Annotated in this window: 52 protein-coding genes, 2 tRNA genes and 1 pseudogene (1 of these 55 running past the window's edge); 37 read left to right on the forward strand and 18 right to left on the reverse strand. The window is 48.2% G+C overall.

The genetic code is table 11. The annotated features are described in order from the left end of the window. Positions 1–29: 29 nt before the first annotated feature. Both HMPREF2661_RS10075 and leuS read right to left on the reverse strand, forming a co-directional pair. Positions 30–712 (reverse strand): annotated as a pseudogene (locus HMPREF2661_RS10075) (DpnI domain-containing protein); the annotation flags it as partial. A gap of 140 nt (positions 713–852) precedes the next feature. Further along, entirely contained in the window at positions 853–3,483 is a 2,631-nt protein-coding gene (gene leuS / locus HMPREF2661_RS10080) for a leucine--tRNA ligase (RefSeq protein ID WP_070823645.1), read from the reverse strand. A 210-nt stretch (positions 3,484–3,693) separates the two neighbouring features. Between leuS and dnaJ the strand changes: the two genes are divergently transcribed. From dnaJ to HMPREF2661_RS10095, 3 genes are all read left to right on the forward strand, one after another. Then, positions 3,694–4,845, forward strand: a complete 1,152-nt coding sequence (dnaJ, locus tag HMPREF2661_RS10085) for a molecular chaperone DnaJ (protein WP_049322586.1) — start codon at positions 3,694–3,696, stop codon at positions 4,843–4,845. A gap of 297 nt (positions 4,846–5,142) precedes the next feature. Then, complete coding sequence (locus HMPREF2661_RS10090; protein ID WP_004518907.1) at positions 5,143–5,721, forward strand: TMEM165/GDT1 family protein; 579 nt, start codon at positions 5,143–5,145, stop codon at positions 5,719–5,721. Position 5,722: 1 nt separating this feature from the next. Then, positions 5,723–6,382: a TIGR01621 family pseudouridine synthase gene (locus tag HMPREF2661_RS10095; RefSeq protein ID WP_070823648.1), complete on the forward strand. Its 660-nt coding sequence runs from the start codon at positions 5,723–5,725 to the stop codon at positions 6,380–6,382. A gap of 63 nt (positions 6,383–6,445) precedes the next feature. Here HMPREF2661_RS10095 and HMPREF2661_RS10100 read toward each other — a convergent pair whose 3' ends face one another. Next, entirely contained in the window at positions 6,446–7,372 is a 927-nt protein-coding gene (locus HMPREF2661_RS10100) for a LysR family transcriptional regulator (RefSeq protein WP_003748251.1), read from the reverse strand. A gap of 175 nt (positions 7,373–7,547) precedes the next feature. Here HMPREF2661_RS10100 and HMPREF2661_RS10105 point away from each other — a divergent pair, with 175 nt between their 5' ends. From HMPREF2661_RS10105 to HMPREF2661_RS10130, 6 genes are all read left to right on the forward strand, one after another. Further along, a complete protein-coding gene (locus HMPREF2661_RS10105; RefSeq protein WP_070823651.1) occupies positions 7,548–8,297 on the forward strand; it encodes a Nif3-like dinuclear metal center hexameric protein in 750 nt (249 codons plus the stop codon). Between the two features lie 123 nt (positions 8,298–8,420). Continuing rightward, positions 8,421–9,002 (forward strand): ubiquinol-cytochrome c reductase iron-sulfur subunit, encoded by a 582-nt coding sequence (gene petA, locus HMPREF2661_RS10110; RefSeq protein WP_003681863.1) that lies wholly within the window; start codon positions 8,421–8,423, stop codon positions 9,000–9,002. Positions 9,003–9,020: 18 nt separating this feature from the next. Beyond that, on the forward strand, positions 9,021–10,370 hold the full coding sequence (locus tag HMPREF2661_RS10115) for a cytochrome b (RefSeq protein WP_003681866.1): 1,350 nt from the start codon (positions 9,021–9,023) through the stop codon (positions 10,368–10,370). A 14-nt stretch (positions 10,371–10,384) separates the two neighbouring features. Then, on the forward strand, positions 10,385–11,173 hold the full coding sequence (locus tag HMPREF2661_RS10120; RefSeq protein WP_180947878.1) for a cytochrome c1: 789 nt from the start codon (positions 10,385–10,387) through the stop codon (positions 11,171–11,173). Between the two features lie 214 nt (positions 11,174–11,387). After that, entirely contained in the window at positions 11,388–11,993 is a 606-nt protein-coding gene (locus HMPREF2661_RS10125) for a glutathione S-transferase N-terminal domain-containing protein (protein ID WP_003685910.1), read from the forward strand. Positions 11,994–12,004: 11 nt separating this feature from the next. Beyond that, a complete protein-coding gene (locus HMPREF2661_RS10130) occupies positions 12,005–12,409 on the forward strand; it encodes a ClpXP protease specificity-enhancing factor (protein ID WP_070823653.1) in 405 nt (134 codons plus the stop codon). A 139-nt stretch (positions 12,410–12,548) separates the two neighbouring features. Here the strand turns inward: HMPREF2661_RS10130 and HMPREF2661_RS10135 are convergent. The 3 genes from HMPREF2661_RS10135 to HMPREF2661_RS10145 all read right to left on the reverse strand — a co-directional run bounded on the left by HMPREF2661_RS10135 (position 12,549) and on the right by HMPREF2661_RS10145 (position 13,965). After that, positions 12,549–12,624 (reverse strand) — tRNA-Ala (locus HMPREF2661_RS10135). Between the two features lie 6 nt (positions 12,625–12,630). Then, a tRNA-Met gene (locus HMPREF2661_RS10140) sits at positions 12,631–12,707 on the reverse strand. Positions 12,708–12,813: 106 nt separating this feature from the next. Next, positions 12,814–13,965 (reverse strand): class I SAM-dependent methyltransferase, encoded by a 1,152-nt coding sequence (locus HMPREF2661_RS10145; protein ID WP_070823656.1) that lies wholly within the window; start codon positions 13,963–13,965, stop codon positions 12,814–12,816. A gap of 401 nt (positions 13,966–14,366) precedes the next feature. Between HMPREF2661_RS10145 and mraZ the strand changes: the two genes are divergently transcribed. From mraZ to ftsZ, 26 genes are all read left to right on the forward strand, one after another. Then, on the forward strand, positions 14,367–14,822 hold the full coding sequence (gene mraZ, locus HMPREF2661_RS10150; protein ID WP_003748265.1) for a division/cell wall cluster transcriptional repressor MraZ: 456 nt from the start codon (positions 14,367–14,369) through the stop codon (positions 14,820–14,822). Then, positions 14,819–15,781 carry a 16S rRNA (cytosine(1402)-N(4))-methyltransferase RsmH gene (rsmH, locus tag HMPREF2661_RS10155; protein WP_003748267.1) on the forward strand — a complete coding sequence of 321 codons (963 nt, stop codon included), beginning with the start codon at positions 14,819–14,821 and terminating at the stop codon, positions 15,779–15,781. Before mraZ ends, rsmH begins: the two co-directional genes overlap by 4 nt. 61 nt (positions 15,782–15,842) lie before the next feature. Further along, the gene (ftsL, locus tag HMPREF2661_RS10160; protein ID WP_003681879.1) at positions 15,843–16,106 is read left to right on the forward strand and encodes a cell division protein FtsL; all 264 of its coding nucleotides are present in this window, start codon (positions 15,843–15,845) and stop codon (positions 16,104–16,106) included. Positions 16,107–16,180: 74 nt separating this feature from the next. Beyond that, the gene (locus HMPREF2661_RS10165) at positions 16,181–17,929 is read left to right on the forward strand and encodes a peptidoglycan D,D-transpeptidase PBP2 (protein WP_070823658.1); all 1,749 of its coding nucleotides are present in this window, start codon (positions 16,181–16,183) and stop codon (positions 17,927–17,929) included. A gap of 26 nt (positions 17,930–17,955) precedes the next feature. Further along, entirely contained in the window at positions 17,956–19,434 is a 1,479-nt protein-coding gene (locus HMPREF2661_RS10170; RefSeq protein WP_070823660.1) for a UDP-N-acetylmuramoyl-L-alanyl-D-glutamate--2,6-diaminopimelate ligase, read from the forward strand. Between the two features lie 179 nt (positions 19,435–19,613). Then, positions 19,614–20,135: a M23 family metallopeptidase gene (locus HMPREF2661_RS10175; RefSeq protein WP_070823662.1), complete on the forward strand. Its 522-nt coding sequence runs from the start codon at positions 19,614–19,616 to the stop codon at positions 20,133–20,135. Positions 20,136–20,244: 109 nt separating this feature from the next. Beyond that, a complete protein-coding gene (locus tag HMPREF2661_RS10180; RefSeq protein ID WP_070823664.1) occupies positions 20,245–20,604 on the forward strand; it encodes a hypothetical protein in 360 nt (119 codons plus the stop codon). 348 nt (positions 20,605–20,952) lie between these two features. Then, positions 20,953–21,807 (forward strand): peptidase, encoded by an 855-nt coding sequence (locus HMPREF2661_RS10185; RefSeq protein WP_070823667.1) that lies wholly within the window; start codon positions 20,953–20,955, stop codon positions 21,805–21,807. A gap of 21 nt (positions 21,808–21,828) precedes the next feature. Continuing rightward, positions 21,829–22,341, forward strand: a complete 513-nt coding sequence (locus tag HMPREF2661_RS10190; RefSeq protein WP_070823669.1) for a hypothetical protein — start codon at positions 21,829–21,831, stop codon at positions 22,339–22,341. Then, entirely contained in the window at positions 22,338–23,702 is a 1,365-nt protein-coding gene (murF, locus tag HMPREF2661_RS10195; protein ID WP_070823671.1) for a UDP-N-acetylmuramoyl-tripeptide--D-alanyl-D-alanine ligase, read from the forward strand. The genes HMPREF2661_RS10190 and murF overlap by 4 nt, the downstream gene beginning before the upstream one ends. 15 nt (positions 23,703–23,717) lie before the next feature. Continuing rightward, positions 23,718–23,867 carry a hypothetical protein gene (locus HMPREF2661_RS11645; RefSeq protein WP_049322572.1) on the forward strand — a complete coding sequence of 50 codons (150 nt, stop codon included), beginning with the start codon at positions 23,718–23,720 and terminating at the stop codon, positions 23,865–23,867. A 101-nt stretch (positions 23,868–23,968) separates the two neighbouring features. Continuing rightward, complete coding sequence (gene mraY, locus HMPREF2661_RS10200) at positions 23,969–25,051, forward strand: phospho-N-acetylmuramoyl-pentapeptide-transferase (RefSeq protein ID WP_070823673.1); 1,083 nt, start codon at positions 23,969–23,971, stop codon at positions 25,049–25,051. A gap of 116 nt (positions 25,052–25,167) precedes the next feature. Continuing rightward, positions 25,168–25,647 (forward strand): group II truncated hemoglobin, encoded by a 480-nt coding sequence (locus HMPREF2661_RS10205; RefSeq protein ID WP_070823675.1) that lies wholly within the window; start codon positions 25,168–25,170, stop codon positions 25,645–25,647. A gap of 343 nt (positions 25,648–25,990) precedes the next feature. After that, a complete protein-coding gene (locus tag HMPREF2661_RS10210) occupies positions 25,991–26,584 on the forward strand; it encodes a hypothetical protein (RefSeq protein ID WP_070823678.1) in 594 nt (197 codons plus the stop codon). Positions 26,585–26,846: 262 nt separating this feature from the next. Beyond that, on the forward strand, positions 26,847–27,458 hold the full coding sequence (locus HMPREF2661_RS10215; protein ID WP_070823680.1) for a hypothetical protein: 612 nt from the start codon (positions 26,847–26,849) through the stop codon (positions 27,456–27,458). A gap of 19 nt (positions 27,459–27,477) precedes the next feature. Continuing rightward, positions 27,478–28,488, forward strand: coding sequence for a hypothetical protein (locus tag HMPREF2661_RS10220; RefSeq protein ID WP_070823683.1), 1,011 nt, complete (start codon positions 27,478–27,480; stop codon positions 28,486–28,488). Between the two features lie 25 nt (positions 28,489–28,513). Further along, complete coding sequence (locus HMPREF2661_RS10225; RefSeq protein ID WP_070823686.1) at positions 28,514–29,038, forward strand: hypothetical protein; 525 nt, start codon at positions 28,514–28,516, stop codon at positions 29,036–29,038. 34 nt (positions 29,039–29,072) lie between these two features. After that, positions 29,073–30,410 (forward strand): UDP-N-acetylmuramoyl-L-alanine--D-glutamate ligase, encoded by a 1,338-nt coding sequence (gene murD / locus HMPREF2661_RS10230; protein WP_070823689.1) that lies wholly within the window; start codon positions 29,073–29,075, stop codon positions 30,408–30,410. Positions 30,411–30,653: 243 nt separating this feature from the next. Continuing rightward, positions 30,654–32,150 carry an amidase gene (locus HMPREF2661_RS10235; RefSeq protein WP_070823691.1) on the forward strand — a complete coding sequence of 499 codons (1,497 nt, stop codon included), beginning with the start codon at positions 30,654–30,656 and terminating at the stop codon, positions 32,148–32,150. Between the two features lie 271 nt (positions 32,151–32,421). Further along, positions 32,422–33,684, forward strand: coding sequence for an FtsW/RodA/SpoVE family cell cycle protein (locus HMPREF2661_RS10240; protein ID WP_070823693.1), 1,263 nt, complete (start codon positions 32,422–32,424; stop codon positions 33,682–33,684). Between the two features lie 4 nt (positions 33,685–33,688). Continuing rightward, entirely contained in the window at positions 33,689–34,756 is a 1,068-nt protein-coding gene (gene murG, locus HMPREF2661_RS10245; protein ID WP_003748297.1) for an undecaprenyldiphospho-muramoylpentapeptide beta-N-acetylglucosaminyltransferase, read from the forward strand. 165 nt (positions 34,757–34,921) lie between these two features. After that, on the forward strand, positions 34,922–36,331 hold the full coding sequence (murC, locus tag HMPREF2661_RS10250) for a UDP-N-acetylmuramate--L-alanine ligase (protein WP_070823696.1): 1,410 nt from the start codon (positions 34,922–34,924) through the stop codon (positions 36,329–36,331). A gap of 87 nt (positions 36,332–36,418) precedes the next feature. Next, complete coding sequence (locus HMPREF2661_RS10255) at positions 36,419–37,333, forward strand: D-alanine--D-alanine ligase (protein WP_070823699.1); 915 nt, start codon at positions 36,419–36,421, stop codon at positions 37,331–37,333. Then, positions 37,323–38,042 (forward strand): cell division protein FtsQ/DivIB, encoded by a 720-nt coding sequence (locus HMPREF2661_RS10260; RefSeq protein WP_070823701.1) that lies wholly within the window; start codon positions 37,323–37,325, stop codon positions 38,040–38,042. Before HMPREF2661_RS10255 ends, HMPREF2661_RS10260 begins: the two co-directional genes overlap by 11 nt. Before the next feature lie 74 nt (positions 38,043–38,116). Continuing rightward, positions 38,117–39,370, forward strand: coding sequence for a cell division protein FtsA (gene ftsA, locus HMPREF2661_RS10265; RefSeq protein WP_003682483.1), 1,254 nt, complete (start codon positions 38,117–38,119; stop codon positions 39,368–39,370). Positions 39,371–39,622: 252 nt separating this feature from the next. Beyond that, positions 39,623–40,822, forward strand: coding sequence for a cell division protein FtsZ (gene ftsZ / locus HMPREF2661_RS10270; protein WP_003748303.1), 1,200 nt, complete (start codon positions 39,623–39,625; stop codon positions 40,820–40,822). Between the two features lie 121 nt (positions 40,823–40,943). Here the strand turns inward: ftsZ and ispH are convergent, their stop codons facing one another. The 10 genes from ispH to HMPREF2661_RS10320 form a co-directional block, all read right to left on the reverse strand. Beyond that, the gene (gene ispH, locus HMPREF2661_RS10275) at positions 40,944–41,912 is read right to left on the reverse strand and encodes a 4-hydroxy-3-methylbut-2-enyl diphosphate reductase (RefSeq protein ID WP_070823703.1); all 969 of its coding nucleotides are present in this window, start codon (positions 41,910–41,912) and stop codon (positions 40,944–40,946) included. 13 nt (positions 41,913–41,925) lie between these two features. Next, complete coding sequence (gene lspA, locus HMPREF2661_RS10280; RefSeq protein ID WP_063069310.1) at positions 41,926–42,432, reverse strand: signal peptidase II; 507 nt, start codon at positions 42,430–42,432, stop codon at positions 41,926–41,928. Between the two features lie 148 nt (positions 42,433–42,580). After that, positions 42,581–43,480: a glycine--tRNA ligase subunit alpha gene (gene glyQ / locus HMPREF2661_RS10285; protein ID WP_003685919.1), complete on the reverse strand. Its 900-nt coding sequence runs from the start codon at positions 43,478–43,480 to the stop codon at positions 42,581–42,583. Positions 43,481–43,561: 81 nt separating this feature from the next. Continuing rightward, positions 43,562–43,744, reverse strand: coding sequence for a DNA gyrase inhibitor YacG (gene yacG / locus HMPREF2661_RS10290; RefSeq protein WP_070823707.1), 183 nt, complete (start codon positions 43,742–43,744; stop codon positions 43,562–43,564). After that, positions 43,741–44,361, reverse strand: a complete 621-nt coding sequence (coaE, locus tag HMPREF2661_RS10295; RefSeq protein ID WP_070823709.1) for a dephospho-CoA kinase — start codon at positions 44,359–44,361, stop codon at positions 43,741–43,743. The genes yacG and coaE overlap by 4 nt, the downstream gene beginning before the upstream one ends. Then, on the reverse strand, positions 44,361–45,248 hold the full coding sequence (locus HMPREF2661_RS10300) for a prepilin peptidase (RefSeq protein WP_070823712.1): 888 nt from the start codon (positions 45,246–45,248) through the stop codon (positions 44,361–44,363). Before HMPREF2661_RS10300 ends, coaE begins: the two co-directional genes overlap by 1 nt. A gap of 1 nt (position 45,249) precedes the next feature. Beyond that, positions 45,250–46,491: a type II secretion system F family protein gene (locus HMPREF2661_RS10305; protein ID WP_070823714.1), complete on the reverse strand. Its 1,242-nt coding sequence runs from the start codon at positions 46,489–46,491 to the stop codon at positions 45,250–45,252. 79 nt (positions 46,492–46,570) lie between these two features. Beyond that, on the reverse strand, positions 46,571–48,250 hold the full coding sequence (gene pilB, locus HMPREF2661_RS10310; RefSeq protein ID WP_036493391.1) for a type IV-A pilus assembly ATPase PilB: 1,680 nt from the start codon (positions 48,248–48,250) through the stop codon (positions 46,571–46,573). Between the two features lie 403 nt (positions 48,251–48,653). Beyond that, positions 48,654–51,869, reverse strand: a complete 3,216-nt coding sequence (gene carB, locus HMPREF2661_RS10315; RefSeq protein WP_070823717.1) for a carbamoyl-phosphate synthase large subunit — start codon at positions 51,867–51,869, stop codon at positions 48,654–48,656. A 28-nt stretch (positions 51,870–51,897) separates the two neighbouring features. Continuing rightward, positions 51,898–52,803, reverse strand: coding sequence for a hypothetical protein (locus HMPREF2661_RS10320; protein WP_003748321.1), 906 nt, complete (start codon positions 52,801–52,803; stop codon positions 51,898–51,900). Positions 52,804–52,924: 121 nt separating this feature from the next. On the opposite strand from HMPREF2661_RS10320, the gene HMPREF2661_RS11650 reads away from it, so the two are divergent. Beyond that, positions 52,925–53,095, forward strand: a complete 171-nt coding sequence (locus tag HMPREF2661_RS11650) for a hypothetical protein (protein WP_161800351.1) — start codon at positions 52,925–52,927, stop codon at positions 53,093–53,095. A gap of 68 nt (positions 53,096–53,163) precedes the next feature. Here HMPREF2661_RS11650 and HMPREF2661_RS10325 read toward each other — a convergent pair whose 3' ends face one another. Then, positions 53,164–53,421: a SemiSWEET family transporter gene (locus HMPREF2661_RS10325; RefSeq protein ID WP_003748323.1), complete on the reverse strand. Its 258-nt coding sequence runs from the start codon at positions 53,419–53,421 to the stop codon at positions 53,164–53,166. 92 nt (positions 53,422–53,513) lie between these two features. Further along, positions 53,514–54,644, reverse strand: coding sequence for a glutamine-hydrolyzing carbamoyl-phosphate synthase small subunit (carA, locus tag HMPREF2661_RS10330; protein ID WP_003748325.1), 1,131 nt, complete (start codon positions 54,642–54,644; stop codon positions 53,514–53,516). Positions 54,645–55,143: 499 nt separating this feature from the next. Here carA and pilC point away from each other — a divergent pair, with 499 nt between their 5' ends. Then, positions 55,144–57,671: the 5' portion of a PilC family type IV pilus tip adhesin gene (gene pilC, locus HMPREF2661_RS10335; protein WP_234398639.1), read on the forward strand. Its footprint extends 835 nt past the window's final position; the window shows 2,528 of its 3,363 coding nt (coding positions 1–2,528); the start codon lies at positions 55,144–55,146; its stop codon lies off the right edge, out of view.

Genomic DNA, 57,671 nt, shown 5'->3' on the forward strand with positions numbered 1-57,671 from the left:
GGAATTTAGGGCTAATCTACGTCAGCCCCTTTGTCTTTGATATGGTTATTTTGGGGAAATTGGATGGATAGTTTGTTTTCAAATTCATACATTTGTGACAATGTGAATTCTTCGGGGAGTTGATCGATACATTTCATAATAGCCAAAAGCCAGCCTTTGCGCTCCGCATTTTGGTTGCGTAAAAAGAGATTGGATTGCCATTTTTTCAGAACGATTTCGGGTTCGATAATGCGGGAATTGTCTATTAAGAATATTTTGCCGCTTTCAGGTAAAGGTACAAGATTAATGGAACACATGATGTGGTGAGGTCGGTTTTTAATACCTTTATTTCTGGGAATAATCATGTCCGGTGTTATGAAATGTTTAGGTACAAGCACCAATTGCTGTATGGAGTAATCCGCTTTTTTATATGCAAGAAAAAAAAGTTTGGGTTGGTATCTGACTGGATGCGCTCCAGCATGGTGTGATATGCACCGTCAGGCACACTGTTACCTATAGTTTTTTGATTTTTACTCTTTAATTCATATTGCTCGTGACAGTTTGGACAAAAGAGGTCTGCAACAGGTTTGTTATTGGTAAATCTCTGCATCGGCTTGCTTCCGCAACAGGGGCAGGAGCCGTTTTTTTCTAGCCAAGCCTCGCTCATTACACGGATTTTGTGGGTTGCTTTATTTTGTTGCTTTCCCAATTCGGTATCGAAAAATAAATTCATGTTTTGGATTTTGAGATTTAAGTTATTTGAGGTTTGTAATGTAGACAACTCAATCTACCTTAAAAAGGTCGTCTGAAAACCCTGTTTCCAAGTTTTCAGACGACCTTTTTTAATTACAGCAATCAATGTCGAATCTGGCTTTACACCACGATGTTCACCAGTCTGCCTGGTACGACGATGATTTTCTTCGCAGGCTTGCCTTCCATGAATTTTACTGCGCCTTCGTTGGCGAGTGCGGCGGCTTCGAGGTCGGCTTTGGAGGCGTCGGCGGCAACGGTGATTTTGCCGCGCAGTTTGCCGTTGACTTGAACCATGACTTCGATTTCGGATTTGACCAAAGCGGCCTCATCGACTGTCGGCCAGCCTGCTTCCCACAGTTTTGCGCCGTTCAATTCGCTCCATAGGGTTTCGCAGATGTGCGGCACAATCGGCCACAGCAGGCGTACGACGACTTCCAATACTTCTTGGGCGACGGCTCGGCCTTGTTCGCCGTTGGTGTCGGTTTTGTCGTATTGGTTGAGCAGTTCCATCACGGCGGCGATGGCGGTGTTGAACTGCTGACGGCGGCCGTAGTCGTCGCTGACTTTGGCGATGGTGGAATGCAGTTTGTGGCGCAGGTCTTTGAGTTCTTTAGACAAACCGTCTTGGCTGCCTGCAAACGCTTTGACTGCTTCGCCTTGCTTCAGGTATTCGTAAACGGTACGCCACAGACGACGCAGGAAGCGGTGCGCGCCTTCGACGCCGCTGTCGCTCCATTCGAGGGACTGTTCAGGCGGTGCGGCGAACATCATAAACAGGCGGGCGGTGTCCGCGCCGTAGGCATTAATCAGTTCTTGCGGATCGACGCCGTTGTTTTTGGACTTGGACATTTTTTCCGTGCCGCTGATGACGACGGGCAGGCCGTCGGCTTTGAGGACGGCGGACACGGGGCGGCCTTTATCGTCGAAAGTCAGCTCGACATCGGCGGGGTTGATCCAGTCTTTGCCGCCTTTGTCGTTTTCGCGGTAGTAGGTTTCGCAGACGACCATGCCTTGCGTGAGCAGGCGTTCAAACGGTTCGTCAACATTAACCAAGCCTTCGTCGCGCATCAGTTTGGTGAAGAAGCGCGCGTACAAGAGGTGCAGAATCGCGTGTTCGATACCGCCGATGTATTGGTCGACCGAGCCCCAGTATTTCGCGGCTTCAGCCGATACCATGCCTTCTGCGAACTTGGGCGACATGTAGCGGAAGAAATACCAGCTCGATTCCATGAAGGTGTCCATGGTGTCGGTTTCGCGTTTTGCCGCGCCGCCGCAGCATGGGCAGGTGGTTTCGTAAAACTCGGGCATTTTTGCCAGTGGCGAACCCATGCCGTCGGGTACGACGTTTTCAGGCAGGACGACAGGCAGTTGGTCGGCAGGGACGGGTACGTCGCCGCATTTTTCGCAATGGACGATGGGAATCGGGCAGCCCCAGTAGCGTTGGCGCGAAATGCCCCAGTCGCGTAGGCGGTATTGGGTTTTCGGTTCGCCCGCGTTTTGGCTTTGCAGCTTGGCGGCGATGGCGTCGAAGGCCGTCTGAAAATTCATGCCGTCCAAGTCGCCGCTGTTGACCAATACGCCGTTTTCTTTGTCGCCGTACCATTCTTGCCATTGGTTTGCGTCGAATGCGTTGTCGCCGACGGCAATGACTTGTTTTTTAGGCAGATTGTATTTGGTGGCGAACTCGAAATCGCGTTCGTCGTGCGCCGGAACCGCCATCACTGCGCCGTCGCCGTAGCCCCACAATACATAGTTGGCAATCCACACTTCCAGCTTGTCGCCGTTGAGCGGGTTGACGACGTAGCGGCCGGTCGGCACGCCTTTTTTCTCCATCGTCGCCATATCGGCTTCGGCAACCGAACCGGCTTTGCATTCGGCGATAAATGCCTGCAATTCGGGTTTGTCGGCGGCTGCGGCGGTTGCCAGCGGATGCTCGGCGGCAACGGCAACATAAGTCGCGCCCATCAGCGTGTCGGGACGGGTGGTATAAACTTGCAGGAATTTCGCGTAATCGCCTTCCAAGCCTTGTTTGCTGTCGTCTGAAACGGCGAAGCGCACGGTCATACCGCGAGATTTGCCGATCCAGTTGCGCTGCATGGTTTTGACTTGTTCCGGCCAGTGTTCCAGCTTATCCAAATCGTTGAGCAGCTCTTCGGCGTAATCCGTGATTTTGAAGTAATACATCGGGATTTCGCGTTTTTCGATCAACGCGCCCGAACGCCAGCCGCGCCCGTCGATGACTTGCTCGTTGGCCAATACGGTTTGGTCGACCGGGTCCCAGTTTACTGTGCCGTTTTTGCGATAGACGATGCCTTTTTCAAACAGCTTGGTAAACAGCCATTGTTCCCAGCGGTAGTATTCGGGTTTGCAGGTGGCAACTTCGCGCTCCCAGTCAATCGCAAAACCCAGGCTTTTGAGCTGGGTTTTCATGTATTCGATGTTGTCGTACGTCCATGCGGCAGGTGCGACGTTGTTTTTCATCGCCGCATTTTCCGCCGGCATGCCGAACGCGTCCCAACCCATAGGCTGCATGACGTTGAAGCCGTTTAAGCGTTTGAAGCGGCTCAATACGTCGCCGATGGTGTAGTTGCGCACATGCCCCATGTGCAGCTTGCCGCTGGGGTAGGGGAACATGGAGAGGCAGTAGTATTTGGGTTTGGAAGCGTCTTCGGAGACGTTGAAAATACGCTCGTCGTCCCATTTTTTCTGCGCCGCAGGCTCGATGGCGGCGGGTTGGTAATGTTCTTGCATGGTCATTCTGTTTTTCGCTTGAAAACGTTGGAAAAAATAAAGATGGGATTATAGCAGGTTGTCGGGCCTGTCGGTTTGACAAAGGCCGTCTGAATGTTTGGATGTCGGAAAAGCACAATTTCAGACGGCCTTGAAAATACTGACTTGAGTTTTTGATACTCGCCCACATATCCCACCCAGTTTGAATTCATTCTTAACACTATCAAAATTATGAGCAATAAAGATTTTTACGAAACACTTGGTGTTGCCCGCAGCGCTAGCGACGATGAAATCAAAAAAGCCTACCGCAAGCTGGCAATGAAATACCATCCCGACCGCAACCCTGACAACAAAGAAGCGGAAGAAAAATTTAAAGAAGTCCAAAAAGCTTACGATACCTTGTCAGACAAGGAAAAACGCGCCATGTACGACCAATACGGCCATGCCGCGTTTGAGCAGGGCATGGGCGGCGGCGCGGGCGGATTCGGCGGTTTTGGCGGGTTCGGCGGCGCGCAAGGCTTCGATTTTTCCGATATTTTCAGCCAAATGTTCGGCGGCGGTGCCGGCGGCCGCCAGCCGGATTACAGCGGCGCGGACTTGCAGGTCGGCATAGAAATTTCGCTTGAAGAAGCCGCCAAAGGCGTGAAAAAACGCATCAATATTCCGACTTACGAAGAATGTGATGTCTGCCACGGCTCAGGTGCCAAACCGGGTACATCCGCATCGACTTGTTCGACCTGTCACGGCTCAGGTACGGTACACGTCCGCCAAGCCATTTTCCAAATGCAGCAGACTTGTCCGACTTGTCACGGTACAGGCAAAGAAATCAAAGATCCTTGCGTCAAATGCCGTGGCGAAGGCCGCACCAAAACCAGTAAAACAGTTGAAGTCAACATTCCGGCAGGCATCGACGACGGTCAACGCATCCGCTTGAGCGGCGAGGGCGAGCCGGGTCAACACGGCGCACCGGCAGGCGATTTGTACGTCAATGTCCGTGTAAGACAGCACAAAATCTTCGAGCGCAACGGTTTGGACTTGCATTGCGAGTTGCCGATCAGCTTTGCCATTGCCGCATTGGGTGGCGAAGTCGAAGTGCCGACTTTGGACGGTAAAGTCAAACTGCACATCCCGAAAGAAACGCAAACCGGCCGCCGCATGCGCGTGAAAGGCAAAGGCATCAAGTCCCTGCGTTCCAGCTCGACCGGCGATTTGTACTGCCACATTTTGGTTGAAACTCCGGTTAACCTGACCGACCGTCAGAAAGAGTTGCTGGAAGAATTTGAAAAAATCTCCTCCGGTCTCAATCTCAGCCAAACCCCGCGCAAAAAATCGTTTTGGGAAAAAGTAGGCGAAAAAGTAGGCGATTTGTTCTCCGATAATTAATCGCTGTGAAAAAGGCCGTCTGAAACCTGATTGAATGAGATTTCAGACGGCCTTTTGTTTTTCTTTTTGTTGCTTCAAGCCATGGTTTGTCTTACAATGCGCGCTTCACTCTTACGGGAGTAGCCATTCGGCGCAATGCCGAAACCGTTGTCAACATAATCGGCTTGTGCGGCCGTGGCAGCGGTATCTTCTCTGCTTTATCGGAAGACAGGCAAGACGTAAGCGTTGTCCATACCCTTGCGGGCGGTATGCACAGCGCTTTTTGTTTGCCCGCTTTTCGGTTGAGTATCTTAAATCATGGAAGCTTTTTTCTCCTCGACGCTGGGCGTTGCCATTGCCGAAATCGGCGATAAAACGCAATTGCTGGCGCTTTTTTTGGCAGCACGTTTTGCCCACAAAAACGCGATTGTTGCCGGTATCTTTATTGCAACCCTGTTGAACCATCTTGTTTCAGCCGCACTCGGTGTCTGGCTGGCATCCGCTATTTCGCCCGAAGTCATGAAATGGGTGGTCGGTGGCAGCTTTATTGCGGTCGGTTTATGGCTGCTGCTGCCGGACAAAGACGAAGACCCTGACGGCAAGTGGCTGAAATACGGCGCATTTACGGCGACGGTCGTCCTGTTTTTCTTGGCGGAAATCGGAGACAAAACGCAAATTGCGACGGTTCTTTTGGCGGCCAAATACCAATCTATCCTGCTGGTCGTGGTCGGCAGTATTGCCGGTTTGATGATTGCTTCTGTGCCTGCCGTGTATTTGGGCGAAATGCTGATGCGCAAAATTCCGGCCAAAGCAGTGCGCATTGCCGCATGTATTTTGTTCTGCCTGCTGGGTATTTTGACCCTGCTTGGCGACGGTATCGTGTTGAAGGCCGTCTGAAATGTGGGACATTGTTTTTGAACACAAAGACTTTGTGGTCATCAATAAGCCTTGCGGGGTATCGGTGCACAGCGAATCGGAAGGGGAGGTTTGTCTGACCGCATCGCTGGCGCAGCAGCTCGGCGTTGAACGCGTGTGGCTGGTTCACCGTTTGGACAAAGCCACCAGCGGCCTGTTGCTGCTTGCGCTCAACCGTGACAGCGCGGCGGCTTTGTCGGCACAGTTTGCCGAGAAAACCATGCGTAAAACTTATTTGGCACTCGGTACGCACAAGCCGGTGAAAAAGCAGGGCTGGGTGAAAGGCGGTATGGCGCGTTCGCGGCGCGGTACATGGAAGCTGACGCGTGATAAGGATAATTTTGCTGTTACCCGTTTCAGCAGCCAAAGCCTGAAGCCCGGTTTGCGCCTGTTTGTGTTGCAACCGTTTACCGGCAAAACTCATCAGCTGCGCGTGGCCATGAAAAGCATAGGCAGTCCGATTTTGGGCGATACGTTGTATGGCGGTGATGAGGCGGAACATCTGTTTCTGCACGCTTGGCGTTTGGTTTTCGATTATCGCGGCGAGCATTTCGATATTCGGGTTGCGCCTGATAAAACATGGCCGTCTGAAATCGATTTGTCGGCATGTTTGGGTTCGGATGAATCTGAAGAGAAGCAGTGAAATTTTTGTGTATTGAAAAGGCCGTCTGAAAATTGTTCAGACGGCCTTTTGATTGTTTCAAGTTTACATTTCCAATTCGCTCAAGCCCGGCAAATCGGCAAAACAGCGGTCATGCGTGATTTGGCAGAAGTTGTCCAGATAGCCTTTGTTGGCATCTTCCGTGCGAATGGCGGCATAAAGTTTGCTTTGCAGGCCGTCTGAAGTGATTTTGCGATGAACGACGTAGCCTTTTTCCAAATACGGCATGACCGTCCAGTAGGGCAGGGCGGCGATGCCGCGTTTGCTGGCAACCAGCTGAATAATGGCGATGGTCAGCTCGCTGTGGCGGCGCGGCGGATTAATGCCTTTGGGCAGCAGCACTTTTTTGGGCAAATCCAGCATTTCGTCGGGGACGGGATAAGTAATCAGGGTTTCGTCGATAAAATCTTCGGCTTCCCAAACGTCTTTGTCGGCAAGCGGGTGGTCTTCTGCGCAGATGCCGACCATTTCATAGGCAAATAGAGGGCGGTAGCTGATGCCGTTGAGCGGCTCGGCTTCGGAAACGATGGCAAGGTCAGCGCGGTGTTGCAGCAGCAGCCCGACCGGATCGGCTTGGAAACCGGAAACGATGTCCAATTCAACTTGCGGCCATAAGGGGCGGAACTCGCCCATGGCAGGCATCAGCCAGTCAAAGCAGGTGTGGCATTCGACGGCAAGCCTGAGTTCGCCGGCTTCGCCTTCGATAATCCGCACCAGATCACGTTCGGCAGCGGCAACCTGCGGCAACAGTTCGCGCGCCAGTTGCAACAGGCGCATACCGGCCGGAGTGAAGCGCAAAGGTGTGGATTTGCGTTCAAACAACGGCGTTTCGTAATAATTTTCCAAGGCGCGGATTTGGTGCGACAGGGCGGATTGGGTCAGGAAAACCCGTTTGGCGGCAAGGGAAACGCTGCCGGTTTCTTCTAAAGCCAGCAAGGTTTTGAGATGACGCAATTCGATAATAGAGTCCATGTGTTTTCAAACGGCCTGTGGGTAAGGTGGCGTATATTAAAATAATTCATGATGATGTGCAAATGATTAATGTTGGGAATGATTGCTGAAATCGGAATGTAAGAATTTGAGGCATAAACAGATTTTGCGGTTAGAATGCGAAGCTGTTTTTGAAGATAGATATAAGGAGCGGAATATGGCTTTACGCCGCGAAATTCTGGCTTGGTGCGATGAGACTTTGCAGGTCGGGCTGTTTAAGGACTATGCGCCCAACGGTTTGCAGGTTGAAGGCAAAGAAGAAATTGCCAAAGTCGCCACTTCGGTTACCGCCAGCAAAGCGGCAATCGATTTTGTCGTAGAGCAGGGGGCGGATCTGCTTTTGGTTCACCACGGTATGTTTTGGAAAAGCGAGCCTGTCACGATTACCGGTTGGAAAAAAGCACGCATTGAAACCTTGCTGCAACACCAAATCAATATGGCGGGCTACCACCTGCCGCTGGACGCACACCCGCAATTAGGCAATAACGCACAGTTGGCCGAGAAACTCGATTGGGTGCTCGAAAAACAATTCGGCGAGCAAAACCTGTTGAATACAGGCCGTCTGAAAACCACGCAAACATTGGCGCAGTTGTCTGAACGCATTGAGGCGGTATTCGGCCGCAAGCCGACCGTTATCGGCGATCTTGAACGCGAAATCAAACGCATTGCTTGGTGCAGTGGCGGTGCGCAGGGATTTTTTCAGACGGCCGTAGACGAAGGTGTCGATGCGTATCTGACCGGTGAGATTTCCGAAGCGCAATATCATCTTGCCAACGAAACGGGTGTGGCATTTATCAGCGCCGGACACCATGCGACAGAACGTTACGGCGTCCGCGCCTTAGGCGATGCCGTGGCAGAAAAATTCGGTATCGAAGTGGTTCACTTTGATGAAAACAACCCTGCCTGAGTATTGAGCAATATCATAAAAACTTTACCTTATTTTAAATAATGCTTTGAGTATTACAACAAACTAGGTAGAATTACGCTGTTTAATGGCTCGGTATTCCCAAAATTTTAGGACGACTGAATAATGGATAATCAAGAAATCAACAACGGCCGCCGCCGTTTTCTGACACTGGCTACTTGCGGTGCAGGCGGTGTGGCGGCTCTGGGCGTAGCTACGCCCTTCGTGGCCAGCTTCTTTCCATCGGAGAAAGCTAAGGCTGCCGGTGCTGCTGTCGAAGTAGATGTCAGCAAAATCGAAGCAGGCCAAATGCTGACTGCCGAATGGCAGGGCAAACCAATTTGGCTGGTCAACCGTACAGATCAACAGCTCAAAGACTTGAAAAGTTTGGATGGCGCAGTTACAGATCCTAATTCCGAAGTGGATCATCAGCCCGAAAACTGTAAAAACGAGACCCGTTCGATCAAGCCGAACCTCCTCGTCGCTATCGGTATCTGTACCCACCTGGGTTGCTCTCCGACTTACCGTCCCGACGTTGCCCCTGCGGATTTGGGCGCAGACTGGAAAGGCGGCTTCTTCTGCCCTTGCCACGGTTCGAAATTCGACATGGCAGGCCGCGTATACAAAGGTGTTCCTGCACCGACCAACTTGGTTGTACCGCCTTACAAATATCTGAGCGATACAACTGTTTTGGTGGGCGAAGACTAAAAATAAGGAACGATAATTATGGCAAACCAAACCAATAGCAAAGCAAAAGCATTGTTAGGCTGGATGGACGCTCGCTTCCCTCTGTCTAAAATGTGGAATGAGCATTTGGCTCAATACTATGCGCCGAAGAACTTCAACTTCTGGTACTACTTCGGCTCTTTGGCCCTGCTTGTCCTTGTGATTCAAATCGTCAGCGGTATTTTCCTGACCATGAACTACAAACCGGACGGCAACCTGAACGCCTACCATCTGCCTGCTGCCTTTACCGCAGTAGAGTACATCATGCGCGACGTGTCTGGTGGCTGGATTATCCGCTATATGCACTCCACCGGCGCATCTTTCTTCTTCATCGTCGTTTATCTGCACATGTTCCGCGGTCTGATTTATGGTTCGTACAAAAAACCTCGTGAATTGGTGTGGATTTTCGGTTCCCTGATTTTCTTGGCATTGATGGCAGAAGCCTTTATGGGTTACCTGTTGCCTTGGGGTCAAATGTCCTTCTGGGGTGCGCAGGTAATTATTAACCTGTTCTCCGCCATCCCTGTTATCGGTCCTGATTTGTCCACTTGGATTCGTGGTGACTTCAACGTTTCCGACGTTACTCTGAACCGCTTCTTCGCCCTGCACGTTATCGCCGTACCGCTGGTGTTGCTCGGCTTGGTTGTGGCTCACATCATCGCCCTGCACGAAGTGGGTTCTAACAACCCTGACGGCGTTGAAATCAAGAAAAACAAAGACGAAAACGGTATTCCACGCGATGGTATTCCATTCCATCCTTACTACACCGTTAAAGACATCTTGGGTGTCGTTGTATTCCTGATTGTCTTCTGTTCTGTGTTGTTCTTTGCACCTGAAGGCGGCGGCTACTTCCTCGAAGCGCCAAACTTCGATGCAGCGAATGCGCTGAAAACACCTCCGCACATTGCGCCGGTATGGTACTTCACTCCATTCTACGCAATTCTGCGTGCGATTCCTTCCTTTGCTGGTACTCAGGTATGGGGCGTAATCGGTATGGGTGCAGCAGTTGTCCTGATTGCCCTGTTGCCTTGGTTGGATAAAGGCGAAGTTAAATCTGTCCGTTATCGCGGCCCAATCTTCAAAACTGCGTTGGTTCTGTTCATCATTGCCTTCATCGGTTTGGGTATTTTGGGTGCAATGGTAGCAACTGATACCCGTACTTTGGTTGCACGTATCCTGTCTTTCGTCTATTTTGCATTCTTCCTGGGTATGCCGTTCTATACCAAACTGGATACCAACAAACCAGTTCCTGAACGCGTAACCATGAGCACTACTAAACAAAAAATTATGTTCTTTGTTTATGTCGGTATTACCGTTGTTGGTGCTTACTTGTTTGCAACCAATATCTGATGAGGGCAGCGAAAATGAAACAAACTCTGAAAAACTGGTTTGCTGCCTTATTGCTGGCAGTGCCTATGAGTGCAGCCGTCGCCAGCGGCGGCCATGCAAACTATGAAAAAGTCGATATCGACCTGCGTGACCAAGTCAGCCTGCAGCACGGTGCGCAAATCTTTACAAACTACTGTTTGTCTTGCCACTCTGCAAGCGGTATGCGCTTCAACCGTCTGAAAGACATCGGTTTGACTGAAGATGAAATCAAGAAAAACCTGATGTTCACAACAGACAACGTTGGTGACGTGATGGTAGCGGCCATGGATCCGAAAGATGCTTCCAAATGGTTGGGTGCGCCTCCGCCGGATTTGACCCTGATTGCCCGTTCTAAAGGTGCAGACTACCTGTACGCTTATATGCGCGGCTTCTATAAAGACCCAACTCGGCCGAACGGTTGGAATAATACCGTTTTGGCCGGCGCGAGTATGCCTCACCCATTGTGGGAACAACAAGGTGTTCAAGCCGTTGAGTTGGATGCCAAAGGTCAGCCCGTTATGATTAAAGACGAGCACGGCAACCTGACTCCTAAACTGTATTGGGAATCTACCGGTCTGCATAGCCGTCGTCTGCCTAACGGTAAAGTAATCCAAAAAGAGTACGATGCGTATGTACGCGATTTGGTGAACTATTTGGTATACATGGGTGAGCCTGCTCAATTGCAACGCCACCGTATCGGTTACATGGTTTTGACATTCCTGTTTGCCGTAATGTTGCCGTTGGCGTACTTCCTGAAAAAAGAATTCTGGAAAGACGTTCATTAATTCTTTTGAATCAAAAAGGCAAACCTGTTTCAGGTTTGCCTTTTTTGTTTGCTTGATTAATTTATGTTGAATTAATGAAAATCTAAAAATTACTTAATATAAACAGCGTATTATTTTAAATTTCTGGATTAAGTATTTGAAATTATGTATAATTCTTTCTGAATTTTTATAAGGCTTAAGGCCGTCTGAAAAGATTGATCAGGAGTAGAAGATTATGATGACTTTGTATTCGGGTATTACTTGTCCATTCAGCCAACGTTGCCGTTTTGTGCTGTACGAAAAAGGCATGGATTTTGAAATCAAAGATGTGGACGTGTTCAATAAACCTGAAGACTTGGCTTTGATGAATCCGTATAACCAAGTACCGGTCTTGGTTGAGCGTGATCTGATTTTGCACGAATCAAACATCATCAACGAATACATTGACGAGCGTTTCCCTCATCCTCAATTGATGCCGGGTGATCCTGTTATGCGCGGTCGCGGCCGTTTGGTGCTGTACCGTATGGAAAAAGAACTGTTCAGCTTGGTGCAAGTGTTGGAAAACCCTGAATCTACCAATAAAGAACAGGCTAAAGCGCGTGAAGCCATTGGCAATGGCTTGACCCTGCTGGCACCGTCTTTTGCTAAAAACAAATATATTTTGGGTGATGACTTCTCTATGATCGATGTTGCTTTGTCCCCGCTGCTGTGGCGTTTGGACTATTACGACATCAAACTGGGCAAATCTGCCGCGCCTTTGCTGAAATACGCGGAACGTATTTTCCAACGCGAAGCCTTCATTGAGGCATTGACTCCGGCTGAAAAAGCCATGCGCCGCTAAAGGATGGGTTTATGGCAACTTCAACCAAACCGTATTTGTTGCGCGCTTTGTATGAATGGTGCTTGGATAATAACCAAACGCCGCACATCGTCGCGTGGGTAAACGAACATACCCGCGTTCCGATGCAGTATGTACGTGACAATGAGATTGTTTTAAATATTGGCCCTACTGCCAGCCATAATTTAAATATCGACAATGAATGGGTCAATTTCTCTGCGCGTTTTTCCGGCGTAGCGCACGAGATTTGGATTCCGGTCGGTCATATTGTCAGTATATTTGGCCGTGAAAGTGGAGAGGGTATGGGTTTCGAGGTAGAACCATATCAGCCTGCTTCTACCAGTCCTGCTGTAACGGAAGATAAAAAAGCTGAATCTGCGGAAGAAAAACCGAAAAAAGTATTGAAGCTTGTGAAGTAATCAAAGATAAAAGGCCGTCTGAAATGTTTCAGACGGCCTTTATTGATTAGGTATTGAAGGGAAGCTCTGATGCCTTATCTGATTATTAATTAAGCCAAACAAAAAAGCTCTTGTATTTAACAAGAGCTTTTTTGTTTAGTGGTGGAGGTAAGCGGGATCGAACCGCTGACCTCTTGCATGCCATGCAAGCGCTCTACCAACTGAGCTATACCCCCGAAATTTGGTGGCGAATCAGGGATTCGAACCCCGGACACAAGGATTATGATTCCTCTGCTCTAACCGACTGAGCTAATTCGCCGTTTCGTGAAGTCGCTATTATAGTTTTTTTTGAATATTTGGCAAGCGCTAATTTTGGTTTTTTTTATTTCTTATTGTTTTTAAAAAATAAAAAGTAGATGGTCGAGTTATAGTTTATGGCAAATATCGCCGTGAACGAAGCCTGTCCAATCGATATCGATGTCTTTGCCAAAAGCGATCACTTTAAAAAGCTCGCCCATTTCGTGCTGATGGATCAGTTTTTGTACTGCGGCGGCGGCTTGGATGTATTCAATTGAATCCGGACTGCCGATTTGCGCCAGCAGATCAGTGATGCCGAGATTGAGCAGGAAATAAGATTGGGGCAGGTAGCCGATTAAGTCCAAACCTGATTCTGTGCCGGCGCGTGCAATATCGGTGAAATTGACATGTGCAGTCAGATCGGTCAGGCCGATGTTGAAAAATGGGTCGTGGATGGTGTGGTGGCGATAGTGGCCGATAAATGTGCCTTCTTTGCGTTGCGGATGGTAATACTGGGCGGCGTCGAAGCCGTAATCGATAAATATCATGCCGCCACGCTGCAATTTGGCGGCCAGGGTTTGGATAAAGGCATATTGTGCCGAGTGAAGCTCGCTTGTGTATGAAGGGAGGGGAGGAAAGTACAAAGAGGCTGTTTGTGTAAGCTCGGCTTGGGCCAATGGTCTGATGGCTTCGATTAGCTTGTCATTCTCTAAGCTGACGCCGATTTGTTGAAAACCTTCATCTTGATAAATCAAGCGTTCCACCGGCATGGCATCCAATACTTCGTTGCCGATGATGATGCCGTCAAAGTGTTCGGGTAATGCGGTGAGGTGGATGACTTTTGCGGTTGCTTCGGGAGATGTGTGCTCAAGGATATGTTGACGTTGTCTCTCTGCAAGCTCTGCCGACAGCTCAATAATGTAGTAATGATTTAGGCCGTCTGAAAGATTTTGTAACAAAGTAGCGGCAAGATGGCCTGTGCCTGCACCAAATTCGTAGATATTGCCTGCTGTTTGCGGCAGTAATTCGGCAAGTTGTTTGGCAAGGGTTTGTCCGAATAGGGGGGAGAGGGTGGGAGCAGTGATGAAGTCGCCGTCCGTGCCGATTTTATGGCTGCCTCCGCTGTAATAGCCGTATTGGGGTGTGTAAAGGGCAAGCTCCATAAATCGGGAGAAAGGTATCCAGTTTCGATGTTGTTCAATTTCGTTTTTGATGAGCTTAGTCAGGTGTGCTGAAGAGGCTTGTGCGTCAGGGGGGGGGAGGGGGAGTTGTGGCTTCATGACTGTTAGATAATGTAAAAAATTTGAATTTGTTTGTATATTATAGCTGCTTACGGAATGGGTGGTAATTGAGTATAAAAATACTATATGTAGTATTTTTATAATATAAGTCATACTATATCTAGTATTTTATGCTAAACAAAATGCTTAGAAAATCCATATGTCATTCATTATTGCGTATATAAACTATTGAATTTTAAGCATTTAGTGTTTCATTTCAGATAAGAAACGGATTTGACCTGATTGCCAAAATTTCTTATAGTGTCGGTTAGTGGGGCATAGTGGGTGAAAGTGGTTACTTTTTCCTGAAAAGTGTCCTGTTGAAGCGAAAACGAAATATTTTAGGAAGGTGGGATTTTTAATCTCACTCTGTTTTATTTTAATCGAATTTGGGGTGTGATGTGTTTGGCGGTGCTCATGAATTGAGTATGGACAGTAAAGGGCGGTTGGCGATTCCTGCCAAATTCCGCGATATTTTGCTGCGCCGTTATACGCCTGCAATTGTGGTCACGCTGGATTCCCGAAAAAAATTATTGATGTACCCGGAGCCCGTTTGGGAGGAAAAAGCCGAGCAGATTCTAAAGTTGAAAGTAGCCGGCAATGAATCTTTGCAACGGTATCAAAATCTGCTGCTGCACAATGCGGAGATTTTGGAGTGGGACAGCGCCGGACGTGTTTTGATCCCGGCTAATCTGCGCAAACGTGTGGATTTTGAAAAAGAAGTTACTTTGGTTGGCCGTGCAAACCGTATGGAGTTGTGGGGCCGCGAACATTGGGAAGAGGAAATGAATCAGGCTTTGGATATCGATCCTGACGAATTGGCTTTCCAATTGAGTCAAACGGATTTGCAATTGTGAGTAAAGTTGAAAATTATCAGCATGTTACTGTCTTGTTGCATGAGGCGGTGGATGCGTTGGCAATCCGTGAAGACGGGATTTATGTGGACGGTACGTTCGGCAGGGGAGGGCATTCCCGGCTGATTTTGTCGCGTTTGGGCGAGCAGGGGCGTTTGGTTGTTTTTGATAAAGACCCCGAGGCGATTGCGGTAGCCAATGAGCTGGCGGCGCAAGATAAGCGTGTCAGTGTCGTACACAATGGTTTTGAAACATTTCAGACGGCCTTGGATGAATTGGGCATCGATAAGATTGACGGTGCGCTTTTTGATTTGGGGATTTCGTCGCCGCAAATTGACGATGGCAGCCGCGGATTCAGTTTCCGCTTTGATGCGCCATTGGATATGCGGATGGATCCGACCCGCGGGATGTCTGCGGCGGAATGGATTGCAACCGCATCTGAACAGGATTTACACGAGGTTATTAAGAATTATGGTGAAGAGCGGTTTAGTCGCCAGATTGCGCGCGCCATTGTTGCGCAACGGGAGGAAAGTCCCATCGATACAACCCGCAAGCTGGCGCAGCTTGTGGCGCAAAACGTCCGTACTCGCGAGCGCGGACAAGACCCTGCAACGCGCACCTTCCAAGCAGTTCGCATCTTTATTAACCGCGAGCTCGAAGAGGTAGAGGCAGTTTTGCCGCAGGTTGCAGGCCGTCTGAAAGAGGGTGGACGCTTGGCTGTCATTGCGTTCCATTCTTTGGAAGACAGAATTGTGAAGCAGTTTATTAAAAAATATTCGCAACATGCGCCTTTGCCCCGTTGGGCAGTGGTCAAGGAAGCGGATTTGCCTCAGCCGCCTTTGAAGGCTGTGGGCAAAGCAATCAAACCGGGTTCGGCAGAGACTGAAGCCAATCCGCGTGCGCGCAGTGCGGTTTTGCGGGTGGCGGAGCGCAGCAGCGGCGAATTTTCGGTTGTTGACTAGGGAAGCGTTTCGGCATTGTCGCAAGGGATGTTTCTGTTGACAGGCCATCTGAAAGTTTGAAATGGGTAAGTTGAATATTTTATTACTGGTTTTGGTGACGGTTTCGGCCTTTGCCGTAGTGTTTAAGCAAAACCAGTCGCGCTTGCACTTTATCGAGTTGGATAAGGCGCAAAAACGGGAAATTCAGTTGGAACAGGATTACGCGCGCTTGAAGCTGGAGCAGGCAAGATTGGCCAACCACAAACTGATTAAAGTGGCGGCTGAAAAGCAACATCTGCTTCCGCCGGGTGCGCATAATACGGCTATGCTGGAACGCAAAAAATAAGAATATAGCCTTGTTTTCAAGGTGTTTACGGGAATTAATAGCTCACTGAGCAGCTAAGTCATGAGAAGTCCAACATGTTAATTAAGAACGAATATAAACCTCAAATGCTGTCTGGAACCACAAAAATAAAAAAACCGCTGACAAGTAACGGACGTATCGGTTTGGTGCTGGGCGCCGTTGCGCTGGCATTTGCCGGTCTGTTGGTGCGCGGGGTTTATCTGCAAACCAGTCAGCATGAGTTTTTGAAAAATCAGGGCGACCAACGTTTTGTGCGTACGCTTCCGCTGCCTGCATCACGCGGTATGATTACCGACCGCAATGGTGCTACATTGGCTTTGAGCGCGCCTACCGAATCATTGTATGCCATGCCTTCCGGTATGGAGGAAATGCCGACTGACGAGCAGTTGGAGAAACTGTCGGCCATTGCCGATGTGCCTGTTGAAGTGTTAAAAAATAAATTGTCTAAAAAAGACAAAGGATTTATCTATCTGAAGCGTCAACTCAGCTACGAAAAAGCGGAAGAAATCAAAGCATTGGGCATTAAAGGCATCGCATTCCAAAAAGAATTGAAACGCCATTACCCGATGGGCAATCTGTTTGCGCACGTTATCGGTTTTACCAATATTGACGGCAAAGGTCAGGAGGGTTTGGAGCTTTCCCGTGAAGACAGCCTGCGCGGCGAAGATGGTGCGAAAGTCGTATTGCGCGACAATAAAGGCAACATCGTAGACAGCCTCGACTCTCCTCGCAACAGCGTACCTAAAAACGGCCAAGACATGATTTTGTCTTTGGATCAGCGCATTCAGACGCTGGCTTATGAGGAGTTGAACAAAGCTGTGGCTTATCACAAGGCCAAAGCGGGTACGGTTGTGGTATTGGATGCGCAAACCGGCGAAATTTTGGCTTTGGTCAACAGCCCGGCTTACGATCCGAATCAGCCCGGCCAGGCTAATAGCGAACAACGCCGTAACCGCGCCGTAACCGATATGATTGAACCAGGTTCTGCCATGAAGCCGTTTACCATTGCCAAAGCGTTGGATTCCGGCAAAGTGGATACGACCGATACATTCAATACCCTGCCTTACAAAATCGGCCCGGCCACCGTACAAGACACCCACGTTTATCCTACTTTGGATGTACGTGGCATCATGCAAAAATCTTCCAACGTCGGTACCAGTAAACTTTCTGCCATGTTTACGCCTAAAGAAATGTATGATTTCTATCATGATTTGGGTGTGGGCGTGCGTATGCATTCAGGCTTCCCGGGTGAAACTGCGGGTTTGTTGAGAAGCTGGCGCAGATGGCAAAAAATCGAACAGGCAACCATGTCTTTCGGTTATGGCCTGCAATTAAGCCTGTTGCAATTGGCGCGTGCCTATACTGTCTTGACCCATGACGGCGAATTGTTGCCAGTCAGCTTTGAAAAACAAGCGGTTGCCCCTAAAGGCAAGCGCGTCATCAAAGCCTCTACCGCAAAAAAAGTGCGCGAGTTGATGGTTTCCGTTACTGAAGCCGGCGGTACCGGTACTGCCGGTGCTGTCGATGGTTTCGACGTAGGTGCGAAAACCGGTACGGCGCGTAAACTGGTTAATGGCCGCTATGTGGACAACAAACACGTTGGTACGTTCATCGGTTTTGCTCCGGCTAAAAATCCACGCGTGATTGTGGCCGTTACCATCGACGAACCGACTGCCAACGGCTATTACGGCGGCGTGGTTGCCGGTCCCGTATTCAAAGAAGTCATGAGCGGAAGCTTGAACATCTTGGGTGTTTCCCCGACCAAGCCTTTAAGTAATACCGCTACCGTCAAAGTACCGTCATAATCCAAACAATCAAAGAGATATTGTTTATGTTCAGCAAGTTAACCCCCTTGGCTGAAACCAACTTTCCGCCTCTGCTGTGTGAAAACGCAGCAGGGCGTTTGTTGCATTCAGACAGCCGACAAATTAAACAGGGTGACATTTTCGTTGCCTGTCAGGGTGAATATACAGACGGCCGCAGCTATATTCCTGCCGCCATTGCCAACGGTGCAACCTTTGTTTTTTGGGATGATGACGGCAAATTCACATGGAATCCCGAATGGAACGTTCCCAATCAAGGCATTAAAGATCTGAAACATCGCGCCGGTATGTTGGCGGCACAGGTTTACGGCAATGTTTCAGACGGCCTTAAAGTTTGGGGTGTAACCGGTACCAACGGCAAAACCTCTATCACACAATGGCTGGCGCAAGCCGCCGATCTTCTGGGCGAAAAAACCACCATTATCGGTACAGTCGGCAACGGCTTTTGGGGCGCATTGGAAGAGACCACGCATACCACGCCTGCCCCTGTCGATGTCCAAACCCTGCTCTACCGCTTCCGTCAGCAAGGCGCAACAGCCGCTGCGATGGAAGTTTCCAGCCACGGCCTTGACCAATCGCGCGTCAACGGCGTGCCGTTTCGCAGCGCAATCTTCACCAATCTCACCCGCGACCACCTCGACTACCACGGCACGATGGAAGCCTACGGCGCCATCAAGTCGCGTCTGTTTTACTGGTATGGCCTGCAACACGCCATCATCAATGTCGATGATGAATACGGCGCAGAACTCGCAGGCCGTCTGAAAAAAGACTGTCCCGATTTAGCCGTTTACGGCTATGGTTTCAGCGAACACGCCGATATCCGCATTACCGATTTCACCGCTTCTTCAGACGGTATGGAAGCCGTATTCCAAACACCATGGGGCGAAGGAAAATGCCGCACCCGTCTGCTCGGACGGTTTAACGCGCAAAACCTCGCCGCCTGCATCGCCTTGCTTTGTGCCAACGGTTATCCGCTTGATAAAGTATTGGCTGTACTGGCAAAAATCCGTCCCGCCTCAGGCCGCATGGACTGCATCATGAACAGCGGCAAACCTTTGGTCGTCGTCGATTACGCCCACACACCTGACGCATTGGAAAAAGCACTCTCCACCTTGCAGGAAATCAAACCGCAGGGTGCGGCTTTGTGGTGCGTATTCGGCTGCGGCGGCAACCGCGATCGCGGCAAACGTCCATTGATGGGCGCAGCAGCCGTGCAGGGCGCAGATAAAGTTGTCGTAACCAGCGACAACCCACGCTTGGAAAATCCGCAAGACATCATCAACGATATTTTGCCTGCCGTCCCTAATCCTGAATGCGTCGAAGTTGATCGCGCAGTTGCCATCCGTTATGCGGTTGAGCAAGCCGCTGCGAACGACATCATTCTGATTGCCGGTAAAGGGCATGAAAACTATCAGGATGTACAAGGCGTGAAGCACCATTTCTCCGATTTTGAAATCGCAGAAAAAGCATTGGCAGAGTGCGGTTAAGCTATATCGAAAATGTTCAGACGGCCCGAACCTTAAGGCCGTCTGAAAAAGATTTAAACATATACAACAAAAGCAATACGACACACGCATTACGGCACGTCAGCCATTAAACCCATCACAGTTGTTTGTTTCAGAGGACTTTTTAACAATGCTGTCTGAACAACAAGGAGACCGATTTGATGCTGAAAATGCCGACAAAAACCTTATTAATCAGTACAGCCGTAGTTTTATTCGCAGGCTGTACAACCAAACAACTTCCGCGTCCTACTGCCGAAATCGAGCAGTTGAGGGCGCAACAGCCTCCTGCCGAGCAAAGCCTGCCTAATCCCGTTAAAGGCAAACGGTTTGACGATACCTGGGGCGCGGCGCGCAGTCAGGGGCGCAGACATGAAGGTGTGGATATTTTTGCCAAGAAAAACACGCCGATACGCAGTACCACGCCCGGTATCGTAACCAAAATCGGGCGCAACCGATTGGGCGGTAAAGTTATCGGTATTCAAGGGCCGGGTGCGTGGCATTATTATGCCCACCTGAATAAATTTGCCCGTATCCGCCTGTATGAGCGAGTAAAAGAAGGGCAGGTCATCGGCTATGTCGGTAAAACCGGCAATGCCAGAACCACACCGGCCCACCTACATTACGGCGTGTATCTGCCAAACGGCGCGGTGAATCCGTATCTACTGATTAATCAGAGCAGATAGGCCGTCTGAATTAAATATAGGTTTTTTAATTGTCTTGTATTTTCTTATTAATTTATTTTTAATAAGATTTAGTGGGTAAGTTTTAAATTAAGGATTTTAGGATTGAAAAATGAATAGAAAATTATTGTTAGGTTTGCTTTGTATCGTATTTTCTATAGATATTTCTGCAAAAACCAGAAATGTTCCAGTTTCTCAGAGTAATATGCAGCTTAAAGAATTATTGTTGATTTTCTCAGACACGAAGCAGCCTGAAGTAGGGACTGAGGCAGACCGGTACCATATTAAGGGTATGAAATGGCAGTATGGCAACCTAAAAAAAGAGAAGAATATGTATAACTCCAGTCGAATAAAGGTCAAAACTTTGAAAGATAGTGAAGTCATTATACATGGTCGAGATGGTTATATTAATTCAATCGATTTATCAAGCTCATATCCGAATAAACAATTTAAAAAAAATTTTGGAAGCTAATTTGGGTAAGGGAGTAGTGAAGGAGTTGGTGGGTTGTAGAAGTGAATTTATACCAACGGAAAAAGCCTATCAAATCAGTTTTAAAAATAGGGCAGTTATTTATGTGAATGCGGATGCAAATTTTGATTCTGAGCCATTTATGTCTCCGTTATACACGCTTTTTCAATTTAGCTTGACGCGACCAAGCCATTGGAAGTGTTGATCTGAAATATTCAAAATCTAGATATATCATTTCGTTAAGAAGAATTAATTAACTAAGATGGCAATATATGTATCTGCCCAGAGGCGCAGTGAATCCGTATCCACTGATTAATCAGAGCAGATGCTGTCTGAACAAGATTTGAGAGTATGAACGCAAAGAAATTGGTTAAGGTAACGAATATCGTCGGCATGGCGGCAGTCGTGCTCCTGGTGTACTGGGTATTTGTTCTGATTTTATCCAATGTTTTCGGGCTTAAGGTATTCCGCGAATACATTACGGAAATTTTCCTGATGAGTATTTTGGGGATTTTTGCCGTGATGGCGGGTGCCTTGATATTGAATATTATGCTGAATTTGACCCGTATTGCCGAGCGAGGACAAGAGGAAGAAAGCAAAGGCGGTCGGAAAACCTTATATTTGTTGTTGGCAGTATTTCCTGTTTTGGCCGCTTTGCTATTTGGCGGAAATTATCTGACTGTTCAGAAAAAACGTCAGATTTTGACTCAATCTCTAGAGCGTATCGTCAAGGATAATCCATCGCAAATCAATGCTTTGGCAGATTATCGTTTTGACTCGGCGTACATCAAAAAAGCAGCGTTAATCCTTGAGCTGATGTCGAAGGAAGATTCTGCCTTTAAAGCAGCTACGGTGATTGTGCCGGATACGATCGGTAATAAACAGGTTTATTTAGCTTTCTCAGCTGATTCCCAGTTAAGTGGGATTGATGAGCAGGCACCCAATGTTCAGGGAGTAGGCGATGATAATGGTTTTGTCGTTACTCGGAATGGCAATAAAGAAACAATCAGTAAAACGCAATATCTTTATGCACCAAATCTGAGCGAGCGTGAATACTTGCAAAGAATATTTGCCGGACAAACAAATGAAATACGTTATGAGGCAAAAGACGGCAATTACAGCCTTTGCCACCCCTACCGCCAAAACGGTAAAACCATTGTATTGTGTTTTTCCGATTACCAGCAGTACGGGAAAATCGGCAGTTGATAAGAGAAAGTGATTTATAGTATGAAAAGTTGGTTTTCCAATACATTTCCTGATTATAAAAAATTGCCCAAAAGCGGCAAATTTATGGCATGGCTGACTTTTGTGCAGGGCGTGGTTTGGTTGATTCTGGCATCAATTCAGAGTGTGCAGGGACTGATTAACAACATGGCATGGGCTGTGTTTTTTGGGATTTTACTTTTCATTTTGGGTGTATTGGCGTTGTCTGCAGCATGGAATGCGTTTAAATTCCGTGAAGTTGGTTTTAAGAGAATGATATATGTGTACACGCCATGCTTATTGCAAATAGTCTTTGTAGGAGAGGCATTTTCTTTTACGTATTATATAGAAAGTGTGCTGCAATTATCATTTAGCCTTACGGTACATAAGCTTACTGTCGGTGTAAATTTTGCCGCTATTCTTTTTATTGTGCTGGCAGGACGCAATTGTCGTCATTTAAAAATGGTTTCCCAAAATACGGATAAAAATGTGGAACCGTTAGAACAAGTAGAACAAGGACAAGAAACACAATCATGAAACCACTAGACCTTAATTTTATTTGTCAGACCCTCAACCTTCCGATGCCGTCTGAAAATCGACCCGTTTCGCGTATTGTTACCGACAGCCGCGATATTCAGGACGGCGACGTATTTTTCGCGCTTGCCGGTGAGCGCTTTGACGCGCATGACTTTGTTGAAGATGTATTGGCAGCGGGGGCAACGGCAGTTGTGGTTTCGCGCGAAGATTGTGCGGCTTTGAAAGGTGCATTGAAGGTTGACGATACCCTTGCGGCTTTGCAAAAACTGGCGAAGGCGTGGCGTGAAAATGTGAATCCGTTTGTCTTTGGCATTACCGGCTCTTCCGGCAAAACGACGGTTAAAGAGATGTTGGCCGGCGTATTGCGTCATCGATTCGGTGATGAAGCTGTGTTGGCGACTGCCGGCAATTTCAACAACCATATCGGCTTGCCGCTGACTTTGTTGAAACTGAACGAAAAACACCGCTATGCCGTCATTGAAATGGGTATGAACCATTTTGGCGAATTGTCTTTGCTGACTCGAATCGCCGGTCCGAATGTTGCTTTGGTCAATAACGCTTTGCGCGCGCATGTCGGTTGCGGTTTTGATGGCGTCGGCGATATTGCCAAAGCCAAAAGCGAAATCTACGAAGGTTTGCTTTCAGACGGCATTGCGCTGATTCCGTGTGAAGATGCCAATATCGCTACATTTGAAGCTGCTACTGCGCAATTGAACGCTCAGACTTTCGGCGTTGCCAGTGGCGATGTCCATGCAGAAAATATTGAGTTGAAACCGTTGTCTTGCACGTTTGATTTGGTGCGTGGCAATGAACGTGTTGCCGTGGTACTGCCGGTCCCCGGCCGCCACAATGTGCATAATGCCGTAGCTGCCGCTGCTCTGGCTTTGGCGGCAGGTTTGAGCCTTGCCGAAGTTTCAGACGGCCTGAAAAATTTCAGCAATATCAAAGGCCGTCTGAATATCAAGCAAGGCATTAAAGATGCAACTTTGATTGACGATACTTATAATGCCAACCCTGACAGCATGAAAGCCGCCATTGATGTGCTCGCTGCTATGCCTGCGCCGCGTATTTTTGTGATGGGCGATATGGGCGAACTGGGCGAGGATGAAGCCGTTGCCATGCACGCCGAAGTTGGCGCGTATGCACGAGATAAAGGTATCGAGGCTGCGTATTTTGTCGGCGACAACAGCGTTGAAGCAGCAGAGACGTTTGGTGCGGAAGGTTTGTGGTTTGCAGACAAAGATCCGCTGATCCAAGTGTTGAGTCACGATTTGCCTGAACGCGCTACTATATTGGTCAAAGGCTCGCGCTTTATGAAGATGGAAGAAGTGGTCGAGGCATTGGTAGCAACAACCGCGTAAAAGGCCGTCTGAAATATGAAAAAGATTTTTCTATTGGCTGGTTTGCTGTTTGCCGCGTTTTATGCCGGAATGAAAGTACAGGCATTTATCTATGAAGATACCTGCTTGGACTTGGGCGGCGGAAAGAATCCCGGAAACTATCCGATTTGCGTGGTAGAGAAATAATCTTAATCAATAAGGCCGTCTGCAATTTCAGACGGCATACCGATTGATTTTTAATTGGGCGATAAGCCCGCTGTAACAACAAAAACAAAAAAGGAAGTTCCATGTTTTTATGGCTCGCACATTTCAGTAACTGGTTAACCGGTCTGAATATTTTTCAATACACCACATTTCGCGCCGTCATGGCGGCTTTGACTGCTTTGGCGTTTTCCCTATTGCTTGGTCCGTGGACGATCCGCAAACTGACTGCGCTTAAAGTCGGCCAAGCCGTCCGTACCGACGGCCCACAAACCCACCTGATCAAAAACGGTACGCCAACCATGGGTGGCTCGCTGATTTTGACTGCCATTACCGTGTCCACAATCTTGTGGGGCAACTGGGCAAATCCTTATATCTGGATTCTCTTAGGCGTCCTGCTTGCTACCGGCGCACTCGGTTTTTACGACGACTGGCGCAAAGTCGTCTATAAAGACCCCAACGGTGTTTCCGCCAAATTCAAAATGGTGTGGCAGTCGAGCGTCGCCGTTATTGCCGCGCTTGCCCTGTTCTTCCTTGCTGAAAACTCCTCCAACAATATCCTGATTGTTCCTTTCTTCAAACAAGTTGCCTTGCCGCTTGGCGTAGTCGGCTTCTTGGTATTGTCCTACCTGACCATTGTCGGCACATCCAATGCTGTTAACCTGACCGACGGCCTTGACGGACTTGCCGCCTTCCCCGTCGTCCTCGTTGCCGCCGGCCTTGCCATCTTTGCTTATGCCAGCGGCCACTCACAATTTGCACAATACCTGCAATTACCTTACGTTGCCGGCGCGAACGAAGTCGTGATTTTCTGTACCGCCATGTGTGGCGCATGTCTCGGCTTTTTGTGGTTTAACGCCTATCCGGCACAAGTCTTTATGGGCGACGTCGGCGCACTTGCGCTCGGTGCGGCGCTCGGTACCGTTGCCGTCATCATCCGCCAAGAATTTGTCCTCGTCATCATGGGTGGCCTGTTTGTTGTTGAAGCCATTTCCGTTATGTTGCAGGTCGGTTGGTACAAACGCACCAAAAAACGCATTTTCCTGATGGCGCCGATTCATCACCATTACGAACAAAAAGGCTGGAAAGAAACCCAAGTCGTCGTCCGTTTTTGGATTATCACCATCGTCTTGGTGCTGATTGGTTTAAGTACCCTCAAAATCCGCTAAATTTCCAAAGGCCGTCTGAAAGTTTCAGACGGCCATTATGTAGGATAAGCATGCTTGTCTGAATCCTCTATTTCAAAAATAAATCCAGCAATAATCCACACAGAAAGTCCCCCAATATGTACCAATCTTTCGGCGGCGCAACCGGCATCCGCACCCTGACCGACCGCTTCTACGACTTGATGGAACTTGAACCGAAATACCAAGCCTTGCGCCAAATGCACGGCGAAGACATGACCCTGATACGCGAAAAGCTCTACGAATTTTTCAGCGGTTGGCTCGGCGGCCCGCAACTCTTTGTTGAAAAATACGGCCATCCCCAACTGCGCGCCCGCCATATGCCTTTTGCCGTCAACGTACAAGTCCGCAACGAATGGATCGCCTGCTTTGCCCAAGCCATGAGCGAACTGGACATCGACAAAACACTTGCCGAACCAGTTTTAATCCAAGTTTTTGCGATGGCAGATTGGTGTCGTAACCAAAACGAAGACGGTATCGAACCACCAATGCCGCCGATGGCGGTTGATCCCGTAATCCGTATTCCCGAATTGAAAAATATTTTAAAGCAATATGGCGTGGACAGTTATTTTGAAGGTTGAGGTCGTCTGAAAAGTGATTGTGATGTGGGCTGAATACTTGCATTCAACAAAATATCTGATATTCAGCTGTTTCTTTTTCTCTTGTCGCGGGAATATTGGAATTTCAGATTCAATAATCCGAGCTATGGTTATGGTTTATTTAGACGGCAGGTATATAACCATTCTTTCCTTACCAGTCCTAAAACGGTAAAGTCGTTCTTTATCAAAGGCTGTGAAAACGAAAGTGTAGTTATCGTGGTCAAAGATTAGTAGGTAAAATGCTGAATTGAATAGAGAGGAAATTTCTAAAGTTCCAGTTGCGTATATTTTTAAAATCGTGGAAAAGATATAAGAAAGGATAGTTATGTTGAGATTTCTACTTGGAATTAGTTTTTGTATAACATTATCAGCCTGCCAAACTGAAACTTTGGTAAAGGATATGGATATTTCGAAAAAACAGAAGTTACATAATATGAATACTTATTTTGCTGAAAATGCAAAAAAATTAGATGAAATAGTACAGATTCCTAGTGAGGGTGTTAAATCCATCGATGTATATGCTCTTTATGGATTTGTTGAATCATTTTTACCCATTTCTACTGCCGAGCAAATTAAACAAAGAATAGGGGAAGGTTTGGGTTATAAGGACTTATTTGGTACAAAATCTGTCCATTATCGTTTAGGGCCAAAAGAATTTTCTCATTTTTTCTCTGGTTTTAATAGAATTAAAAGTACATTAAATCCCTATGATAAATTTGATTCAGTATATTTGATATTGATTGAAATTAAGTATAACACCCATTCTGTCCAAATACTTACTCGAGAGGCGGCAGAGGGAGAAGCTTTTTCATTCAGTAAAATTATTAAAAATGATGAAAGATTTTTGATTTTATTGGATTCAAAAGGATTAAAAGAGTTATTTAATACGATCGATCCAAATCAAAATATCCTGAAATGATTAATTTAGGTTGAGGCTATTTATGACAAGCAGTGTGGATTTTAATAAGAAAGATTTTGTTGCCAATATCGTCCAAGAATTTGCAGTCGGTAAAATAATTTGAAAGGGAGAATAAATCGGTATATGTTTACGTTAATTCAAAGTGCAGGGATAAAAGTAAACAATGGATTAGATTAATCATTATGACCAAGTGGGAAGTTTTGACTCAAATCTTTAAAATGTCGGATTCTGAATCCGGCTTACGGCTAAAACAGGAGGTAATATGGATGTTGTAGGAATAATGCAGATGTGGTTAGTTGGAATAGTCTTTTTTCCTATTATTGTATACATCGTATGGAAAATTTATAAATATATCCGCACTCTTTCTATAAAAATGCAGCGTGGCATAGCTATTTTAACTATTATTACTCCGTTAATTTTATATATAGGTATGACGCATATTACGAATAAAGGATATTGCATTCGGGATAGAAAGTATTTTTCCGAATATTCAAAAGAAAAAATGATCAATGATGCAATAATTTTGTTGGTAAATAAGAATTCAGATATTTCTTTGGAAAGATATCAAAAATCTCAAGATTTTTCTAAAAATCCTGAGATTTTTGATATTGCTAATTTCAAATCATTCAATGATGATTGCTGTCATGTATACACAGGTGATATTGATGACGGTAGTGGGTCAGTTAAGTATATCTATAAACTTATTGGGAAATTTTATGGATATGTAAAGTTGGATTATTGGCAAATAAGACCAAATTTTAAAATGGATGAAGAACAAAAGCGTGTTTATAAAAAAATTGAAAAAACAAGAAGCTATTATGGAGTGAGCCGTTGCGGGGAAGTTTTTGAAATTCCCAGTTATCTATATTTTTAAAAGTTAGAAAGGATTAAAAATGGCTAAATTACCAACAATGGAAGAAATGACAAGCCTTTATTTATACGGACAGACTATTCCGCCTAAGAATAAAGATCATCAAAGTTTAGTTTTTCGTCAGCCTACATTACCATATCCCGTGTCAGCACAAGATTTTATGGATGGTCCAGGACGTTTTGCAAGAGCGTCGGATTTTGAATATGTAAATAAATTTTTTAATGAAAACTATCAGATACCTGCTTACAGATTAAAACCCGGAGAATACAGCAAGGCTGAAGTTATGAAGCATTTTGGCTTGGACAAAGGATGGGTATCTCTGACACTTGCTATGTACGATGATGGCAAAGATGATTTGATCGAGAGAGCATATATCTGGAATACCAGTGCTTTTATGTTGGACGATAAAGCGCGGTTTGTGGTTGAGCCCGATGGCAGTAGATATATCAAGGATTTTGCCATTCGACCGTACAAAAATGAAAATTTTGATTTTAAAGGTGGATGGACTTCAGAAATAGTCAATTCTAAACTTCAACGAGAAATTGATCCTGCAGGTATCGGCAGGACTGTAGAAATTACTTTTACCGGCAATGTAAACACACGTACTTTGACGGAAAAAGATTACCGTATCGAACAGAGCAAATCTACAAATTGGAGTTTGGGTAATGCTATAAAAGTAGGGCTTGGGGCATATGGAATCAGAGAGAGTATCATAGACCGACTAGAGAAAGGCGAGGTGCTGTATCCTCATGATGAGCAGAAAATGCAGAAACGGTCTGATCATCAAAAACATTCTTTCGACTACAACAATACCGACTGGGACAATTTGAGCGGCAGTGATTTATACGCTGCAGTTTTGTCTGCAGATAGCGGTCAGTTGGATATGTTGGGTAAAAGCCTGGCGCAGTCGGAGGAAGGTCAGCGTATGTTGCGACAGGGAGAAAACCTGTTGACTGAATATAAAGAGCAGCAGGAATTTGAGCGGCAACAGGAATTGGCACACTCAAGTCGTACAATGGTCAGAACGCTTTGAAATTCTTATATTGGGAAAGGTTTAAATGGACGATAAGAAATTTGATGAGGCTATAAAGGTGTTGGTAATGTTGCGGGCGGACGTTATTGAACACGGGAGAAAAATTGATGACCGAATTAATGAGCAACAGCGTGCTTTGTCAGAGGAGTCCGACCGGTTCAGACGACAGGTTGGTAATATAGTTGACACTGCAGGGAAAACTATCCGTCAAGAAACTGAGCAGTCGTTGGGCTTAGCAAGTGAGGGGTATAAGAAGGCAGTTGATGAATTAAATCGTGAAGTGGGAAAATTCAATAAAATTATCAAAAGCTGGTATATCGGCATTGGTGTAGTATTAGTTATTACTGCCATTATATTTTTTGTAGTGGTACGATATACGGTTGTTGATTTGGCTGATAGGCGCGCGGAATTAGAGAGTTATGAACATGCCATTGAAGTTGCCAAAGCATTTGCTGAGTCGGATGCCTACATATGTGAAGGGCGCATTTGTATCAATGCGGGTAAAAATGTCGGTAACGGCTATCGTCAGGCAAAACCGAGAAAGAAATAAAACGTTGTCTGAAAAAACTTAGGACAAAACCAAAATGACTTTTCAAAATAAAAAAATCCTTGTCGCCGGGCTAGGTGGCACGGGTATTTCCATGATTGCCTATCTGCGCAAAAACGGCGCGGAGGTAGCTGCTTATGATGCGGAGCTGAAAACTGAGCGCGTGTCGCAAATCGGTAAGATGTTTGACGGGCTGGTGTTTTATACGGGCCGTCTGAAAGATGCGTTGGACAACGGTTTCGATATTCTGGCGCTCAGCCCTGGCATCAGCGAGCGGCAGCCGGATATTGAGGCGTTCAAGCAAAACGGCGGGCGCGTGTTGGGCGACATCGAATTGCTGGCGGACATTGTGAATCGCCGCGACGATAAGGTGATTGCGATTACCGGCAGCAACGGCAAAACCACGGTAACGAGCCTCGTGGGCTATCTCTGCATCAAGTGCGGGCTGGATACCGTCATCGCGGGCAATATCGGTACGCCTGTTTTGGAGGCAGAATTGCAGCGCGAAGGTAAAAAGGCGGACGTGTGGGTGTTGGAGCTTTCCAGCTTCCAACTGGAAAACACTGAAAGCCTGCGCCCGACTGCGGCGACGGTGCTGAACATTTCCGAAGACCATCTCGACCGCTACGACGACTTGCTCGACTATGCGCATACCAAGGACAAGATTTTCCGTGGCGATGGCGTGCAGGTTTTGAATGCGGATGATGCGTTTTGCCGTGCGATGAAACGGGCAGGGCGCGAGGTGAAATGGTTTTCGTTGGAACACGAAGCCGATTTTTGGTTGGAACGCGAGACAGGCCGCCTGAAACAAGGCAATGAAGATTTGATTTCTACGCAAGACATTCCGCTGCAAGGCTTGCACAACGCCGCCAACGTTATGGCTGCCGTGGCTTTGTGCGAGGCCATCGGTTTGCCGCGCGAAGCATTGCTGGAGCACGTCAAAACCTTCCAAGGCTTGCCGCATCGTGTGGAAAAAATCGGCGAGAAAAACGGCGTGGTATTTATCGACGACAGCAAAGGCACGAACGTCGGCGCAACTGCAGCCGCGATTGCCGGTTTGCAAAATCCGCTCTTCGTGATTTTGGGCGGCATGGGCAAAGGGCAGGACTTCACGCCCCTGCGCGACGCGCTTGCCGGCAAGGCAAAAGGCGTGTTCCTGATTGGTGTCGATGCGCCGCAAATCCGCCGCGATTTGGACGGCTGCGGTCTGAATATGACCGACTGCGCCACTTTGGAAGAAGCGGTTCAGACGGCATACGCCCAAGCCGAAGCGGGCGATATCGTGCTGCTCAGCCCCGCCTGCGCGAGCTTCGATATGTTCAAAGGCTATGCACACCGTTCGGAAGTCTTTATCGAGGCGTTTAAGGCTTTGTAAGGTCGTCTGAAACATGAAAAGAGGGTTGGTTTTACCGTAAACCTTGAGCACTATTGGCAAAAAGGTCGTCTGCAAACGTCAAGGCAGTTTCAGACGACCTTTTTGCAGCAACGATAAGCTTGTTTCTTTCCTTTATACGGTGTTACTGTTTCTTAAAAATTGCCTATGCAGGCAAACGGCGAGGCGGCGGGCAGCCATGCCTGACCGAAAAAACGTGTGTTCATCAATCCGAAAGGAAAACCCATGAATTTTCAAGACTACATCCGTTACGATGCCGTCGGTTTGGCAGAGCTGATCCGCAAAAAAGAAGTGTGTGCCGATGAAGTGTTGCAGGCTGCTTTAAACCGCTTGGATGAAGTCAATCCCAAGCTCAATCTGTTGGCGCACGATTTGCGCGAACGCGCGGCGGCGTGGCAGGGGTCGTCTGAAAATGCCGATACGCCGCTGGCGGGCGTGCCGTTTTTGCTCAAAGACCTGCTGGCGGATTGGGAAGGCGCGCCGACATGGTCGGGTTCGCGCATGATGCAGCATTACATTGCCAAGCAAAACAGCGATTTGACCCAAGCCTATCTCGATGCGGGGCTGCGCGTGTTCGGCAAAACCACCACGCCCGAATGGGGCGCGTATCCCGTTACCGAAACCGAAATTTACGGCATCACGCGCAATCCGTGGAATTTAGATTACACCGCAGGCGGCAGCAGCGGCGGCGCGGCTGCGGCAGTGGCTTCAGGCGTCGTCCCCGCAGCGCACGGTAGCGACGGCGGCGGTTCCATCCGCTTACCCGCGCACAACTGCGGCGTGTTCGGGCTGAAACCCACGCGCGGCCGCAGCAGTTATGCGCCAAACGCATCGGAGGCATGGCAAGGTTTGGTATGTGACCATGTCTTGACCCGCAGCGTGCGCGACAGCGCGGTTTTGCTGGACATCGCCGCCCGAACCCAAGAGCGCGCCCTGTATGCCTGCCCGCCGCCGCCCGAAAACGGTTTTGCAGACAGCCTGAAACAAGAAACAGGTCGTCTGAAAATCGCTTTTTGGAAACAGACATGGTTTGGCGGCGGCAACGACGAAGGCACGGAAGCCGCGTTCGCCCATAGTTTGAAACTGATGCAAAACGCGGGACACGAATTGGAAGAAGCCACGCCCGATTTTGCGCCGCCAGAACAGCTCAACCGCGCCGCCCGCATCATCGTCATGGGCGAAACGGCAAAACTGTTCTACCAATATCAATACGAAACCGGACAAAAACTGCCGCACCGCCTGCTTGAGCCGACAACGTGGGCAATGATTGTGCAGGGGCGGCAAATCAGCGCGGGCGAAATGGCATGGGCGCGCGACGTGATGCTGGCGCAGGAACGTGCCGCCAAAGCATTTTTCACGCGCTACGACGTGTTGATGACGCCCGTCTGCCCGCGCACCACGCCGAAAATCGGCGAGATGATGCCGTCGCCCGCCGCGCAAAAAGCCATGCGCCTGCTGTTCGGCACGCTGCGCTTGGGTTTTCTGTTGAAAAACAACCCGTTTTTGGAAAAAGAAGCCGCCGCCGCGCTGCAATACGTCGGCTATACGTCGCCGCTGAACATGAGCGGCAACCCCGCCATGAGTGTGCCGCTTTACCGGCATAACGGGCTGCCTGTCGGTACCCAGTTCGCCGCTGCACACGGGCGCGAAGACACGCTGCTTAGCCTCGCCGCGCAGTTGGAACAGATACAGCCGTGGGCGGAAATACCGCAGGTGGTTTAGGGTTTGCATTGGATACAAAACGGTCTGTTTGCCTGAGGAAAAGATTTATAGAAGGCCGTCTGAAAACATAAAAACGTTTTCAGACGGCCTTTTGCCGGTATCAAAGGGTAGGGGAGGGCGCAAAGAACGTCGGAATCCGACATCTTTAAAGATTCTGAATTGTTGGTTTGGAAATAAACCTTTAAAATAACGTTAATTCATTTTTTCAGACGGCCTCTTGCCCATTTGCAGGCCGTCTGAATATTTTATTCAAGCCGTTACGGATGTTTTCATGATTAGTCTTTCCAAAATGCTTGACCGACCGATTGCGCGCGATGGTCGGAAGTTTGATGTTTCTCTCTTGTGGATGGTCGTTTTGATGACGACCTTCAGCTTGGTAATGATTTATTCGGCCTCTATTGCATATGCGGCATCGGATGGGGGCAGCCAGTTTTCTTTTGTGTCCAAACAGGCAATGTTTATCCTGTTTACGGTGGCCATGTGCTTACCGCTTTTCCTGCTGAAAATGAGTTTTTGGCGGCGGATTATTCCGTTTTATTTTGTCGTTTCCGGTTTGCTGTTGTTGCTGGTTTTGTTTGTCGGCCGTGAGATTAACGGCGCGACGCGTTGGATTCATATCGGGCCGCTCAACTTGCAGCCAACCGAGTTTTTCAAATTGGCAACGGTTTTGTATTTGTCCAGCCTGTTTACGCGCCGTGAAGAAATGTTGCGCGATTTGGATTCTTTGGGTTGGTCGTCTTTGTTTACCGGTATTGGCGATTTGGTGTGCAGCCCTTTTAAAAGTGAAGCTTGGGTAAGGGTGAAGGAACGCTTCCGTAAGTTTAAAACCCTGATTCTGCCGATTATGTCGGTGGCGGTCGGTTTGGTTTTGATTATGGGTCAGCCGGATTTCGGCTCGTTTGTCGTGATTGTCGTGATTACCATGGGTATGCTGTTTTTGGCAGGCTTTCCGTGGAAGTATTTTGCCGTATTGATGGCGACCGTTGTGAGTGGAATGGGCTTGTTGATTTTGGCCGCGCCTTACCGCATGGCGCGTGTGGCGGCGTTTTTGGACCCTTGGAGCGATCCTTTGGGTAAAGGTTACCAGCTGACGCATTCCTTGATGGCGATTGCGCGCGGCGGCTGGTTTGGCGAGGGCTTGGGTGCGAGTTTGGAAAAACGTTTCTATCTGCCTGAAGCGCACACGGACTTTATTTTTGCCGTTATCGGCGAAGAATTCGGCTTTTTAGGGATGCTGGTTTTGGTGTTCTGCTACGGCTGGCTGGTGTGGCGCGCGTTTTCCATCGGCAAACAGGCGCGTGATTCGGGCTTGATGTTCAGCGCGTACATCGCCAACGGCATCGGTATTTGGATTGGTATTCAAAGTTTCTTCAATATCGGTGTGAACATCGGTATCCTGCCCACTAAAGGCCTGACTTTGCCGTTTATGTCTTACGGCGGTTCGGCTGTCTTTATCATGCTGGTGTGCGTTACTTTGTTATTGCGCATTGATTATGAAAACCGCCAAAAAATGCGCGGTTATTCGGTGGAGTAAAACCATGAGCGGTAAAACTTTTATGCTGATGGCCGGCGGTACGGGCGGTCATATTTTCCCTGCATTGGCGGTTGCCGAGTCGCTGCAAAAGCGCGGCCATCATGTGATTTGGCTGGGCAGTAAAGATTCGATGGAAGAGCGCATCGTGCCGCAATACGGCATACGCTTGGAAACGCTGGCGATTAAAGGCATTCGCGGCAATGGCATCAAGCGTAAGCTGATGTTGCCGTTTACGCTGTACAAAACCGTCCGTGAGGCGCAGCAGATTATTAAGAAACACCGTGTCGAGTGTGTTATCGGTTTTGGCGGTTTCGTTACTTTCCCCGGCGGCGTGGCGGCAAAAATTTCCGGGGTGCCGATTGTGATTCACGAGCAAAACGCCGTAGCCGGTTTGTCCAACCGCCAACTGTCGCGCTGGGCAAAACGTGTTCTGTATGCTTTCCCCAAAGCCTTTCAACATGAAGGCGGATTGGTGGGTAACCCTGTCCGTGCCGATATTGCGGCATTGCCTGTTCCTGAAGAACGCTTTGAAAACCGTCAAGGCCGTCTGAAAGTTTTGGTGGTGGGCGGCAGTTTGGGTGCGGATGTGTTGAATAAAACCGTTCCGCAAGCTTTGGCATTGTTGCCTGAAGCGGCCCGTCCGCAAATGTATCATCAGTCCGGCCGCAATAAATTGGGCAACCTGCAGGCGGATTACGATGCGTTGGGTGTGCAAGCCGAGTGCGTGGAATTTATTACCGATATGGTGTCCGCCTACCGTGATGCCGATTTGGTAATTTGCCGTGCCGGCGCACTGACGATTGCCGAGCTGACGGCTGCCGGTTTGGGTGCGTTGCTGGTGCCGTATCCGCACGCGGTGGATGACCACCAAACAGCCAATGCGCGTTTTATGGTGCAGGCCGAAGCCGGTTTGCTGCTGCCGCAAACTCAACTAACGGCAGAAAAGCTGGCCGAAATCCTCGGCGGATTAAACCGTGAAAAATGCCTGAAATGGGCAAAAAATGCCCGTACCTTGGCGTTGCCGCACAGTGCGGACGATGTGGCAGAAATTGCCATATCCTGTACCGAATAGGCAGGCAGACTTTGTTCAAGGCCGTCTGAAAAGTTGATTAACGGCGTTTCAGACGGCCTTTATTGCTTTTGTTAAAATTCCTTTACAATAAAAGCATAGCGCAGAAGCGGATAGCCCTTTAAAATAACGCCTTTACGCACTAAAAACCAACCGGAACGCAACATTATGATGAAAAATCGAGTCACCAACATCCATTTTGTCGGAATCGGCGGCGTCGGCATGAGCGGTATTGCCGAAGTCTTACACAATTTGGGCTTTAAAGTTTCCGGTTCGGATCAGGCGCGTAATGCCGTTACCGAGCATTTGAGCGCTCTCGGCATCCAAGTTTATCCCGGCCATACTGCCGAACACGTCAATGGTGCCGATGTAGTTGTTACCTCTACCGCCGTCAAAAAAGACAATCCCGAAGTCGTCGCTGCGCTGGAGCAGCAGATTCCCGTGATTCCGCGCGCGCTGATGTTGGCAGAATTGATGCGCTTCCGCGACGGCATTGCCATTGCCGGTACGCACGGTAAAACCACAACCACCAGCCTGACTGCTTCTATTCTCGGCGCGGCAGGACTCGACCCGACTTTCGTTATCGGCGGCAAGCTCAACGCCGCTGGTACCAACGCCCGTTTGGGTAAAGGCGAATACATTGTTGCCGAAGCCGATGAATCCGATGCTTCTTTTCTGTATCTGACGCCGATTATGTCCGTCGTAACCAATATCGACGAAGACCATATGGACACTTACGGCCACAGCGTTGAGAAACTGCATCAGGCGTTTGTGGACTTCATCCACCGTATGCCGTTCTACGGCAAAGCCTTTTTGTGTATCGACAGCGAACACGTCCGCGCGATTTTGCCGAAAATCAGCAAACCTTACGCCACTTACGGCTTGGACGATACTGCCGATATCTACGCGACCGATATTGAAAACGTCGGCGCGCAAATGAAATTTACTGTTCATGTCCAAATGAAAGGACATGAGCAAGAGCCGTTTGAAGTTGTTTTGAATATGCCCGGCCGCCACAACGTCCTCAATGCGCTGGCGGCTATCGGTGTTGCACTGGAAGTTGGTGCATCGGTTGAAGCGATCCAAAAAGGCTTGCTCGGCTTTGAAGGCGTTGGCCGCCGCTTCCAAAAATATGGCGACGTTAAATTGCCAAACGGCGGAACCGCTTTGCTGGTGGACGATTATGGCCATCATCCTGTCGAAATGGCGGCAACCCTTTCCGCTGCACGCGGTGCATACCCTGAAAAACGCTTGGTCTTGGCTTTCCAACCACACCGTTATACCCGCACACGTGATTTGTTCGAAGATTTCACCAAAGTCCTCAATACCGTCGATGCTCTGGTGTTGACCGAAGTTTATGCCGCAGGCGAAGAGCCGATTGCCGCAGCCGATTCCCGTGCCTTGGCGCGCGCCATCCGAGTATTGGGCAAACTTGAGCCTATTTACTGCGAAAACGTTGCCGACCTGCCGCAAATGCTGCTGAATGTTTTGCAAGATGGCGATGTTGTTCTGAATATGGGTGCCGGCAGCATCAACCGCGTTCCGTCTGCATTGGTGGAATTGTCGAAACAATCATAATAAACAGGCATATTGGCCTTTGAGGACAGATAGGTCGTCTGAATAATATTCAGACGGCCTGTATCAGTATTTAAGAAAGTGGAAATTATGCAGAATTTTGGCAAAGTGGCCGTGTTGATGGGTGGCTTCTCCAGCGAGCGCGAAGTGTCGCTGGACAGCGGCGCCGCTATTTTGGCTGCCTTGAAAAGCAAAGGCGTCGATGCCCATGCGTTCGATCCTAAAGAAACCCCGTTGTCTGAATTGAAAACACAAGGTTTTCAGACGGCCTTCAATATTCTGCACGGCACTTTCGGCGAAGATGGCGCGATTCAAGGCGCGTTGGAACTGATGGGTATTCCTTACACCGGCAGCGGTGTGGCCGCTTCTGCGCTGGGTATGGACAAATACCGCTGCAAACTGATTTGGCAGGCCGTGGGCTTGCCTGTCCCTGAGTTTGCCGTATTGCATGACGACAGCGACTTTGATGCCGTTGAAGAAAAATTGGGCTTGCCGATGTTTGTGAAACCTGCCTCAGAAGGCAGCAGCGTCGGCGTGGTAAAAGTAAAAGAAAAAGGCCGTCTGAAAAGCGTTTACGAAGAATTGAAACACTTGCAGGGTGAAATCATTGCCGAACGCTTTATCGGCGGCGGCGAGTATTCTTGCCCGGTATTGAACGGCAAAGGCTTGCCGAGCATTCATATTATTCCGGCTACCGAGTTTTACGACTACGAAGCCAAATACAACCGCGACGATACGGTTTATCAATGCCCGTCGGAAGATTTGAGCGAGGCGGAGGAAAACTTGATGCGCGAACTCGCTGTGCGTGGCGCGCAGGCGATTGGTGCGGACGGCTGTTCGCGCGTGGACTTTCTGAAAGATACGGATGGTAAACTGTATCTCTTGGAAATCAATACCTTGCCTGGTATGACCAGCCACAGTTTGGTGCCAAAATCTGCAGCCCATACCGGCGTAGATTTTGCTGATTTGTGTATTGAGATTTTGAAGACCGCTCATGTGGGATGATGCAGGCGCATTGGGTCGGCTGACCCGCCGGCTATTGGTGCTGATGACCTTTCTACTGATAGGTTCGGGCATAGCTTGGCTTTACAATTCCAAATATTTTCCTGTGAAACAGATTGCCATTCAGGGTAAGCTGAAATATGCTTCCAACAAAGAATTGCAAACCGTTGCACGAGAGCATATTAGGGGTAATATGTTCCGCGCCGATATTGATTCGGCGCAGGCCGCTTTTCAGGAATTGCCTTGGATTGACTCGGCAATGGTACGCCGCCGTTTTCCGGAAACCGTGGAAATTATCCTGACCGAGCGCGTGCCGGTTGCGCATTGGCGCGCTGGCGGCTTGGTGGACAGTAAGGGCAATGTGTTTGCCGCAAGCCTGAAACAGGACCTGCCTATATTTGAAGGGCAGCAGGGAACAGGCAAAGACATGGTCAAGCATTATGCGGACTTTTCCGGTATTTTGAGTCCGTTGAAACTGACCATCAAAGAATTGATCTACACGCCGCGTTCGGCATGGCTGCTTGTATTGGACAACGGCATTACCGTACGCTTGGGACGTGAAAATGAAATCAAACGTTTGCAGCAGTTTGCCCAGATTTGGCCGTCGCTGCTGCGTAAAAAACAAAGTCGTATCGAGTATGTCGATATGCGTTATAAGGATGGTTTTTCAGTCCGTTACAGGCCGTCTGAAAACCCTTCCGACAGTGAATAGCCGATTAGACGTGAAGCAATCTTGTTTCAAAAATAATCAAACCGTCAGTCAGACAACATAGCGAACGAGCAATTATGGAACAACAACAAAATAAATATATCAGTGCCTTAGACATTGGTACGTCCAAGGTCATCGCCTTAATCGGCGAGATTCGGGAAGATAATGAAATCCACATTGTCGGCTTGGGCCAAAGCCCTTCACGCGGCCTGCGTGCAGGTATGGTGACCAATATCGACGCTACCGCGCAAGCCATTCGTCAGGCGGTAGAAGATGCCGAGTTGATGGCAGATACCAAAATTTCCCACGTTGTCACCGGTATTGCCGGTAACCATATCCGCAGCCTGAATTCACAAGGCGTGGTCAAAATTAAAGATGGCGAAGTATCGCAAGCCGACATCGATCGTGCCATTGAAACTGCCAAAGCCATCAATATTCCGCCTGATCACAATATCTTGCATACCGTGGTTCAAGAGTACATCATCGACAACCAACCCGGTGTGAAAGAGCCTATCGGCATGAGCGGCGTGCGTTTGGACACCCGCGTACACATCATTACCGGTGCGAACACTGCTTTGCAAAATATCCAAAAATGTATCCAACGCTGCGGCCTGCAAATGGATCAAATCATGCTTCAGCCTTTGGCGAGCGGTCATGCCGTTTTGACTGAAGACGAAAAAGATTTGGGCGTGTGCGTCATCGATATTGGCGGCGGTACGACCGACATCGCAGTTTATACCAATGGCGCCATCCGCCATACTGCGGTTATTCCCGTTGCCGGCGATTTGATTACCAAAGACTTGGCGCAAGCCTTGCGTACGCCGCACAGTGCCGCCGAGTACATCAAAATCCATTACGGCGCCGCCATTCCGACTATGGACGGCTTGGATGAAATGATTGAAGTTCCTAGCGTTGGCGACCGTCAATCACGTCAAATTTCACGCCGCGTATTGGCTGAAATCATCGGTCCGCGTGTAGAAGAGATTTTGGAATTGACGCTGAACGAATTGCGCCGTTCCGGCTTCCCAGAAGAAGTGTTGACTTCCGGTATCGTTTTGACCGGTGGTGCTTCTATGTTGACAGGCATTGTTGAGTTGGCGGAAGAAGTCTTCAACCTGCCGGCGCGTATCGGTGTTCCACAAGAAATGGGCGGCGTATCCGAGCGTATCCGCAATCCACGCTATTCAACAGCAATTGGTCTGCTTCAGACGGCCTATGCTGCCGAAGAGGGGGAACAAACCAGCCGAACCGGTGCGATTGCCCTGAATGATTCAGGTAAAAAAATGGGTCTGTGGGAAAAAATCCAAAGATTCTTCAGAGACAATTTCTGATAAAAGTTTTCAGGGCAGGCGGTGTAAAATCCGTTTGTCCTGAATATTTAAGTGGAATTAAACGGTTTTAAATAATTGCTAAGTGAATAATTTAAAACTTGTTTATTTTCTGTTAAAAATTGTAGTAAAAATATAACGCTGACAGTCGGATGATAAGAAGATTTTTGCCAGTATCAGGATACTTCTTATATAATACGGATAATAAGTTATTTTTGAACCGTCCTTATAAAGCGGGGCGCGGAGGATTATTGAATGGAATTTGTTTACGACGTAGCAGAATCAGCAACAAGCCCTGCTGTTATTAAAGTTATCGGTTTGGGTGGCGGCGGCTGTAATGCCATCAACAACATGGTTGCCAATACCATCCATGGTGTTGAGTTCATCAGTGCCAATACCGATGCGCAATCATTGGCTAAGAATAATGCGGCTAAACGCATTCAATTGGGTACAAACCTGACTCGTGGTTTGGGTGCCGGCGCAAATCCTGAAATCGGTCGTGCCGCAGCCCAAGAAGATCGCGAAGCCATCGAAGATGCCATCCGCGGTGCAAACATGCTGTTCATCACTACCGGTATGGGTGGCGGTACAGGTACCGGCTCTGCTCCTGTTGTGGCTGAAATCGCTAAAGAAATGGGTATTCTGACCGTTGCGGTTGTAACCCGTCCGTTTGCTTACGAAGGTAAACGCGTACACATCGCTCAAGCAGGTTTGGATCAGCTCAAAGAGCGCGTTGACTCCCTGATTATTATCCCGAACGACAAATTGATGACTGCCTTGGGCGAAGACGTGACCATGCGTGAAGCTTTCCGTGCGGCCGACAATGTATTGCGTGACGCGGTTGCCGGTATTTCCGAAGTGGTGACTTGCCCGAGCGACATGATCAACTTGGACTTCGCCGACGTAAAAACCGTGATGAGCAATCGCGGCATCGCCATGATGGGTTCAGGTTTCGCGCAAGGTATCGACCGTGCCCGTTTGGCTACCGATCAAGCTATCTCCAGCCCGCTCTTGGATAATGTTACTTTGGATGGTGCACGCGGTGTATTGGTAAACATTACCACTGCTCCTGGTTGCCTGAAAATGTCAGAGTTCAACGAGATTATGCGTATCGTCAACCAAAATGCACACCCTGAAGTGGAATGCAAATTTGGTGCTGCCGAAGATGAGAGCATGAGCGAAGACGCTATCCGTATTACCATTATTGCTACCGGCTTGAAAGAAAACGGTACTGACAACCAACTGCGTGCTGCTGCCCGTACCCAACAATTGGTACGCGGTGCGGAAGAAGCGCCTCAAGCTCAAAGCCAAAGCAGCGCTGAAAGCTTGGTTCGTACCAACCGCAATATCCGTTCTATGAATCTGACTGCGGCTGATTTCAGCAACCAGTCTGTACTGGATGACTTTGAAATTCCGGCAATCTTGCGCCGTCAGCAACACACTCCTGAGAAATAATCAGGATAAGGTATGAAAAGACCTGCCTTTAAGGCAGGTCTTTTTTATTGGCAAAATAAACTTAAGGCCGTCTGAAAATTTTCAGACGGCCTTAAGTTTTCAAATAAAGCAAATAACAAGCTTACCCTTTATTGAGAATTTGTTTGTTTTCGCCCTCCCGGCGCAATTCTTTAGGCAAGACAAATACAATGCTTTCTTCTGCGCCTTCTCCTTCACGTATGGTCTCATGTCCCCAGTCTTGAATGGTTTGTAAGACTTCTCGAACCAAGACTTCGGGAGCGGATGCGCCGGCAGTCACACCGACCTTGGTTTTGTTTTCAAACCATTCTTTTTTCAGATAGGAAGCATTATCGACCATATAGGCATCAACTCCGCGCAATGCGGCTACTTCACGTAATCGGTTGCTGTTGGAAGAATTGGGCGAGCCGACAACAATCACAAGATCGCATTCTTCCGCCAATTCTTTAACGGCAGTTTGGCGGTTGGTTGTGGCGTAGCAGATGTCTTCTTTGTGCGGATTGCGGATATTGGGGAAGCGTTGATTCAAAGCTGCAATGATGTCTTTGGTTTCGTCCACCGATAAAGTAGTTTGGCTCACGTAGGCCAGCTTGTCAGGATTTTTGACGTTCAGTCCGGCCACATCTTCCACTGTCTCAACCAAAAACATTTTACCCGGAGGCAGTTGTCCCATCGTGCCTTCTACTTCGACGTGGCCTTTGTGGCCGATCATAATGATTTCGTAATCTTGCTCATCGAGGCGGGCTACTGCTTTATGGACCTTGGTTACCAGAGGGCAGGTAGCATCAAAAACGCGGAAACCACGTTGTGCCGCTTCTTCCTGTACGGCTTTGGATACGCCGTGAGCAGAGTAAATTAGTGTGGCACCCTTTGGGACATCTGCCAAGTTATCGACAAATACGGCACCTTTTGCCCGCAGATTGTCCACGACGAATTTGTTGTGAACGACCTCATGGCGGACGTAAATAGGCGCGCCGAATTCTTCGAGTGCACGTTCAACAATGCTGATGGCACGGTCAACACCGGCACAGAAGCCGCGGGGATTGGCAAGGATAATGGTTTTTTGAGTCATGTGTGTTCCGTTTTCAGACGGCCTTTGTGTCGTTTGAAGGTGTTTTTTTGTGCAGCAAACCATCTAATACCAAGCAAACTGCGCCAACGCAGATAAAGCTGTCGGCAATGTTAAATGCTGGGTAAAACCAGTTTTGCCAATAGAAAAGCAGAAAATCGACAACATGGCCGTGAATCAGACGGTCAACCACATTGCCAATCGCGCCACCGATAATCATGGCAGCCCCCAGTTTGCCCCAGCGGCCAAACTCATCACGCCAGATGGCACGGGCCAAATACAGGCTGATGACGACGGCCAGACCTAAAAAGAAGAATTTTTGCCAGCCGCCTTGGTCGGCCAAAAAGCTGAATGCTGCTCCTGGATTATAGGCAAGGGTCAGGTCAAAAAAGTCTGGAATGATATTGAGGCGTTCGCCTTCGGTAAAGTGTTTCAAGATTTCCCATTTGCTCAGTTGGTCAAGAATGATGGCAACGAGGGAAAGTAAGAAAAAGGGAATTTTTGCAGTAGAGGATGAACTCATGTTTTCAGACGGTTTATGTAATAAAGGGCTTATTTTACCTGAAAGCAGGCTGGAAGTGTTTGCGATGGCATCGATGTTAAGGCCGTCTGAAAATAGAAACGCCGCTACTTGAATGTATCAAAGGGCGGCGTGGTAAGTATGTGCGGGCTTATTGGTTTTTAAGCAATGGGAAGCCCAGTTTCTCGCGGCTTTCAACGAATTTTTGAGCAACGATGCGGCTCAGTGCACGAATACGGCCGATGTAGGTTGCGCGTTCGGTAACGGAAATGGCGCCGCGTGCATCCAAGAGGTTGAACGTGTGACCGGCTTTGAGTACAAGCTCGTAAGCAGGCAAGGCAAGACTGGTGTCTTCAACTGCAAGCAGGCGTTTGGCTTGTTCTTCATAGTCGTTGAATTGGCGCAAGAGCCAATCGGCATCGCTGTATTCGAAGTTGTAGGTGGATTGTTCGACTTCGTTTTGATGATAAACGTCGCCGTAAGTGACGATGTTGCCATCAAGGGTTTTTGCCCAAACGAGGTCATACACGTTTTCCACGCCTTGCAGATACATGGCGAGACGCTCGATACCGTAGGTGATTTCGCCGAGTACAGGAGAGCAGTCGATACCGCCGACTTGTTGGAAGTAGGTGAATTGGGTTACTTCCATGCCGTTGAGCCAAACTTCCCAACCCAAGCCCCAAGCGCCGAGAGTAGGGTTTTCCCAGTCGTCTTCGACAAAGCGGATGTCGTGTACTTTAGGGTCGATACCCAATTCGCGCAGGGAGTCGAGGTATAGGTCTTGAATATTGGCTGGCGCAGGTTTGAGCGCAACTTGGAATTGATAGTAGTGTTGCAGGCGGTTTGGGTTGTCGCCATAGCGGCCGTCTTTGGGGCGGCGGCTGGGTTGAACGTAAGCAGCAAACCAAGGCTCTGGGCCTAATGCGCGCAGGCAGGTGGCTGGATGCGAAGTACCGGCACCGACTTCCATATCGAAAGGTTGGATAACGGTGCAGCCTTTGTCTGCCCAGTAGTTTTGTAATTTGAAAATAATTTGTTGGAAGGTGAGCATGGTGGATGGAATAGGTTGGAATAAAGAGGGTATTTTACTGTTTTGAGCCTGTTTTGGATAGGCTGAAGGAAGCGGCGTAGGTTATTTGCCGTCCAATAGGTCTGAAAAAGGGTCGTCTTCTGAAGAAACGGTGTATTTTTCTTGTGCCCATTCGCCTAAATCAATGAGTTTACACCGTTTGCTGCAGAAAGGGCGGTAGGGGCTGTCAGTATTCCAAACGACTTCTTTGTGGCAGGTCGGACATTTTACAACAGGAGTGGTCATGCAGTTTCTTTCAGTGATTGTGCAATGGATTGATAGTATTGATGCAGGCGGAAAACCTTGATTTTTGCTTCTTCCAAGCTATGAGTATTGTCCAATACGTCGTCGGCATGAAGCAGTCTGTCAGATCGGGAAGCTTGGGTAGCCATGATTTGGCGCGTCTGCTCTTCTGAAAAACCATTGCGTTGGTGTACGCGTTCGATTTGGACGGACTCTGGAACATCTACAACTAAAATGCGGTCAGTCTCCGCTTTAAATGCCGGATTCTCAATTAAAAGCGGGACATCGACAATGCCGTAGGCAGAGGAAGCAAGCTTTTGTTTCTGCTGTTGGATTTTGTTTAAGATTAATGGCAGAAGCAGCTTTTCCAGTTGTTTTTTAGATTGAGGCCGTCTGAAAACCTCTTCCCGTAAAGCCGTACGATTCAGACGGCCTTCATGATCAAAAACCTCATCGCCGAAAAGCTGGCGGATGGCTGGAAGCGCTTCGCCGTTTTCAGCGGTCAGTGAGCGGCTGATGGCATCGGCATCGATAATGGGTACGCCAAGTTCGGCAAACATTTGGGCGATAGATGATTTGCCGCTGCCGATACCGCCGGTCAAGCCTATCCATAATGTCATTATCGGAATCCTGATTGTATGAGCCACCATTGTACCAGTTGGGTAATAGGTGCATTGGCAACCAAAATAATCCATCCTGCTACAGCGAGGCTGGGACCAAAAGCAAAATACTGACCTTTACCGACACGGGCGATGAGCGCGCCCACCAGCCCGACTAAGGCAGCCATGAAGATCAGAACAGGCAATATCCCTACGCCCAGCCATGCGCCGAGTGCGGCCAAAAGTTTGAAATCGCCATTGCCCATGCCGATTTTACCGGTCAGAAGTTTATAGACAGCGCATAAAGTATAAAGGCTCATATAGCCTGCGATTGCACCCCAAACGGCTGAATGAAGGGGTATGAATGTATCGTTCAGATTAAACAGCAGGCCGATCCAAATTAGGGGCTGAGTCAGGCTGTCGGGCAAATATTGCGTATCGGCATCGATAAAGGTCAGCGCAATCAATATGGCAGTCAGAATCAATCCGCCAATAGTTGCCCATGACCAGCCGTATTGCCACGCAACAATACCGAATAAGACACCTGTCAGCAGCTCAATCAACGGATAGCGTATGCTGATATGGGTTTTGCAGGTGTGGCATTTCCCACCTAGGAAAACATAGCTGAGGATGGGTATATTTTGCCAAATTCTGATCGGACTTTTGCATTTTGGGCAGTGTGAGTCTGGTTTACGCAGATTAAATGGCTGTTTTTCTTCGTCTGTCAGCTCGATGCCCAAATGCTCTTTGGAAAATTGTGTCCATTCACGCTCCATCATTATCGGCGTGCGATAAATGACGACGTTCAGAAAGCTACCAATCAGTAATCCTAAAATAACGGCTAAAGGAATAGCGAATGGCGCAAGAACGGAGAGGGCGTCGATGGCAGAGTAAATACTATCAAGCATATCAACCTACGACATTGCCCAAGTTAAACAACGGCAGATACATGGCAATCAGCAAAATACCGATGAGCGAACCCAATACCACCATGATGATAGGTTCCATCAAGGCAGACAATCGGGAGACGGAGTTGTCTACTTCATCTTCGTAGAATTCGGCTGCTTTGTTCAGCATATCATCCAAAGAGCCTGACTCTTCGCCGATGGCCGCCATTTGAATCACCATGTTGGGGAACATATCAGTACTTTGCATACTGGATGTCAGCGACAGACCTTGGGTTACCTTGGCGCGGATGTCTTGAGTGGCTTCTTCATAGAGAATATTGCCGGATGCGCCTGCAACTGAATCTAATACTTCCACCAAAGGAACGCCGGCCGCGAAGAGGGTAGAAGTCGTACGCGCCCAACGGGCAATGGTCGCTTTACGGACGATGGTACCGAAGATAGGCAACCTCAAAATCAAAGCATCGATTCGCTTTTGGAAGGTGGGCGATTTCTCATGGAGTTTGTACAGGCCGAAGGCGGAAGCAATCAAAAGGATGATCATAATCCAGCCGTAATCGACAAATAAATCGGACAAGCTCATGACGAGTTGGGTAAGGCCTGGCAGCTCTGCACCCATATTGGCATAAACTTCTTTAAAGGCAGGCAGTACAAACATCATCATGATGAAGATAAGCGCGATGGCCACCACGATAATGGCAATCGGGTAGGTCAGCGCGGTTTTAACCTTTTTCTTAATGGCTTGGGTTTTTTCTTTATAGACAGCCAGTTTATCTAATAGGCTTTCCAGCACACCGCCGGACTCGCCTGCGCTGACTAAATTGCAATAGAAACGGTCGAAATATTTGGGATATTTGGAGAACGATTTACCCAATGCGCTACCTTGTTCGACATCGGAGCGAACCTGCATCAGCATTTCGGTCATGCTCGGATTGGAGTGGCCGCGCGCAACGATTTCGAAAGCCTGCATCAGCGGCAAGCCTGCCTTCATCATTGTTGCCAGTTGGCGGGTGAACACTGTAATGTCTTCTTGGGTAATACGGCGTTTGCGTGCGGTTTTGACTTTGCTGATACGCAAAGGACGAATGCCTCTACGCTGGAGTTTTTTGCGCGCCTCTTCTTCATCTTTGGCAACTACTTCGCCGCGGACAAGACGTTCGGTCTCGATGTTTTTTCCTTCAAATGTAAAACGCTTACCTTTGCTTCTTGAACCGAACAGACTTCTTTTTTGCTCTGCTTGAGCCATGAGTTATCCCTTGTTAGTAAGAAATAAAGCGGACTGTTTCCCCGTGCCGCTTTATTGTAATTTTCGAAAATATGGCAGTTTAGTCATTGGTATGAGCAGTTACTTCTTCCAACGAAGTCAGGCCCTGCATGACTTTCATAAGGCCGGCACGACGCAGGTCTACCATGCCTTCTTGATAGGCCATGTTCATGATATCAACTTCTGTACCGTTGTTCATAATGACTTTTTGCATTTCATCGCTGACCGGCATGACTTCATAAATACCGACGCGGCCTTTAAAGCCTTTGCCGCGGCAGCTGTCGCAACCAACCGGGCGGTAGAGTTTCCAATCTTGAGCCAAGTCCGCATCGGTAAAGCCGGCTTTTTTCAATGCCGGAACCGGCGGGCGCTCCACTTCGCGTTTGCAGTTTGGACACAGTCTGCGCAACAGCCTTTGCGCCATAATCAGGCTGACCGAGCTGGCGATGTTGAAAGGCGCCACACCCATGTTCAAAAGGCGGGACAGCGTGGCCGGTGCATTATTGGTATGCAGGGTAGAGAAAACCATGTGGCCGGTTTGGGCGGCTTTAATGGCGATGTCGGCGGTTTCCAAGTCGCGGATCTCGCCGACCATAATAATATCAGGATCTTGACGCAAGAAGGATCGGAGTGCGGTGGCAAACGTCAGGCCTTGTTTTTCATTGACGTTGACTTGGTTGACGCCCGGCAGGTTAATCTCGGCCGGATCCTCTGCTGTTGAAATGTTCACATCTTCCGTGTTCAAAATACTTAGGCAGGTATAGAGCGAAACGGTTTTACCCGAGCCTGTCGGGCCGGTAACCAACACCATGCCGTAAGGGCGGTTGATGGCCTCAAGCAGCATTTCTTTTTGGAAAGGCTCTAAACCGAGCTGGTCGATATTGAGCGATGTACCATCGGAATTTAGGATACGCATTACCACTTTTTCGCCAAACAGCGTCGGCAAAGTGCTGACACGGAAGTCAATCGGACGGCCGTGTTTGTGGAAGGCAATTTGAATTCTGCCGTCTTGCGGAATACGTTTTTCAGAAATATCCAAACGCGCCATCACTTTGATGCGCGAGGCCAACTGACCGCGCACGGCGACAGGCGGCTGTACGACTTCGCGCAACTGTCCGTCCACGCGGAAACGGACGCGCGCCATTTGCTCGTAGAATTCAAAGTGGATGTCCGATGCGCCTGCGTTTAGGGCATCGGATAAGGTTTTGTGGATGAAGCGAGGGATAGGGCCGTCTTCAGCCTCTTCATTATCGATATAAAGCGACTGAGATTGCTGCGTTGCTTCATGTTCTTCGTTGATTTCTTTCAGAATGGTGGTCGAACGCTGACCCAACCATTCCAGCAAGGAGCTGAGTTGGTCATCGGGAACTACCACCAAATCAACGCTTAGACCTGAAGAAAAAGCGATTTTTTGGAAGTTTTGGATTTGAGTCGGATCAGATACGGCGAAATAAACCTTGCGTCCGCGTTTGAAAATTGGAACGCAACGGTTTTGCACCATTTGCTCTTCCGTTAGAATGTCGCTGACTACATTATTGCGCGGATAGTAGTGTAAATCCAAAAGGGGATAGCTGAAAACGCGCGCAACCAATTCGCCCAAGGCTTTAGGGGTGATGATGCCGTCTGAAAACAAGTCGGGCAGGATTTCTTTGCCCGATTGTAAAAGGCTGTTGTAATGTTCCGCTTGTTGATTTGAGATGGTTTGGCTTTGAACCAAAACACGCAATAATCCGACACTCATTTTATTTTCCGTTTCTTGTGCAGTTTTCCCTTTAATTTAGAGGAAAGCCGTATTATTTTATCATTATTATGATTAAAGCATATGGTTAATTATGCAAATCTGCTTAAGTTGCAAAGACATGCTTCTGCTTTAATTGTATTTTTCTTTCAGACGGCCATTATAAAGCAAGGAGAATAGGCGTTAAACTCAATATTTTGGGATGATGATGAAAAAACAACAATTTTGTCATATGAATCCAATCAATAACGAAATTATATTTCATGTTGCTATCGCTTGTCGGGAGACGGCAGAAAAGGTTGTTTTGATGGATAGACGGTTGGAACTGGAAATATGAAAAGGCCGTCTGAAACTGAGCAATCAGGTTTCAGACGGCCTTTTAGCTATTTAAATCCGATAGGATTGATTAGGCCTTGTTTTTCAGGCGGCCATGCAATTCCTGTACGCTGTACACGCCCAAGTGTTCGCGGCTTTTTGCGCCTTCGCTCATGGCTTCGCCGCCGGCGATGGTGGTGTATTGCGGTACGCGTTGGGTGAGGGAAGTGCGGCGGATGCTGTGGCTGTCGGTAACAGATTGCACTGTGCTGCCGACGGTGTTGACCACCAGGGCGATTTCGCCGTTTTTAATGGCGTCCACGATGTGTGGGCGGCCTTCCTGCACTTTGTTGACCGCTTGTACGATGATGCCGTGTTCTTTCAAGTATTCGGCGGTACCGCGTGTGGCGCAGACACCGTAGCCGAGTGCTTGGAAGTTTTGTGCGGTTTTGACGATGAGCGGTTTGTCTTCGTCGCGTACGGCGAGGAAGATTTTGCCGGTTGTGCTCAAACGTTCGCCTGCGCCGAGTTGGGCTTTGAAGTAGGCTTCGCCGAAGCTTGCGCCCACGCCCATGACTTCGCCGGTAGAGCGCATTTCAGGGCCGAGAATGGTGTCCACACCCGGGAATTTGATGAATGGGAACACGGCTTCTTTAACGGCGTAGAAGTCCGGGATAACTTCTTTTTCTACGCCTTGCTCTTTCAGCGAAATGCCTGCCATCACGCGTGCGCCGACTTTGGCAAGCGGTACGCCGGTGGCTTTGGATACGAACGGTACGGTACGGCTGGCGCGTGGGTTTACTTCCAATACGAAGACCACGCCGTCTTGTACGGCAAACTGTACGTTCATCAAGCCGACTACGCCCAGTGCGTATGCCATGGCTTTGGTTTGACGGCGGATTTCGTCTTGAATCTCTTCGTCCAATGAGTATGGAGGCAATGAGCAGCCGGAGTCGCCGGAGTGGATACCTGCTTGTTCGACGTGTTGCATGATGCCGCCGATAACGACATCTTGGCCGTCTGAAACGCAGTCTACATCGACTTCGATGGCGTTGTTCAAGAAGAAGTCGAGTAATACGGGGCTGTCTTCGGAAACTTGTACGGCTTCACGCATGTATTTTTGCAACTCTTCGGCAGAGTGAACAATCTGCATGGCGCGGCCGCCGAGTACGTAAGAAGGACGGACAACCAACGGATAACCGATTTCTTCGGCTTTAACGAGGGCTTCTTCTTCGTTGTGGGCGATGCGGTTAGGCGGTTGACGCAGACCTAAGTCGTTCAATACTTTTTGGAAGCGTTCGCGGTCTTCGGCGGCGTCGATGCTGTCGGCAGATGTACCGATGATGTTTACGCCGTTTTCAACCAATGCATTAGCCAGTTTGAGCGGGGTTTGGCCGCCGTAATGAACAATCACGCCCCATGGGTTTTCGGTGCGGACGATTTCCAATACGTCTTCCAAGGTCAGCGGCTCGAAGTACAGGCGATCGCTGGTGTCGAAGTCGGTGGATACGGTTTCGGGGTTGCAGTTCACCATAATCGTTTCAAAGCCCGATTCGCGCAGGGCGAGTGCGGCATGAACGCAGCAGTAGTCAAATTCAATACCTTGGCCGATACGGTTTGGGCCGCCGCCGAGAATCATCACTTTTTTACGGTCGGAAGGATGGGATTCGCATTCCTCTTCGTAAGTGGAGTAGAGGTAGGCGGTTTCGGTGGCAAACTCGGCGGCACAGGTATCGACGCGTTTGTAAACTGGATGCAGTTTCAGCGCGTAGCGGTGTTCGCGGACTTCTTTTTCGCTTACGTTCAACAATTGTGCCAAACGTTTGTCAGAGAAGCCTTTGCGTTTCAGACGACGTAAAGCAGCATAATCCAAGTCTTGCAACTGGCCGTCTGAAACCGATTTTTCTTCTTTTACCAAGTCTTCGATTTGCGCCAAGAACCAAGGGTCGATGGCACAGATTTCGTGGATTTCTTCCAGCGTGAAGCCCGCGCGGAACGCGTCTGCCACAAACAGCATACGTTCAGGGCCAGGGTTGGCCAGTTCGCGGCGGATTTCCGCTTTGTCTTCGCTGCGAGGGTTGAAGCCGCACAAGCCGGTTTCCAAACCGCGCAGGGCTTTTTGGAAGCTTTCTTGAATGGTACGGCCCATCGCCATTACTTCGCCCACCGATTTCATCTGCGTGGTCAGGCGGTCGTCTGCAGCGGGGAATTTTTCAAACGCAAAACGCGGGATTTTGGTCACGACATAGTCGATAGAAGGCTCGAACGAAGCTGGGGTGCGGCCGCCGGTAATGTCGTTGCGCAACTCGTCCAGCGTAAAACCGACAGCCAGTTTCGCCGCCACCTTCGCAATCGGGAAGCCGGTTGCTTTAGATGCCAACGCGGAAGAACGGCTTACGCGCGGGTTCATCTCAATGACAATCATCTCGCCGTTTTCAGGGTTTACTGCAAACTGAACGTTTGAGCCGCCGGTATCCACGCCGATTTCGCGCAATACTGCCAACGAAGCATTACGCATGATTTGGTATTCTTTGTCGGTCAATGTTTGTGCAGGTGCAACAGTGATGGAGTCGCCGGTATGCACGCCCATCGGGTCGAAGTTTTCAATCGAGCAAATGATGATGCAGTTGTCGTTTTTATCGCGTACAACTTCCATTTCGTACTCTTTCCAGCCGAGAACGGATTGCTCAATCAGCAACTCATGAGTAGGCGATGCATCAAAACCGCGTTCGCAAATCGCCAAAAACTCGTCTTTGTTGTAGGCAATGCCGCCGCCCGAACCGCCCATGGTGAAAGAAGGGCGAATCAGAGTAGGGAAGCCGACCTGTTCTTGCGCTGCCAAAGCCTCGTTCATGGTGTGGCAGACAAAAGATTTCGGGCAAGACAAACCGATTTTTTCCATCGCTTCTTTAAAGCGGCCGCGGTCTTCCGCCTTGTCAATCGCGTCTTCGGTTGCACCGATTAATTCAACATTGTATTTCGCCAACACGCCGTTGCGCGCCAAATCCAGCGCACAGTTCAGCGCAGTCTGACCGCCCATCGTGGGCAGAATCGCATCAGGACGCTCTTTGGCGATAATCTTCTCCACCGTCTGCCACATAATCGGCTCGATGTAGGTAACATCCGCCATTTCAGGGTCGGTCATGATGGTGGCGGGGTTGGAATTCACCAGAATGACTTTATAGCCTTCTTCACGCAAGGCTTTGCAGGCCTGTGCGCCCGAATAGTCAAATTCGCAGGCCTGACCGATAACGATAGGGCCGGCGCCGATGATAAGGATGGATTTTAGGTCGGTACGTTTAGGCATGATGTTTCCTGTTGGATTAAGTCTAAAGTTAATCTATTTTAACTGAAGGTAATGTTTTCAATGAATTGAGAAAGTTATGCCATTCTGCAACTTCCTCCTGTTTCTCAATAATTTTTTCAAATGGCAATAAATTCTCAAAGGTTAGGAAATTAACGCAAAATTTAATGGCGGTATCTATTTTATTTTTTAAATTTGGAATTTCTTTTACTTCCTTTGCCCAATATGCTAAGTCTTTGGATGATAATAAATCAATTTTATCTATTGGGAAATTTTCTATAAATTTTTTTAGTGTATCAGTAATTAGAAGTTTTAAATTATTCTGATCATACATTGCTTCTATACCAGAAACTGTAGCTATATTTTCTTCGATATATTTAATTCCGGTCCTACCTATATTTTCGTAGATAGCTTTTTCTTTTTCTGTCAGTTCTCTTTCAATTGTTATTTGATAAGTCCTATCTCTAGACATTTTTGAAATTTTTTTTCGAACAGTTTCCGGAATTTCTTTGCCATCTCTTAATTGACTAATATATCGATTAATATTTTTTGCAATTTTAAGTCGTGTCTCACACCATTCATTTAAGTTGTTTAAATTGAAGGTATGTAATTCTTCTCGATTAGTGTAGTCTTTGATATCTTGAGTTAATTTCGATGACATAGTTTTAAAATCAACCCCAAAATATTTTTCACCACAATCTTTTCCAATATTTGTAATATGTCCATCAGTAGATACTACAATGTAACCATTTTGATGTTGGGTGTGGCAATTTTTCAATCCACATATAACTTTTCCATGTTCTCCACTATACTGACCTATAATTTCTTTTAATTTGGTTTCTTCTGGATTTATCTCTCTTCTAAAACCAGCCATTTCTTCTAAGTCAGACCAGTTTTTTATGTAAACTAAGTTTCTATCTTTTTTTAAAGTAATCATGATAAGTCTTTAAGATGCAGTAATGTATATATAGAGTTGAATGATCTTTTATTGCTTTAAAAGTTATCTGAAAATTAGTTGACTCTTCTTGAGAGTAAGCCATAGCCCGCATGTAGGGTGTGTGCGGTACGCACGCACGCGTTCTCCATTTTCCCTGCAACCTCAACCCACCGCGTGCGTACCTTGCGGCACACACCCTATCGACGGGTTCAAAGGTCGTCTGAAAAAACGCTCGCGGCGTTTGTTCCATATGCCTTGCGATAAAGGCCGCCTGAAAAATTCCTGCTGTTGATATTTCGGGCATTCTTTTTCAGACGACCTTTTGCGTTTTTATGTTGCACAGGCCGTCTGAAAACTTCCTTAAAAACTAGTGACAAACGTAATCAAACCCAAAATGATACCGGGGGCGTTTGCCAGTATGATGGGGTAGTCGCGTTTTTCTTTCAAAAAGCCGTAGGCAAACCATAATGTGCAGTTGATGGCGGCGACGAGGGGTTGCAACGGCGAGCCGGGGTTGCCGGCAAGGTTGTTTTGGATTTGCGGGATATAAGAAACGTACATACCGACGGCGGCCAGGGTGGCGACTACGGAGAGGATGCGCATTTGTTTTTCAGTCATGGGAGTTTCCTTTCTGACTTGAGTTACAGGGTTTTGAACTGCTTGATTTTCAGACGGCCTGCCGGATTTGACGGCCGTCTGAAAAATTCGCTTTATTGCTTCGCCGCTTTCATATTGTCAATGAATTTGTCGAACAGATAGCCGACATCCTGCGGGCCGGGGCTGGCTTCCGGGTGACCTTGGAAGCAGAACACGGGTTTGTCGGTCAGTTCGATGCCTTGCAAGGTGTTGTCAAACAAGGATTTGTGGGTAATGCGTGCGTTGGCGGGCAGGGTGTCTGCATCGACGGCGAAGCCGTGGTTTTGGCTGGTAATGACGACTTTGCCGCTGTCCAAATCTTGTACCGGGTGGTTGGCGCCGTGGTGGCTGAAGCGCATTTTCAGGGTTTTCGCGCCAATGGCGAGGCTGATCAGCTGGTGTCCCAAGCAAATGCCGAAAATCGGTTTGCCGCTTTCCATCAGTTTTTGTACGGCTTTGATGGCGTAGTCGCAAGGCTCGGGGTCGCCGGGGCCGTTGGACAGGAATACGCCGTCAGGATTGAGTGCCAAGACATCTTCCGCGCTGGTTTGAGCCGGAACGACGGTCAGGCGGCAGCCGCGTGAGGCAAGCATGCGCAGGATGTTGGTTTTGACGCCGAAATCGTAGGCGACGACGTGGTAAGGCTGTTCGGCAGGGGTAACGAAACCTTTGCCCAATTCCCATTCGCCTTCGGTCCATTCGTAAGTTTCTGTGCAGGAAACTTCTTTGGCCAAGTCTTTGCCGACCATGCTGCCGAATGCGGCAATCAGTTCTTGTGCTTTTTCAACGGTGGCATCTGCACCGGTCAAGATTGCACCGCCTTGCGAGCCTTTTTCGCGCAACAGGGTGGTCAGGCGGCGGGTGTCGATGTCGGCGATGGCGACGGTTTTGTTGCGTACCAAATAGTCGTGCAGGCTTTCGGAGGCGCGGAAGTTGCTGTGCAAGAGCGGTAGGTCGCGGATAATCAAGCCTGCGGCATAAACGCTGCGGCTTTCTTCGTCTTCGGCGTTGGTGCCGGTATTGCCGATGTGGGGGTAGGTGAGGGTAACGATTTGTTTGCAGTAGGAAGGGTCGGTCAGGATTTCTTGATAGCCGGTCATGGAAGTGTTGAACACGACTTCGCCGGAAGTCGAACCTTCGTAACCGATTGATGTGCCGTGAAATACGCTGCCGTCAGCGAGAACGAGAAGAGCCGGAGTGGTCATGATGGAATCCTGTTTGCCTGATGATGGTCGGTTCGAAAAAAATGGGTCGGGCCGTCTGAAAAATAAAATTGTTTACAAAAAAGACAGCCTTCGGAAATCTCGGCTAAAAAAAAACACGCTCCGCAGCTTTGATTTTGCTGTGTAACGTGCTTTTTCAGACATAGCGGTCTATGCCGTAGAAGCAGTGTATTTTAAGTCAAAATGATAGGAATTTCAAGCATAGAGCAAGGAGTCGATAATTTAAAAATGTTTTGCCTTTATGGGACAACCCCTTGCTTTTGGAATGCTTGATGAGTAAGGTTGAACTAAATATCCAGTCTGGCCGTCTGAAAACTGATCAGGCAGATTGTTTCATTTTTGTTGTGTTTGAAATGCAGGCGTAGGGAAATTCAGCTGAATCAAACATGGAACAGGTTGTTTATGCTAAAATCGTAGCCTTATAAAAAATAAAAACAATGTCATTTTTAGCTGAGATTATCCGATGAAAAAAGAACACATTATGCAAAACGCTCCATCAGGCCGCCATCGCCTCATTCATGCAAGCGTCGCTTCTGCTTTAGCGCTTATCAGCTTTTCCGTTCAGGCAAATACGCAGCAATTTGCCAAAGTCCCGTTTTACCTGCAAAACGAAACTGCCGTCAGCGGCCAACCCAAAGTCAAACACAATATTATGTTTTTGATTGATGACTCGGGCAGTATGCAATGGAATGTACAAGGTAAGGAAACATCTGTATGGGCTGATAAAAGAATAACGATTACTAAGGAGGCCCTAAAATCGGTATTGAAAGAGTATGGCGAAAAACAACGATTCCAGTGGGGTTTGCAAACTCTGCATAACAATGGTCGTACTGATACTCTAGATGAGGAGGGTTTTACCGATGATTGGAAGGATGTTCAAAGGAGGGTAGATGGTATTGATCCCGGCCATGCTACGCCAATCACACGTCGCTACTATGAAGTAGTCAAAAACTTTGTGATGCCCAACATCAAATACCGTTGTCAGAAGTCTTATGTGATTGTGATGTCGGACGGTGATGCCAATATGAGTTGTAGTAACCAGGTTCCAGGCGAAGATCCTCGCTTATCTCGTAATACTAACTTCAACTATGATCGGGATTATTACTATTCAAACTATTACCATCGTATTGAACGTAGTGCAAATACACTTGCATACCAATATTTTGGGCCGTCTGAAGTGAAGACTATTGATGATGCATATGGGCTAGGTAAATTATTTGACGATAGGCATGGATTCAAAGGATATTTTGATTTTCCAATTTATCAATATGAGTCATTCTTACCTGAGAACGAAAGAAAATTGTTATGTCAATCTAGCAAATATGCGCGTGAGTATAGTCCTTTTTATAAGAGAAATATATGGGTAGCTGCCGGCGAAATCATTGTTCCTTATTGGGATAGAAACTATAAAGATGAAAAACGCGGTCTGCGTTTCTTTAGCCGGACTTTGGCAGAAAAAGACATCAAAACAGCAAAAGACGGCTTAGATGATGCCGGTAAGAGCTGGGATGGTGATCCAAGCGATCCCAAAGGCGTAGATTACAGCAAACAATTGGTACAGACTTTTACTGTGGGCTTTGGTGAGGGGATCTCTGAGGTCGGACGAGAATATCTAGAAAAGGGTGCAAGCCGTCCAGACTGGTATTTTAATGCCACGAAAAAAGAAGATTTGCTTGAAGCCTTTAAAACCATCGTCGATAATATTGAAAATGACAGCAAAAATACGAAATTTGAAGGAGCATCTTCAACCGCACCGGCAACGACCAGTAGCGGTATTCCCGATATGGCGGCAACGGTTCATTTGAATACCGGCTCTTGGAGCAGTCAGTTGCGGTTTTATAAATTAAACCGCGATGGTACGCCTATCAATACGACAAAGTTTGACCAGCCATCATTTAATAACCGCCTTACTTTGGTTAATGATGGCAGGAAAACCTATTTCATCGATAGCGTTGCAGATAATGAGGCTTCAAATGCCGATTTTGGCATTTCAGACGGCAGTGCGAAAGATAAGTTGGAATGGAAAAATGCATTGCTGAAATGGACTGGCCGAGCAGGTAGTGATGAAACCATCAAAGCGGATGCAGAGGCAAAAGGTTATAACCAGTCTTATCGCATCCGTCCGACTGACCCTAATGATCCAAATAAAGATGAACGTAATTTGGGCGATATCTTAGATGGTTCGGTTGCTGCTATTGGGAATAAGGATAAAGGCCGTCAAGAGTTTTTGGTCGCCGCTGCCAATGACGGCATGGTACATATTTTCCGTAATGATACGCCTAGCAATCCTTATGACTTGAAACTCAGCTATATTCCGGCAGGCATGGAACGCGAGGACGATCAAGGCCAAGCGACAACTTTGGGCAAGGTTCTGAAGGATGTCGCTCGCGATGGTTACGGCTCCAGCACGCCACACCGCTATATGGTCAATGGTGGCTTTGTTCTCCGCCAAACACCTGATAAGCAAACCTTTATGTTTGGTGCGATGGGTCAGGGTGGACGCGGTGCGTATGCGTTGAATATCGGTGCAGTGGCGAACAGTGATCGTAGTGTTTGGAATACGACTGTACTTTTGTTTGAAACAGAAAAAGGCTCTGGCAATAAGTTGGGCTATACCATTGGTTCGACACAAATCGGCCGTGTTTCCATTAAACGCAATGCTACTCCGGTTAATCTGGAATCGAATGTGCGTTATGCAGGCTTCTTGGCCAGCGGCTATCGTACTGAAGATGTGAACAGTGCCGATAATGAAACGGCTTTATATGTCTATGATATGACAGGCAAAGAGGCTGGGACGAAAAATACTGGCACTAATGTTTCTTCTTCTAAAGCCGGTGAACTCTTGGCTAAAATTCCTGCACCCAATGGTAAAGGCGGCCTCTCTACCCCTACTTTAGTAGATACCGATTTTGACGGTATTGTCGATATTGCTTATGCCGGCGACCGTTACGGCAATATGTTCCGCTTTGACTTGAGTGGCGAAACGCCGTCTGAATGGTCTGCGCAAAT

The organism is Neisseria sp. HMSC061B04, from assembly GCF_001836705.1.
In the GTDB taxonomy this organism is placed as follows: domain Bacteria; phylum Pseudomonadota; class Gammaproteobacteria; order Burkholderiales; family Neisseriaceae; genus Neisseria.

What these genes read in the sequence shown, in the direction of transcription:
- leuS (WP_070823645.1), bottom strand. Translation starts at nt 3,483, where the DNA reads ATGCAAGAACATTACCAACCCGCCGCCATCGAGCCTGCGGCGCAGAAA.
- dnaJ (WP_049322586.1), top strand. Translation starts at nt 3,694, where the DNA reads ATGAGCAATAAAGATTTTTACGAAACACTTGGTGTTGCCCGCAGCGCT.
- HMPREF2661_RS10090 (WP_004518907.1), top strand. Translation starts at nt 5,143, where the DNA reads ATGGAAGCTTTTTTCTCCTCGACGCTGGGCGTTGCCATTGCCGAAATC.
- HMPREF2661_RS10095 (WP_070823648.1), top strand. Translation starts at nt 5,723, where the DNA reads ATGTGGGACATTGTTTTTGAACACAAAGACTTTGTGGTCATCAATAAG.
- HMPREF2661_RS10100 (WP_003748251.1), bottom strand. Translation starts at nt 7,372, where the DNA reads ATGGACTCTATTATCGAATTGCGTCATCTCAAAACCTTGCTGGCTTTA.
- HMPREF2661_RS10105 (WP_070823651.1), top strand. Translation starts at nt 7,548, where the DNA reads ATGGCTTTACGCCGCGAAATTCTGGCTTGGTGCGATGAGACTTTGCAG.
- petA (WP_003681863.1), top strand. Translation starts at nt 8,421, where the DNA reads ATGGATAATCAAGAAATCAACAACGGCCGCCGCCGTTTTCTGACACTG.
- HMPREF2661_RS10115 (WP_003681866.1), top strand. Translation starts at nt 9,021, where the DNA reads ATGGCAAACCAAACCAATAGCAAAGCAAAAGCATTGTTAGGCTGGATG.
- HMPREF2661_RS10120 (WP_180947878.1), top strand. Translation starts at nt 10,385, where the DNA reads ATGAAACAAACTCTGAAAAACTGGTTTGCTGCCTTATTGCTGGCAGTG.
- HMPREF2661_RS10125 (WP_003685910.1), top strand. Translation starts at nt 11,388, where the DNA reads ATGATGACTTTGTATTCGGGTATTACTTGTCCATTCAGCCAACGTTGC.
- HMPREF2661_RS10130 (WP_070823653.1), top strand. Translation starts at nt 12,005, where the DNA reads ATGGCAACTTCAACCAAACCGTATTTGTTGCGCGCTTTGTATGAATGG.
- HMPREF2661_RS10145 (WP_070823656.1), bottom strand. Translation starts at nt 13,965, where the DNA reads ATGAAGCCACAACTCCCCCTCCCCCCCCCTGACGCACAAGCCTCTTCA.
- ftsL (WP_003681879.1), top strand. Translation starts at nt 15,843, where the DNA reads ATGGGTAAGTTGAATATTTTATTACTGGTTTTGGTGACGGTTTCGGCC.
- HMPREF2661_RS10165 (WP_070823658.1), top strand. Translation starts at nt 16,181, where the DNA reads ATGTTAATTAAGAACGAATATAAACCTCAAATGCTGTCTGGAACCACA.
- HMPREF2661_RS10170 (WP_070823660.1), top strand. Translation starts at nt 17,956, where the DNA reads ATGTTCAGCAAGTTAACCCCCTTGGCTGAAACCAACTTTCCGCCTCTG.
- HMPREF2661_RS10175 (WP_070823662.1), top strand. Translation starts at nt 19,614, where the DNA reads ATGCTGAAAATGCCGACAAAAACCTTATTAATCAGTACAGCCGTAGTT.
- HMPREF2661_RS10180 (WP_070823664.1), top strand. Translation starts at nt 20,245, where the DNA reads ATGAATAGAAAATTATTGTTAGGTTTGCTTTGTATCGTATTTTCTATA.
- HMPREF2661_RS10185 (WP_070823667.1), top strand. Translation starts at nt 20,953, where the DNA reads ATGAACGCAAAGAAATTGGTTAAGGTAACGAATATCGTCGGCATGGCG.
- HMPREF2661_RS10190 (WP_070823669.1), top strand. Translation starts at nt 21,829, where the DNA reads ATGAAAAGTTGGTTTTCCAATACATTTCCTGATTATAAAAAATTGCCC.
- murF (WP_070823671.1), top strand. Translation starts at nt 22,338, where the DNA reads ATGAAACCACTAGACCTTAATTTTATTTGTCAGACCCTCAACCTTCCG.
- HMPREF2661_RS11645 (WP_049322572.1), top strand. Translation starts at nt 23,718, where the DNA reads ATGAAAAAGATTTTTCTATTGGCTGGTTTGCTGTTTGCCGCGTTTTAT.
- mraY (WP_070823673.1), top strand. Translation starts at nt 23,969, where the DNA reads ATGTTTTTATGGCTCGCACATTTCAGTAACTGGTTAACCGGTCTGAAT.
- HMPREF2661_RS10205 (WP_070823675.1), top strand. Translation starts at nt 25,168, where the DNA reads ATGTACCAATCTTTCGGCGGCGCAACCGGCATCCGCACCCTGACCGAC.
- HMPREF2661_RS10210 (WP_070823678.1), top strand. Translation starts at nt 25,991, where the DNA reads ATGTTGAGATTTCTACTTGGAATTAGTTTTTGTATAACATTATCAGCC.
- HMPREF2661_RS10215 (WP_070823680.1), top strand. Translation starts at nt 26,847, where the DNA reads ATGGATGTTGTAGGAATAATGCAGATGTGGTTAGTTGGAATAGTCTTT.
- HMPREF2661_RS10220 (WP_070823683.1), top strand. Translation starts at nt 27,478, where the DNA reads ATGGCTAAATTACCAACAATGGAAGAAATGACAAGCCTTTATTTATAC.
- HMPREF2661_RS10225 (WP_070823686.1), top strand. Translation starts at nt 28,514, where the DNA reads ATGGACGATAAGAAATTTGATGAGGCTATAAAGGTGTTGGTAATGTTG.
- murD (WP_070823689.1), top strand. Translation starts at nt 29,073, where the DNA reads ATGACTTTTCAAAATAAAAAAATCCTTGTCGCCGGGCTAGGTGGCACG.
- HMPREF2661_RS10235 (WP_070823691.1), top strand. Translation starts at nt 30,654, where the DNA reads ATGAATTTTCAAGACTACATCCGTTACGATGCCGTCGGTTTGGCAGAG.
- HMPREF2661_RS10240 (WP_070823693.1), top strand. Translation starts at nt 32,422, where the DNA reads ATGATTAGTCTTTCCAAAATGCTTGACCGACCGATTGCGCGCGATGGT.
- murG (WP_003748297.1), top strand. Translation starts at nt 33,689, where the DNA reads ATGAGCGGTAAAACTTTTATGCTGATGGCCGGCGGTACGGGCGGTCAT.
- murC (WP_070823696.1), top strand. Translation starts at nt 34,922, where the DNA reads ATGATGAAAAATCGAGTCACCAACATCCATTTTGTCGGAATCGGCGGC.
- HMPREF2661_RS10255 (WP_070823699.1), top strand. Translation starts at nt 36,419, where the DNA reads ATGCAGAATTTTGGCAAAGTGGCCGTGTTGATGGGTGGCTTCTCCAGC.
- HMPREF2661_RS10260 (WP_070823701.1), top strand. Translation starts at nt 37,323, where the DNA reads ATGTGGGATGATGCAGGCGCATTGGGTCGGCTGACCCGCCGGCTATTG.
- ftsA (WP_003682483.1), top strand. Translation starts at nt 38,117, where the DNA reads ATGGAACAACAACAAAATAAATATATCAGTGCCTTAGACATTGGTACG.
- ftsZ (WP_003748303.1), top strand. Translation starts at nt 39,623, where the DNA reads ATGGAATTTGTTTACGACGTAGCAGAATCAGCAACAAGCCCTGCTGTT.
- ispH (WP_070823703.1), bottom strand. Translation starts at nt 41,912, where the DNA reads ATGACTCAAAAAACCATTATCCTTGCCAATCCCCGCGGCTTCTGTGCC.
- lspA (WP_063069310.1), bottom strand. Translation starts at nt 42,432, where the DNA reads ATGAGTTCATCCTCTACTGCAAAAATTCCCTTTTTCTTACTTTCCCTC.
- glyQ (WP_003685919.1), bottom strand. Translation starts at nt 43,480, where the DNA reads ATGCTCACCTTCCAACAAATTATTTTCAAATTACAAAACTACTGGGCA.
- yacG (WP_070823707.1), bottom strand. Translation starts at nt 43,744, where the DNA reads ATGACCACTCCTGTTGTAAAATGTCCGACCTGCCACAAAGAAGTCGTT.
- coaE (WP_070823709.1), bottom strand. Translation starts at nt 44,361, where the DNA reads ATGACATTATGGATAGGCTTGACCGGCGGTATCGGCAGCGGCAAATCA.
- HMPREF2661_RS10300 (WP_070823712.1), bottom strand. Translation starts at nt 45,248, where the DNA reads ATGCTTGATAGTATTTACTCTGCCATCGACGCCCTCTCCGTTCTTGCG.
- HMPREF2661_RS10305 (WP_070823714.1), bottom strand. Translation starts at nt 46,491, where the DNA reads ATGGCTCAAGCAGAGCAAAAAAGAAGTCTGTTCGGTTCAAGAAGCAAA.
- pilB (WP_036493391.1), bottom strand. Translation starts at nt 48,250, where the DNA reads ATGAGTGTCGGATTATTGCGTGTTTTGGTTCAAAGCCAAACCATCTCA.
- carB (WP_070823717.1), bottom strand. Translation starts at nt 51,869, where the DNA reads ATGCCTAAACGTACCGACCTAAAATCCATCCTTATCATCGGCGCCGGC.
- HMPREF2661_RS10320 (WP_003748321.1), bottom strand. Translation starts at nt 52,803, where the DNA reads ATGATTACTTTAAAAAAAGATAGAAACTTAGTTTACATAAAAAACTGG.
- HMPREF2661_RS10325 (WP_003748323.1), bottom strand. Translation starts at nt 53,421, where the DNA reads ATGACTGAAAAACAAATGCGCATCCTCTCCGTAGTCGCCACCCTGGCC.
- carA (WP_003748325.1), bottom strand. Translation starts at nt 54,644, where the DNA reads ATGACCACTCCGGCTCTTCTCGTTCTCGCTGACGGCAGCGTATTTCAC.